The 56,284-nt window shown below is 59.9% G+C and carries 52 protein-coding genes and 3 tRNA genes (2 of these 55 only partly in view); 18 read left to right on the top strand and 37 right to left on the bottom strand.

Annotated elements, in window-relative coordinates; all coding sequences use genetic code 11:
- Positions 1-321 carry the 3' end of a HupE/UreJ family protein gene (locus ACR0CU_RS06380; RefSeq protein ID WP_170446285.1) on the top strand. It extends 732 nt beyond the left edge of the window, so 321 of the gene's 1,053 nt are visible here — the last part of the coding sequence; the start codon falls outside the window, past its left edge; its stop codon occupies positions 319-321.
- Here the strand turns inward: ACR0CU_RS06380 and ACR0CU_RS06375 are convergent.
- Positions 318-947 carry a thiamine phosphate synthase gene (locus ACR0CU_RS06375; protein ID WP_170402802.1) on the bottom strand — a complete coding sequence of 210 codons (630 nt, stop codon included), beginning with the start codon at positions 945-947 and terminating at the stop codon, positions 318-320. The two genes, ACR0CU_RS06380 and ACR0CU_RS06375, sit on opposite strands and share 4 nt — an antisense overlap.
- Positions 948-1,109: 162 nt before the next feature.
- Here ACR0CU_RS06375 and ACR0CU_RS06370 point away from each other — a divergent pair, with 162 nt between their 5' ends.
- From ACR0CU_RS06370 to ACR0CU_RS06360, 3 genes are read left to right on the top strand one after another with little or no spacing between them, the layout of a single operon-like run.
- Entirely contained in the window at positions 1,110-1,853 is a 744-nt protein-coding gene (locus tag ACR0CU_RS06370; RefSeq protein WP_170446283.1) for an RNA methyltransferase, read from the top strand.
- 60 nt (positions 1,854-1,913) lie between these two features.
- Positions 1,914-3,059 (top strand): heme A synthase, encoded by a 1,146-nt coding sequence (gene ctaA / locus ACR0CU_RS06365; RefSeq protein ID WP_170446281.1) that lies wholly within the window; start codon positions 1,914-1,916, stop codon positions 3,057-3,059.
- Between the two features lie 4 nt (positions 3,060-3,063).
- Positions 3,064-4,533, top strand: a complete 1,470-nt coding sequence (locus ACR0CU_RS06360) for a carboxypeptidase M32 (RefSeq protein ID WP_170446279.1) — start codon at positions 3,064-3,066, stop codon at positions 4,531-4,533.
- Positions 4,534-4,571: 38 nt separating this feature from the next.
- Here ACR0CU_RS06360 and ACR0CU_RS06355 read toward each other — a convergent pair whose 3' ends face one another.
- The 3 genes from ACR0CU_RS06355 to gyrA all read right to left on the bottom strand — a co-directional run bounded on the left by ACR0CU_RS06355 (position 4,572) and on the right by gyrA (position 8,641).
- Positions 4,572-5,018 (bottom strand): YqfO family protein, encoded by a 447-nt coding sequence (locus ACR0CU_RS06355; protein WP_170446278.1) that lies wholly within the window; start codon positions 5,016-5,018, stop codon positions 4,572-4,574.
- Positions 5,019-5,074: 56 nt separating this feature from the next.
- Positions 5,075-5,800, bottom strand: a complete 726-nt coding sequence (locus ACR0CU_RS06350) for an ArsR/SmtB family transcription factor (RefSeq protein ID WP_170437670.1) — start codon at positions 5,798-5,800, stop codon at positions 5,075-5,077.
- Between the two features lie 138 nt (positions 5,801-5,938).
- Positions 5,939-8,641 carry a DNA gyrase subunit A gene (gene gyrA, locus ACR0CU_RS06345; protein ID WP_170370970.1) on the bottom strand — a complete coding sequence of 901 codons (2,703 nt, stop codon included), beginning with the start codon at positions 8,639-8,641 and terminating at the stop codon, positions 5,939-5,941.
- Positions 8,642-8,865: 224 nt separating this feature from the next.
- Between gyrA and ACR0CU_RS06340 the strand changes: the two genes are divergently transcribed.
- From ACR0CU_RS06340 to ACR0CU_RS06320, 5 genes are all read left to right on the top strand, one after another.
- Positions 8,866-9,135, top strand: coding sequence for an usg protein (locus tag ACR0CU_RS06340; protein ID WP_093962206.1), 270 nt, complete (start codon positions 8,866-8,868; stop codon positions 9,133-9,135).
- A gap of 293 nt (positions 9,136-9,428) precedes the next feature.
- A complete protein-coding gene (gene zwf / locus ACR0CU_RS06335; RefSeq protein ID WP_170359052.1) occupies positions 9,429-10,883 on the top strand; it encodes a glucose-6-phosphate dehydrogenase in 1,455 nt (484 codons plus the stop codon).
- Positions 10,880-11,551: a 6-phosphogluconolactonase gene (pgl, locus tag ACR0CU_RS06330; protein WP_170446276.1), complete on the top strand. Its 672-nt coding sequence runs from the start codon at positions 10,880-10,882 to the stop codon at positions 11,549-11,551. Before zwf ends, pgl begins: the two co-directional genes overlap by 4 nt.
- A gap of 4 nt (positions 11,552-11,555) precedes the next feature.
- Positions 11,556-13,166 (top strand): glucose-6-phosphate isomerase, encoded by a 1,611-nt coding sequence (gene pgi, locus ACR0CU_RS06325; RefSeq protein WP_170446274.1) that lies wholly within the window; start codon positions 11,556-11,558, stop codon positions 13,164-13,166.
- 175 nt (positions 13,167-13,341) lie between these two features.
- Positions 13,342-14,961, top strand: coding sequence for a long-chain-fatty-acid--CoA ligase (locus ACR0CU_RS06320; RefSeq protein WP_170446272.1), 1,620 nt, complete (start codon positions 13,342-13,344; stop codon positions 14,959-14,961).
- 21 nt (positions 14,962-14,982) lie between these two features.
- Here ACR0CU_RS06320 and ACR0CU_RS06315 read toward each other — a convergent pair.
- A tRNA-Asn gene (locus ACR0CU_RS06315) sits at positions 14,983-15,057 on the bottom strand.
- 255 nt (positions 15,058-15,312) lie between these two features.
- Here ACR0CU_RS06315 and ACR0CU_RS06310 point away from each other — a divergent pair.
- Positions 15,313-16,635, top strand: a complete 1,323-nt coding sequence (locus tag ACR0CU_RS06310) for a metal-dependent hydrolase family protein (RefSeq protein ID WP_217356785.1) — start codon at positions 15,313-15,315, stop codon at positions 16,633-16,635.
- Positions 16,636-17,104: 469 nt separating this feature from the next.
- Here ACR0CU_RS06310 and ACR0CU_RS06305 read toward each other — a convergent pair whose 3' ends face one another.
- The 15 genes from ACR0CU_RS06305 to ACR0CU_RS06235 all read right to left on the bottom strand — a co-directional run bounded on the left by ACR0CU_RS06305 (position 17,105) and on the right by ACR0CU_RS06235 (position 30,960).
- On the bottom strand, positions 17,105-17,377 hold the full coding sequence (locus ACR0CU_RS06305; RefSeq protein WP_170446270.1) for a hypothetical protein: 273 nt from the start codon (positions 17,375-17,377) through the stop codon (positions 17,105-17,107).
- Positions 17,378-17,449: 72 nt separating this feature from the next.
- Complete coding sequence (locus ACR0CU_RS06300) at positions 17,450-18,439, bottom strand: hypothetical protein (RefSeq protein WP_170446268.1); 990 nt, start codon at positions 18,437-18,439, stop codon at positions 17,450-17,452.
- A 46-nt stretch (positions 18,440-18,485) separates the two neighbouring features.
- Positions 18,486-18,839, bottom strand: coding sequence for a hypothetical protein (locus ACR0CU_RS06295; protein ID WP_170446266.1), 354 nt, complete (start codon positions 18,837-18,839; stop codon positions 18,486-18,488).
- Positions 18,836-19,117: a hypothetical protein gene (locus ACR0CU_RS06290; RefSeq protein WP_170446264.1), complete on the bottom strand. Its 282-nt coding sequence runs from the start codon at positions 19,115-19,117 to the stop codon at positions 18,836-18,838. The genes ACR0CU_RS06295 and ACR0CU_RS06290 overlap by 4 nt, the downstream gene beginning before the upstream one ends.
- 413 nt (positions 19,118-19,530) lie before the next feature.
- The gene (locus tag ACR0CU_RS06285; protein WP_170446262.1) at positions 19,531-20,088 is read right to left on the bottom strand and encodes a hypothetical protein; all 558 of its coding nucleotides are present in this window, start codon (positions 20,086-20,088) and stop codon (positions 19,531-19,533) included.
- A 916-nt stretch (positions 20,089-21,004) separates the two neighbouring features.
- A complete protein-coding gene (locus ACR0CU_RS06280) occupies positions 21,005-21,565 on the bottom strand; it encodes a recombinase family protein (protein ID WP_170446260.1) in 561 nt (186 codons plus the stop codon).
- Between the two features lie 134 nt (positions 21,566-21,699).
- A complete protein-coding gene (locus ACR0CU_RS06275; RefSeq protein ID WP_170446258.1) occupies positions 21,700-21,870 on the bottom strand; it encodes a hypothetical protein in 171 nt (56 codons plus the stop codon).
- 273 nt (positions 21,871-22,143) lie between these two features.
- Positions 22,144-23,151 (bottom strand): restriction endonuclease, encoded by a 1,008-nt coding sequence (locus ACR0CU_RS06270; RefSeq protein ID WP_217356784.1) that lies wholly within the window; start codon positions 23,149-23,151, stop codon positions 22,144-22,146.
- A 22-nt stretch (positions 23,152-23,173) separates the two neighbouring features.
- Complete coding sequence (locus ACR0CU_RS06265) at positions 23,174-25,828, bottom strand: class I SAM-dependent DNA methyltransferase (protein ID WP_254437551.1); 2,655 nt, start codon at positions 25,826-25,828, stop codon at positions 23,174-23,176.
- A gap of 377 nt (positions 25,829-26,205) precedes the next feature.
- Positions 26,206-26,838 carry an HNH endonuclease gene (locus ACR0CU_RS06260; protein WP_170446252.1) on the bottom strand — a complete coding sequence of 211 codons (633 nt, stop codon included), beginning with the start codon at positions 26,836-26,838 and terminating at the stop codon, positions 26,206-26,208.
- Entirely contained in the window at positions 26,835-28,145 is a 1,311-nt protein-coding gene (locus tag ACR0CU_RS06255; protein WP_170446250.1) for an AAA family ATPase, read from the bottom strand. Before ACR0CU_RS06255 ends, ACR0CU_RS06260 begins: the two co-directional genes overlap by 4 nt.
- A 317-nt stretch (positions 28,146-28,462) precedes the next feature.
- On the bottom strand, positions 28,463-29,539 hold the full coding sequence (locus ACR0CU_RS06250; RefSeq protein ID WP_170446247.1) for a site-specific integrase: 1,077 nt from the start codon (positions 29,537-29,539) through the stop codon (positions 28,463-28,465).
- 18 nt (positions 29,540-29,557) lie between these two features.
- A complete protein-coding gene (locus ACR0CU_RS06245) occupies positions 29,558-29,806 on the bottom strand; it encodes a hypothetical protein (protein ID WP_170446244.1) in 249 nt (82 codons plus the stop codon).
- Positions 29,807-29,896: 90 nt separating this feature from the next.
- Positions 29,897-29,971, bottom strand: a tRNA-Asn gene (locus tag ACR0CU_RS06240).
- Positions 29,972-30,045: 74 nt separating this feature from the next.
- A complete protein-coding gene (locus ACR0CU_RS06235; RefSeq protein WP_170446241.1) occupies positions 30,046-30,960 on the bottom strand; it encodes an MBL fold metallo-hydrolase in 915 nt (304 codons plus the stop codon).
- Between the two features lie 44 nt (positions 30,961-31,004).
- Here ACR0CU_RS06235 and ACR0CU_RS06230 point away from each other — a divergent pair, with 44 nt between their 5' ends.
- Positions 31,005-32,324 (top strand): ATP-binding protein, encoded by a 1,320-nt coding sequence (locus ACR0CU_RS06230; RefSeq protein ID WP_170446237.1) that lies wholly within the window; start codon positions 31,005-31,007, stop codon positions 32,322-32,324.
- A 13-nt stretch (positions 32,325-32,337) separates the two neighbouring features.
- Here the strand turns inward: ACR0CU_RS06230 and ACR0CU_RS06225 are convergent.
- Positions 32,338-32,414 (bottom strand) — tRNA-Ile (locus tag ACR0CU_RS06225).
- Between the two features lie 106 nt (positions 32,415-32,520).
- Between ACR0CU_RS06225 and purM the strand changes: the two genes are divergently transcribed.
- The 3 genes from purM (at position 32,521) to rnd (ending at position 35,431) form a co-directional block, all read left to right on the top strand.
- Entirely contained in the window at positions 32,521-33,567 is a 1,047-nt protein-coding gene (purM, locus tag ACR0CU_RS06220) for a phosphoribosylformylglycinamidine cyclo-ligase (RefSeq protein WP_170446234.1), read from the top strand.
- On the top strand, positions 33,564-34,160 hold the full coding sequence (purN, locus tag ACR0CU_RS06215; RefSeq protein WP_093962193.1) for a phosphoribosylglycinamide formyltransferase: 597 nt from the start codon (positions 33,564-33,566) through the stop codon (positions 34,158-34,160). The genes purM and purN overlap by 4 nt, the downstream gene beginning before the upstream one ends.
- A gap of 113 nt (positions 34,161-34,273) precedes the next feature.
- Positions 34,274-35,431, top strand: coding sequence for a ribonuclease D (gene rnd / locus ACR0CU_RS06210; RefSeq protein ID WP_170367186.1), 1,158 nt, complete (start codon positions 34,274-34,276; stop codon positions 35,429-35,431).
- An 8-nt stretch (positions 35,432-35,439) separates the two neighbouring features.
- On the opposite strand, the gene ACR0CU_RS06205 is transcribed toward rnd, so the two are convergent.
- Positions 35,440-35,964 carry a hypothetical protein gene (locus ACR0CU_RS06205; RefSeq protein WP_170446232.1) on the bottom strand — a complete coding sequence of 175 codons (525 nt, stop codon included), beginning with the start codon at positions 35,962-35,964 and terminating at the stop codon, positions 35,440-35,442.
- Between the two features lie 138 nt (positions 35,965-36,102).
- On the opposite strand from ACR0CU_RS06205, the gene ACR0CU_RS06200 reads away from it, so the two are divergent.
- On the top strand, positions 36,103-36,513 hold the full coding sequence (locus ACR0CU_RS06200; protein ID WP_170373320.1) for a SufE family protein: 411 nt from the start codon (positions 36,103-36,105) through the stop codon (positions 36,511-36,513).
- A 25-nt stretch (positions 36,514-36,538) separates the two neighbouring features.
- On the opposite strand, the gene ACR0CU_RS06195 is transcribed toward ACR0CU_RS06200, so the two are convergent.
- Both ACR0CU_RS06195 and ACR0CU_RS06190 read right to left on the bottom strand, forming a co-directional pair.
- Positions 36,539-37,210, bottom strand: coding sequence for a DUF1638 domain-containing protein (locus tag ACR0CU_RS06195; protein WP_170446229.1), 672 nt, complete (start codon positions 37,208-37,210; stop codon positions 36,539-36,541).
- 175 nt (positions 37,211-37,385) lie between these two features.
- Positions 37,386-38,084, bottom strand: coding sequence for a corrinoid protein (locus ACR0CU_RS06190; protein ID WP_093962188.1), 699 nt, complete (start codon positions 38,082-38,084; stop codon positions 37,386-37,388).
- A gap of 277 nt (positions 38,085-38,361) precedes the next feature.
- On the opposite strand from ACR0CU_RS06190, the gene ACR0CU_RS06185 reads away from it, so the two are divergent.
- Entirely contained in the window at positions 38,362-39,432 is a 1,071-nt protein-coding gene (locus ACR0CU_RS06185; RefSeq protein WP_170446226.1) for a PA0069 family radical SAM protein, read from the top strand.
- Between the two features lie 38 nt (positions 39,433-39,470).
- On the opposite strand, the gene gltA is transcribed toward ACR0CU_RS06185, so the two are convergent.
- Together gltA and gltX are read right to left on the bottom strand one after the other, a co-directional pair.
- Positions 39,471-40,766: a citrate synthase gene (gene gltA, locus ACR0CU_RS06180; protein WP_170338439.1), complete on the bottom strand. Its 1,296-nt coding sequence runs from the start codon at positions 40,764-40,766 to the stop codon at positions 39,471-39,473.
- 114 nt (positions 40,767-40,880) lie between these two features.
- Positions 40,881-42,287 carry a glutamate--tRNA ligase gene (gene gltX / locus ACR0CU_RS06175; protein ID WP_170446224.1) on the bottom strand — a complete coding sequence of 469 codons (1,407 nt, stop codon included), beginning with the start codon at positions 42,285-42,287 and terminating at the stop codon, positions 40,881-40,883.
- 78 nt (positions 42,288-42,365) lie between these two features.
- Between gltX and ACR0CU_RS06170 the strand changes: the two genes are divergently transcribed.
- Positions 42,366-44,408, top strand: coding sequence for a ComEC/Rec2 family competence protein (locus ACR0CU_RS06170; RefSeq protein WP_480642650.1), 2,043 nt, complete (start codon positions 42,366-42,368; stop codon positions 44,406-44,408).
- Here ACR0CU_RS06170 and lexA read toward each other — a convergent pair.
- From lexA to ACR0CU_RS06140, 6 genes are all read right to left on the bottom strand, one after another.
- Complete coding sequence (lexA, locus tag ACR0CU_RS06165) at positions 44,392-45,090, bottom strand: transcriptional repressor LexA (protein WP_170446171.1); 699 nt, start codon at positions 45,088-45,090, stop codon at positions 44,392-44,394. The genes ACR0CU_RS06170 and lexA overlap by 17 nt on opposite strands.
- 80 nt (positions 45,091-45,170) lie before the next feature.
- The gene (locus ACR0CU_RS06160; RefSeq protein ID WP_170446168.1) at positions 45,171-46,343 is read right to left on the bottom strand and encodes a molybdopterin molybdotransferase MoeA; all 1,173 of its coding nucleotides are present in this window, start codon (positions 46,341-46,343) and stop codon (positions 45,171-45,173) included.
- Entirely contained in the window at positions 46,340-46,813 is a 474-nt protein-coding gene (gene moaC / locus ACR0CU_RS06155) for a cyclic pyranopterin monophosphate synthase MoaC (RefSeq protein ID WP_170338969.1), read from the bottom strand. Before moaC ends, ACR0CU_RS06160 begins: the two co-directional genes overlap by 4 nt.
- Complete coding sequence (gene trpC / locus ACR0CU_RS06150; protein WP_170338971.1) at positions 46,813-47,625, bottom strand: indole-3-glycerol phosphate synthase TrpC; 813 nt, start codon at positions 47,623-47,625, stop codon at positions 46,813-46,815. The genes moaC and trpC overlap by 1 nt, the downstream gene beginning before the upstream one ends.
- Positions 47,622-48,641, bottom strand: coding sequence for an anthranilate phosphoribosyltransferase (trpD, locus tag ACR0CU_RS06145; protein ID WP_170359083.1), 1,020 nt, complete (start codon positions 48,639-48,641; stop codon positions 47,622-47,624). The genes trpC and trpD overlap by 4 nt, the downstream gene beginning before the upstream one ends.
- The gene (locus tag ACR0CU_RS06140; protein ID WP_480642647.1) at positions 48,638-49,219 is read right to left on the bottom strand and encodes an anthranilate synthase component II; all 582 of its coding nucleotides are present in this window, start codon (positions 49,217-49,219) and stop codon (positions 48,638-48,640) included. Before ACR0CU_RS06140 ends, trpD begins: the two co-directional genes overlap by 4 nt.
- Before the next feature lie 196 nt (positions 49,220-49,415).
- Here ACR0CU_RS06140 and ACR0CU_RS06135 point away from each other — a divergent pair, with 196 nt between their 5' ends.
- Positions 49,416-50,879, top strand: coding sequence for a divergent polysaccharide deacetylase family protein (locus tag ACR0CU_RS06135; RefSeq protein WP_170359087.1), 1,464 nt, complete (start codon positions 49,416-49,418; stop codon positions 50,877-50,879).
- A gap of 46 nt (positions 50,880-50,925) precedes the next feature.
- On the opposite strand, the gene trpE is transcribed toward ACR0CU_RS06135, so the two are convergent.
- The 5 genes from trpE to fabI all read right to left on the bottom strand — a co-directional run.
- Positions 50,926-52,437, bottom strand: a complete 1,512-nt coding sequence (gene trpE / locus ACR0CU_RS06130) for an anthranilate synthase component I (RefSeq protein ID WP_170338978.1) — start codon at positions 52,435-52,437, stop codon at positions 50,926-50,928.
- Positions 52,438-52,448: 11 nt separating this feature from the next.
- On the bottom strand, positions 52,449-54,290 hold the full coding sequence (locus ACR0CU_RS06125; protein ID WP_170446162.1) for a peptidyl-prolyl cis-trans isomerase: 1,842 nt from the start codon (positions 54,288-54,290) through the stop codon (positions 52,449-52,451).
- An 81-nt stretch (positions 54,291-54,371) separates the two neighbouring features.
- A complete protein-coding gene (locus ACR0CU_RS06120) occupies positions 54,372-55,547 on the bottom strand; it encodes an aminotransferase (RefSeq protein ID WP_170446159.1) in 1,176 nt (391 codons plus the stop codon).
- A gap of 40 nt (positions 55,548-55,587) precedes the next feature.
- Positions 55,588-56,097, bottom strand: coding sequence for a xanthine phosphoribosyltransferase (gene gpt, locus ACR0CU_RS06115; RefSeq protein ID WP_149774418.1), 510 nt, complete (start codon positions 56,095-56,097; stop codon positions 55,588-55,590).
- A gap of 4 nt (positions 56,098-56,101) precedes the next feature.
- Positions 56,102-56,284, bottom strand: partial view of an enoyl-ACP reductase FabI gene (gene fabI, locus ACR0CU_RS06110; RefSeq protein WP_170338454.1) — the end only. It continues 624 nt past the right edge of the window; the window shows 183 of its 807 coding nt (coding positions 625-807); its start codon lies off the right edge, out of view; its stop codon occupies positions 56,102-56,104.

Genomic DNA, 56,284 nt, shown 5'->3' with positions numbered 1-56,284 from the left:
ATCGCCTTGTTGGCGCTTTGGAACCTCGTCACCGACCGGTTGGGGGTCTGGCGCGTGCTGTTCCTTTTGGCGGCCGGTGCAGTCCTTGGCCTGACACTGTCAGCAGCATCGTCGCGCCTTGGTGTGCCGCCGCACCATGTCGCGCCGGCGGTGCTGGGTTTTGCCGCTGGCATCCTGTTGGCGCTGAGCGGAGTCGCGATCCTGATCCTCGCCACCCTGACCGTGCTCTTGCCGGATTCGCCCAGGCTGCGCGGCCGAATTTCCACAGTCGCCTCGCTGTTGTTGGCGGCCTTGGGGCTGTACTGGGCGGTTATGTCCTAACCGCCGGTTTTCATTGGCGCGATCAGCGTGTTCAGCGCGCTGAGCGGGTCCTCTGCGGTCCAGATCTCGTCTCCGATACCGAAGAAGTCGGTACATTCAGCCAGTTCGGCAACCAGTTCGGGTGTCAGGCCGCCTTCGGCGACAACCGGAACCTCGATCATTTCGGACCACCATTGGAACAGATCACGCTCGGCACGGGTCCCTTTGCCCAACGACACGTCCCCCACGGGCCCAAAGGCCACATAGTCAGCCCCGGCTTCGCCCGCGGTCATCCCGTCATGGCGCGAGGTTCCGCAGAAACTGCCCACGATGGCATCCGCCCCCAGCTCCTTGCGCGCGGCTCGGACCGAGCGGGCAGCATCGTCCAGATGCACCCCGTCCAGCCCCAGCCGTTGCGCCAGCAGGACATGGTTCGAGATCACCAGCGCCACGTCGCGCGCATGGGCCACCTCGCGGCAGGCGTCGGCCGCGCGGGCGATGGCGTCCTCGTCGCTGCCGGCCAGCGCCAGCCGGATGCAGGCGATCTCGGTCCCGTCCAGAACGCGGGCCAGCCGGTCGGGAAAGGTGGCCGGGTCGATGGTCGGCGGGGTGATCAGATAGATCTGAGGCTGCTCGGGGGTGTCCATTGGCGGATCCTTCGCGGTTGGTCTTTGGCGCGGTTTAGCCGATTGCGGCGGCGAAGCAAACTTTATTGCCCGCAGACCGGGCGATTTGCAATCGGGCAGGGCGGCCGGGCTTGCCCTGTGCCAGCGGCGGCAGTATGGCAGGCGCAACTTTCGGAGATCAAAATGCCCAGCGACAGACCCCAGCCCTCATTCGTTCTCGTCCGCCCGCAGATGGGCGAAAACATCGGCGCCGCGGCCCGGGCGATGTGGAATTTCGGCCTGGACCGGATGCGCATCGTCGCCCCGCGCGACGGCTGGCCCAACCCCAAGGCCGTGGCCATGTCGAGCGGTGCCGGGCGGCTGCTGGACGAGGCGCAGCTGTTCGACGATCTGGCCGGTGCGTTGGGCGACCGCACATACGTTTTCGCCACCACTGCCCGTCAGCGTGGCCTGACCAAACCCGTCTACAGCCCCGAACGGGCCATGCAGATCGCGGCCCAGAAGGTGGCGGCGGGCGAAAAGGTGGCCGTGCTGTTCGGGCCCGAGCGGGCCGGGTTGGAGAATGAAGACATCGCCAAGGCCAATGCGATCATCTCGGTGCCTGTGAACCCCGAATACGCCTCGCTGAACCTAGGGCAGTGCGTGTTGCTGACCGCCTATGAGTGGATGCGCCAGACCGGCGACGTGGTGCACGAGGCCACCGATCTGGGCAAAGGCGACTGGGCCACCGGCATCGAGGTCGAGAAACTGGTCGAGCATTATGAGCAGCGGCTGGACGAGGCCGGGTTCTTCTACCCGCCGGAAAAGGCCGAAGGGATGAAGTTAAACCTGCGCAACCTGTGGTCGCGCATGCAGATGACGCGGGCCGATGTGCAGATGCTGCACGGGATCATGCGTCAGATGGTCCGCTGGAAGGACAAGGGCTGAGGCTGGACCTTCGCGGGCACTGGCCCTAGCTTGCGGGAAAATCAAGGACATGAGGACGGCATGAGCGGCAAGCGCAGCATCTTCGAAGAAGTCTCGGGTGAACAAAAGCAGGAAACGGTCCAGCCCGGCATGATCGACCGCGGCCGGGGTGGTGCACGCAAGGCCATCCGTATCTGGCTGATGATCTTGTTCGCGCTTGTCGTCGTGATGATCGCGGTGGGTGGGCTGACCCGCCTGACCGACAGCGGCCTGTCGATCACCGAATGGCGACCGGTCACCGGAGCGATCCCGCCGATGTCCGAGGCCGACTGGCAGGCCGAGTTCGACAAGTACAAACAGATCGACCAGTGGCGCATCATGAACCAGTGGATGGAGCTGGATGACTTCAAGACCATCTACTGGTGGGAATGGGGTCATCGGCAACTGGGCCGTGTGATTGGCCTGGTCTGGGCGCTTGGGTTCTTTGGCTTTCTGGTGCTGCGCAAGATCCCCGCAGGCTGGACCGGGCGCCTTGCGATCCCCGGACTGCTGGGCGGCGTGCAGGGCGCCGTCGGTTGGTGGATGGTGGCCTCGGGGGTGACGCAGGGCGAAGGGATGACCGCGGTCGCCAGTTATCGCCTGGCCACCCATCTTGGCCTCGCGTTCGTGATCCTGGGCTTTCTGGCCTGGTACATCTTCATGCTGGGGCGCGAGGAACGCGACCTGATGCAGGCCCGTCGCGCGAAAGAGGCGCGGCTGTTCTCGCTGTCGACCGGGCTGCTGCACTTTGCCTTTCTGCAGATTCTGATCGGCGCATTGGTGGCGGGCATCGACGCCGGTCGGTCCTATACCGACTGGCCGCTGATCGGCGGGCAACTGCTGCCGCCGGACGCCACCGCGCTTGAACCGATGTGGCGCAACTTTTTCGAAAGTCCGGGGCTGGTGCAGTTCATCCACCGCTGCGTGGGCTATGTGCTGTTCGCCTTCGGCATCTTCGTCTGGCGACGCGGCAGCAGCAGCGCCCACCCGCAGACCCGGTTCGCCTTCAACGCCATGTTCGCGGCGCTTTCGCTGCAGGTGGTCGTAGGCATCCTCACCGTGGTCTATGGCGCGCCCTGGAAGATCGCCATCTTTCACCAGTTTATGGCCGTGGTCGTCTGGACCCTGATCCTGCGCGCCCGGTTCCTGACCGCTTATCCCATCGCAACCTCGCTGCGCGGAGCTTGACCCAATGACTGCATTCAATGACCTGATGGCCTTTCAGCGCGACACCGAGGCGCTGGCGCAGATCTCCGGCCGCCTGGGCTGGGACCAGGAGACCGTCATGCCGCGCGGGGCCGCCAACCAGCGCGCCGAGGAGATGGCCGCAATCGAAGCCGTGTTGCATGCGCGCCGTTCGGATCCGCGCGTGGCCGAGTGGCTGGAAAACGCCCATGCCGACACCGAGGTCGGTCAGGCGCAACTGCGCGAAATCCGCCGCACATACGAGCGCACGGTCAAGGTGCCCGCTGATCTGGCCACGGCCATCGCCCGCGTGACATCGGCCGCGCAGGGCAAGTGGGCACAGGCCCGCGCCGACGAGGATGTTGCCGCGTTTCTTCCGGTTCTGGAGGAAGTCGTGGCGCTGCGGCGCGAGGAAGGGGCGGCTCTGGCGCAGGGCGGCGATGTCTATGACGCGCTGGTCGAGGATTACGAGCCCTACACGACCGCTGCCCAGATCGCCGACATCTTCGACGCCCTGCGTCCGCGTCTGGTTGCGCTACGCTCCGCGGTTCTTGACCGGCCGTCCCCCGCGGGAGTGACCGGAACGTTTGACGAAACTGCCCAGATGAAGCTGACGCAAAAGCTGGCGGAGACTTTCGGGTACGACTTGAACCGGGGGCGGGTGGACAAGGCCGTACACCCGTTCTGTTCGGGCAGCGGCGACGACGTGCGCGTCACCACCCGGACCAGCGAAACCGACCCGTTCAACTGTTTCTATTCGACCATCCATGAGGTCGGGCACGCCTGCTATGAGCAGGGCATCGATCCGGCTTACGCTTTGACTCCGCTGGGTGAGGGCGTTTCGATGGGCGTCCATGAAAGTCAGAGCCGCATCTACGAAAATCAGCTGGGCCGCTCGCGGGCCTTCACGGGCTGGCTGTTCCGGCGGATGACGGACGCCTTCGGAGATTTTGGCATCGCGGATGAAGATACCTTCTATGCCGCCGTCAACCGGGTGCACAACGGATACATCCGCACCGAGGCGGACGAGGTTCAGTACAATCTGCACGTCATGCTGCGGTTCGATCTGGAACGCGCCTTGATGTCGGGCGATCTGCAGGTGCAGGACCTCGAGGCCGCGTGGAACGACCGTTTCCATGCCGATTTCGGCTATGCGGTCGACAAGCCTTCGAACGGGTGTCTGCAGGACGTGCATTGGTCGGTAGGCCTGTTTGGCTACTTCCCGACCTATTCGCTGGGCAATGTCTACGCGGGCTGTCTGTATCAGGCGCTGCGGGCGGCAATTCCAAGTCTGGATGATCAATTGGCGCAGGGCGATACCTCCGCGGCAACCGGATGGCTGCGCGAGCATGTTCAGCAGCATGGCGGTCTGTATGCCCCACGCGATGTCATCCGCCGCGCCAGCGGCATGGAGCCCGGACCCGAGCCGTTGTTGGCTTATCTCGAAGACAAATTCGGCACGCTCTACGGTCTATGACCTGGAAAGATGACCGCTATGGGTATGATAGGGGTCATCTAGCCGCGGTGTGCATCAGGCACCCAGTCTTCCGGAGGCCGGTTCCAGAACCGGTTCGGGTTGTCTTCGTCCTGCCCGCGGATGTGCAGCGTTCGAAAACACGGGTGCAGAAAGATCACCGGTTCTTCATAGGGATGGGCCGCATAGATTGCACGCAGCACGGTCGAACACACGCCGTCCGACCTATCCAGAAAGAACGAGACTTCGACGCAGGGAACATCGACCGTGTCGCAGGTGACGGCATTGCGTCCGGTCCCGAGTGACCGAAAGCTCTGCGTTCCGGGCGTCGACCGGAAGGTGACGTGATCATAATCGCCGTAAACCAGGTTGGCTTCGGCCAGAACAGCATCAATCACCGCCTGCGCGCGGTCCTCGGGAACCTGGACGATCACGCGCCAACCTTCGTCTGTCAGATATCGTTCGGTGTCCTGTGGTTTTTGGGTCATTCCAGTCTCCTGAACAAGCAACGTCAGAATGACCGGGTTTGCACCTCAAGTGTGACTTATCGCTTCGCCATCGACCGAACTGACGGCCCGAGGCAATCAAACGCGGAGTCCGACAGGCCGAAATGGCGAGCCAGAGCGATCTTGCCTTCAGGTGTTACGGTCAGGGCGCGGCTGGACCTCTGGCGCGCCAACCATTTGTCTTTCAGAGCTTTTTCCAGAATCGCGATTCCCAAGGGACCTGAGATGTGATTTCGGCGCTCCGTCCAATCCAGACAGAATTTGGCGACCGGTCGGTGGGCGCTGATCCGCGGTGGGTCCAGGTCGAGATCGGTCAGAAACGCGTAATATCGCGGACCCGGCGCCAGAGCCCCATGTGCCAGTTGCAGAACGCCCGTATCCAGCAGGTTGTCCGTGATCCACACACCGAGACGCCCGGCAAGATGGTTATAGCAGCAACGGGCCAACAGAACGCCCGAGTCTGGTTTCGCGGCTCGCCGGACATGATCGCTGGGGGTTAGCGTGGACAGCGTTTCCAAAACCGATGCGACCTGTGCGTTTGCGATCCGGTGATAGACATGCCTGCCGCTGCGTATCGATGTGGTCAGGCCGGCCCGCTCCAACTGCTTGAGATGGGAGGTCGCAGTTGGCGGCGTTATGTTGGCAGCGCAGGACAACTCTTTGTTGGTGAACGCCCGCCCGTCCATCAGTTCGCACAGGATGCGCGCGCGGGTTGGGTCGGCGAGAGCGGCGCCGATGATGTCCAGTCTGGGTTCGGGTCTCATTGGATGAGCCTACCGCAAAACCCGGCTTGCCCCCAGAAAGAACGCTTCGACATCCGCCGAAACGAAAAGGAGCGGCTGCTGTTGCAGAGCCGCTCCGTCGTCGTTGAAATGAGGGCCGCCGATCAGAGGCGGCCATCCTTACGTTTCGCTATCGTCTTCCTCGTCACCCTGGTCTGCGATCCAAGCGACGCTGACGACTTCCTCGCCTTTGCCGGTGTTGAACACCTTGACCCCGCCCGCACTGCGGGACCGGAACGATATACCGTCGACCGGAACCCGGATCGACTGCCCCTTGGACGTGGCCAGCATGATCTGGTCGTCGATTTCGACGGGGAACGAGGCCACCAGCGGGCCGCCCCGCATCGCCTTGTCCATCGCCATCACGCCCATTCCACCGCGGCCGCGCACCGGGTAGTCATGCGACGAGCTGAGCTTGCCCGACCCACCGGCCGTGATAGTCAGGATAAGGTTTTCCGCCGCAGACATCTCGGCATAGCGCTCCTGAGGCAGGATGCTGTCTGCGTTGCCTTCGTCTTCGTCGGTTTCGGTCTCTTCGGTGACGCCTGCCATCAGGCGGCGCATCTTGAGGTAGGCGGCGCGCTCGTCTGCCGTGGCCTCGAAGTGGCGAATGACGGACATCGAGACGACTCGATCGCCATTCGTCAGTTTGATGCCGCGCACACCGGTCGATTTGCGGCCCTTGAACACGCGCACGGCAGTGGTCGGGAAGCGGATTGCCCGGCCGGAGTTGGTGACCAGCATCACGTCGTCATCCTCGGAACAGATGCGCGCGTTGACCAGTTCCACACCCTCGGGCAGATCCATCGCGATCTTGCCGTTGCGCTTGACGTTGGTGAAATCGCTCAGCGCGTTTCGGCGCACATCGCCGGCACTGGTGGCGAAGACGATCTGCAGGTTTTCCCATTCTTCATCCGGCACATCGACCGGCATGATCGCCGCAATCGAAACACCCGTGGGAATCGGCAGGATGTTGACGATGGCCTTGCCCTTGCCGGTGCGCCCAGATTGAGGCAAGCGCCATGTCTTGAGCTTGTAGACCATCCCATCGGTGGTGAAGAACAGCAGTTGCGTATGCGTGTTCGCCACGAACAGATTGGTTACGACGTCCTCTTCCTTGGTCTGCATCCCCGACAGACCCTTGCCGCCGCGCTTCTGCGCGCGGAAGTCGGCCAGCGGCGTACGCTTGATGTAGCCGCCCGAGGTCACGGTGACGACCATGTCCTCGCGTTCGATCAGGTCCTCGTCTTCCATATCGCCGGACCAGTCGACGATTTCAGTGCGGCGCGGCACTGCGAACTGCTCTCGAACCTCGCGCAGCTCGTCGGCGATGATGCTCATGATGCGCTCGCGCGAGGACAGAATGTCCAGGTATTCCTTGATCTTGGCGGCCAGGTCTTCCAGCTCGTCCGTGACCTCTTTGACACCAATCTGGGTCAGGCGTTGCAGGCGCAGATCAAGGATCGCGCGGGCCTGAACCTCGGTTAGGTTGTAGGTGCCGTCGTCGTTCATCTTTGACAGCGGATCGTCGATCAGCCGCAGATAGCTCTCGATCTCGGCTGCGGGCCAGCGGCGGGTCATCAGCTTTTCGCGCGCCTCTGCCGCGTCGGCCGAGGACCGGATCGTGGCAACGACCTCGTCCACGTTCGAGACCGCTACGGCCAGACCGCACAGGATATGGCTGCGTTCCCGTGCCTTGCGCAGGTCGTATGCAGTGCGGCGGGCAACGACATCTTCGCGGAAGTCGATGAAGCTGGTCAGGAACCGGCGCAGGGTCAGCTGCTCGGGGCGACCGCCATTCAGCGCCAGCATGTTGCAGCCGAATGAGGTCTGCATCGGCGTGAACCGGTAAAGTTGGTTCAGCACCACCTCGGGCGTTGCGTCGCGCTTCAGCTCGACCACCACCCGCACGCCGTTGCGGTCAGATTCGTCCTGAACGTGGCTGACGCCTTCGATGCGCTTTTCACGCACGGCTTCGGCGATCTTCTCGATCATCGAGGCCTTGTTCACCTGATAGGGGATCTCGTCCACGATGATGGCATAGCGGTCCTTGCGCAACTCCTCGACGCGGGTTTTGGCGCGGATGATGACGCTGCCACGGCCCTCCAGATAGGCCTTGCGCGCACCGGACCGGCCCAGCATCACGCCGCCGGTGGGGAAATCGGGGCCGGGGATGTATTCGATCAGCTGTTCGCTGGTCAGGTCCGGGTCTTCGATCAGTGCCAGCGTCGCGTCGACCACTTCGCCTAGGTTGTGCGGTGGGATGTTGGTGGCCATACCCACCGCGATACCGCCGGCACCGTTTACCAGCATGTTGGGGAACCGCGCGGGCAGGACGGTGGGTTCCTTGTCCTTGCCGTCGTAATTGTCCTGGAAATCTACCGTCTCTTTCTCAATATCCGCCAGCAGCGCGGCGGCGGGCTTGTCCATGCGGACCTCGGTGTAGCGCATGGCCGCCGGGTTGTCGCCGTCCATCGAGCCGAAGTTGCCCTGACCGTCCAGCAGCGGCAGCGACATCGAGAAATCCTGCGCCATCCGCACCAGCGCGTCATAGATCGCGCTGTCCCCGTGCGGGTGGTATTTACCCATGACGTCGCCCACCGGACGGGCCGATTTGCGGTAAGCTTTGTCGTGGGTGTTCCCGGTCTCGTGCATCGCGTAGAGGATGCGCCGATGCACCGGTTTCAAGCCGTCGCGCAGATCGGGAATCGCACGGGACACGATGACCGACATCGCATAGTCCAGATAGGACGTCCGCATCTCGGATTCGATGGATACCGTCGGGCCGTCATAAACCGGGCGCTCGGGCGGGGTTTCATCCATGTTTTCGGGGATTTCTGGCGTATCGCTCACGTAAACTGCCCGTTTATTGTGCTGGGTCTATATCTTGTGGATGCATCTTATCAGACCCGGCACATAGGGTGCAAGCAAGCAACCCGGAAGTGGCCTGAAACCGCGGTGTTTTTCGGGTAACACATTGTTTTAATACGGATTGAAAAGGAATCATGTTACCCTGAAGGGACCTTTGAGGAAATCTGGAGGTCTGAATGGAGAAAAACGAAACCGAACTGATGCTGAAGGGGTATGGCCTGACAACGGCTGAAATCTTCTATCGCATGCCGGATTACATCCATGTTCTGAACACGTTCATCTGGCAAGATTACGACTTGGCGCCGGATCATCCCAAGCTGTTCAATTTCATCGAGTTCTGGCAGCGTGAAATCGAGGGTCCGCTGCATTCGGTGCGCTTTACCCACCGCAAGATGATCGCGCCGGGAGAATGGCGAAATGTCGTCGGAGAATACCGGCTGAACTAGCGTTTCGGCTAGGTTACGCTCAAGGCCAATGCGCCTTGATCCGGCCGATGGATCATCGAATGAATGCCGACCTGCGTTTCGGCGCAGGTTACTCACTCTCATAATTTCAAAACACAACCAGATCTTGGCAATCCGTTGACGGTGGACGCGCTGAGCGGTTGAATATTCTTATGCGTTTCGGTGGCGGTCCGGTGCGGCGCACACGATTGGTACAGATTGGAAAACCAGAGAAAGCCCACGATATGATTGCGCTAACATTGGACATGCCGGCGATGGCGCGTTAAGGACGGCTCATGGTTTCTCGCGTTATACCCGTCGACCCATTTGATCTGGTCATTTTTGGTGGCACCGGGGATCTGGCGCAGCGCAAGATTTTGCCTGCCTTGTTTCGCCGTTATTGCGCGGGACAGTGGAATGACGATGTTCGGATAATCGCCGCAGCAAGGTCCGCACATGATCAGGCGGGCTATCGTGCGATCGTCGCCGAGTCGCTGGCCCAGCACGCACCTCGTCAAGCGGCAGATCCCGGCAACCTTGATGGGTTCCTGAACCGGCTGCAGTATCTGCGGTTGGATGCCAGCTCTGATGATGGGTGGGAAAACCTTTCAGGTCTGTTGACAGATTCGCGGATCCGCGCCTTCTATTTCTCGGTCGGACCCGGATTGTTCGCCCCGTTGGCGGAAAAAATCCGCCAGCACGGTCTGGCTAACGAGCAGACGAGGATCGTCGTCGAAAAGCCGTTCGGTCACGACCTGGACAGTGCGCGGGCGTTGAATGCCACGCTGGCCTCGTATTTCAGCGAAAACCAAATCTACCGGATCGATCATTATCTGGGCAAGGAAACCGTCCAGAACCTGATGGCAGTCCGGTTCGGCAACATGCTGTTCGAGCCGCTGTGGAACAGTCAGTATGTCGACCATATCCAGATCACCGTCGCCGAGACCGTCGGCGTGGATGGTCGCGAAGAGTATTACGAGCGCGCTGGGGCAATGCGCGACATGGTGCAAAACCACCTGATGCAGCTTCTGTGCCTGATCGCGATGGAGCCGCCTGCCAAGTTCGATTCGGACGCCGTGCGCGATGAAAAGCTCAAGGTAATCCGCGCGCTGGACCCGGTGCAGCCGCACCACATCGTGCGTGGGCAGTATTCGGGTGGTCCCGACGGGCCGGGCTACCGCGAAGCGGTGGGCAATCCGCGCTCGACCACCGAAAGCTATGTTGCGCTGCGGGCGCATGTCAGCAATTGGCGGTGGGCGGGCACACCGTTTTACCTGCGCACCGGCAAGCGGCTGGTGGCAAGGTCCTCGGTGATCAACGTCATCTTCAAGGATGCGCCGCATTCGATCTTCGGGGCCGAGGCCGGGCGGCATGCCAACACGCTGTCGATCCGGCTGCAGCCGAACGAAGGCATCACGCTGAAAGTCACGATCAAAGAGCCGGGGCAGGGTGGAATGCGTTTGATCGACGTCCCGTTGGACATGAGCTTTGCCGAAGCGCTCGGGCCCGAAAACCAGGAAGCGCCGGACGCATATGAGCGTTTGGTGATGGACGTGATCCGGGGCAATCAAACCCTGTTCATGCGCGGAGACGAGGTCGAGGCCGCTTGGGCCTGGACCGACCCGATCATTGCGGGGTGGCAGGCGCGCGGCGACGTGCCAAAACCCTATGACAGCGGCAGTACCGGTCCCGGCGACGCCGAACTGCTGATGAAACGCGACGGTCGCCATTGGCAAGGGATCAAGCCATGAAGATTCAGGAATACGCTGACAGGGACATGCTGGCCATTGATGTTGCCAACGTTCTGGCCGGAGAGTTGGAGGCTGCGCTGCTGCACAACGATGTCGTGGCTTTTGCGGTTCCCGGCGGCACCACGCCCGGACCGATCTTCGACAGCCTGTGCGCCGCGGATCTTGAGTGGGAGCGTGTCCGTGTTCTGCCCACCGACGAACGCTGCGTCCCGGCAGACAGTGACCGGTCGAACGAACGCTTGATCCGCGACCGTCTTCTGACCAACCGGGCGGCGGCGGCGGACTATGTCCCGCTCTATATTCCCGGCAAGGCGCCCGAAGAGGTTCTGCCCCAAATCGAAGCTCTGATCGAGCCGCTGCGCCCGTTGGCGGTGCTGGTTCTTGGAATGGGCGACGACATGCATACGGCCTCGTTGTTTCCGGGGATGGAGGGGCTGGCGCAGGCATTGGCCAGCAACGCACCGGCATTGGCCGTTGCTCGCCCGCAGACGCAGCCCGAGACGCGGATCACCCTGACGGGTCCGGTTCTGGATGGTGCCCTGTCCAAACACCTGGTCATCTATGGGGAACAAAAGCGCGCAGCGCTTGAGCGTGCCATGAGCCTGCCGCCCGAGGAGGCGCCAATTGCGGCAGTCTTGGATGGAATGACGGTACACTGGGCGGATTGATCTCATGCAACTGGACACTCTCAGAACCCTTGCCGCGCAGGCGGCGGATACCCGCATCCTCGACCTGTTTGCGCAGGATCCCGACCGGGCGCAGAGCTTCTCGGCCTCGACCGGCGATTTGCTGTTCGACTATTCGAAGACCCTGATCGACGCGGACATCCGCGCGGCGCTGATCGACCTGTGCGATCAAGCCGGTCTGGCCGAGCGGCGCGACGCGATGTTCCGCGGTGACAAGATCAACGAGACCGAGGGCCGCGCGGTGCTGCATACGGCGCTGCGCAATCTGGACGGCGGCCCGGTCGAGGTTGATGGCCAGGACGTGAGGCCCGACGTTCTGGACACCCTGCAGCGCATGCGCGTGTTCGCCGAAGAGGTCCGGGGCGGAACGGCCCAGGGGGCAGGGGGCAGCTTTACCGACGTGGTGAATATCGGCATCGGCGGTTCGGACCTTGGGCCGGTGATGGCGACGCTGGCGCTGGCGCCCTATCACGACGGGCCGCGCCTGCACTATGTCTCGAACGTGGATGGCGCGCACATCGCCGACACGCTGCGCGAACTGGACCCGACGCGGACGCTGGTGATCGTGGCGTCCAAGACATTTACCACCATCGAAACCATGACCAACGCGCGGACGGCGCGGGCCTGGATGCTGGACGGCGGCGGCGACCCGGGGCGGCAGTTCGCGGCCGTGTCCAGCGCCGTGGACAAGACGGCGGACTTCGGCATCCCGTCTGACTGCGTGTTCGGCTTCGCCGATTGGGTCGGCGGGCGCTATTCGGTCTGGGGTCCGGTTGGACTGCCGGTGATGATTGCGGTGGGCTCGAACGCCTTCGACGCGTTCCTGCGCGGCGGGCAGGCGATGGACGTGCATTTCCGCGCCGCGGGCTGGGCCGAGAACATGCCGGTGATGCTGGCGCTGGTGGGCTTCTGGCACCGTCAGGTGCTGGGTCATGCCAGCCGCGCGGTTCTGCCCTATGACCAACGGCTGCTGCGGCTGCCGGCCTATTTCCAACAGCTCGAGATGGAATCGAACGGCAAATCGGTGGCCATGGACGGCTCGGCGCTGAGCGTGCCTTCGGGGCCGGTGGTCTGGGGTGAGCCCGGCACCAACGGGCAGCACGCGTTTTACCAACTGATCCATCAGGGCACCGACGTGATCCCCTGCGAATTCATGGTGGCCGCCGAAGGCCACGAGCCCGAACTGGCCCATCATCACCGTCTGCTGCTGGCCAACTGCCTGGCTCAGTCCGAGGCGTTGATGCGTGGCCGGTCGCTTGAGGAAGCGCGAGCGCGCATGGCCGAGATGGGCCTGCATGGCGACGAGTTGGAGCGTCAGGCCCGGCATCGCGTGTTCCCGGGCAACCGGCCCTCGACCACGCTGATCTATCCGCAGCTGACGCCCTTCGTTCTGGGCCAGATCATTGCGCTGTATGAACACCGGGTGTTCGTCGAAGGCGTGCTGTTGGGCATCAACTCGTTCGACCAGTGGGGGGTGGAGCTGGGCAAGGAGTTGGCCACCTCGCTGGGGCCAATCGTCGATGGCGATGCGGGCACCGAGGGCAAGGACGGCTCGACCGCCGCACTTGTGGCCTATGCGCTGCGGCGCCGGGGCTGAAGCCCTGCAAATCTGACGGCCTGCCGCCACGGCAGGCCGCATTCTTTTATTGTCAGACAATTAAATGATTGGCAGGATCGGCCCCGAGGAGAAGCCCCGGGGCCGGCCACGCCGCCGCGCCGCCTGGCCGCAACAGACGCCGCATCAGGCCGGCGCGATGAATGGGAGGATGTCCATGCTGGGACAGATGATGACGCAGCCGCTGTTGATTTCGTCACTGATCGATCATGCTGCGCGCTATCATGGTCAGACCGAGATCGTTTCGGTCGAAACCGACGGAACCGCCACACAGACGACCTGGGGCGAGATCGCTGCCAATGCCCGGCGCATGGGGTCGGCGCTGACCAAGCTTGGCTTGCAGCTACAGGATCGGATCGGCACGCTGGCCTGGAACAACCGCCGTCATCTGGAAATCTACTATGCGGCCTCGGGTGCCGGGTTTGTCTGCCACACGATCAACCCGCGCCTGTTCCCCGAACAGCTGGTTTACATCATCAACCATGCGCAGGACCGGGTGCTGTTCTTCGACGCCACCTTCATCCCGCTGGTTGCTGCGATCCGCGATCAACTGACCGAGGTGAAGCATTTCGTCCTGATGGGACCGCGCAACGAGGACGCACTGCAGCAGATCCCGGGCCTGGAATTCTATGACGAGTTGATCGAGACCGGCGACGCCGATTTCGAATGGCCCGTCTTCGATGAAAACACCGCCTCGAGCCTGTGCTACACCTCGGGCACGACCGGCCACCCCAAGGGCGTGCTGTATTCGCACCGTTCGACCGTTCTGCACAGCTTTGCCTCGAACACCCGCGACGTGATCGGATACTCGGCGATGGATGTGGTGATGCCGGTCGTGCCCATGTTCCACGTCAACGCCTGGGGGTCGCCCTATGGCTGCGCCATGTCCGGTTCGCAGATGGTGCTGCCCGGGCCGGACCTGCATGGCGAGGCGCTGGTGAACCTGATCGACACCTATGGCGTGACGCTGGCGATGGGGGTTCCCACGATCTGGCAGGGCTTGCTGGCCCATGCCGCCAAATGCGGCACCAAGCTGGAAAGCCTCGAACGTACGGTGATCGGTGGCGCGGCGTGCCCGCCCTCGATGATCGAGACCTTCCGGGAAAAATACGGCGTCGACACCGTGCACGCTTGGGGGATGAGCGAGATGAGCCCGCTGGGCACCGCCAACATCCCGCTGGCCAAACATCGCAAGCTGCCGATCGAGGAGCAGCACAAACTGCGCGAGAATCAGGGCCGTCCGCCCTTTGGGGTCGAACTGAAGATCGTCGATGACGACGGCAACGACCTGCCGCATGACGGGGTCACGCAGGGCGACCTGATGGTACGCGGACACTGGGTGCTGGACAGCTATTTCCAGCTGCAGGATCAAGAGCTTCTGCAGGATGGCTGGTTCGCCACCGGCGACGTGGCCACGCTGGACCCCGATGGCTACATGACCATCCGCGACCGTTCCAAGGACATCATCAAGTCGGGCGGTGAATGGATCAGCTCGGTCGAGCTGGAAAACATCGCCGTAGCGCACCCGAGATTGGCCACCGCGGCCGTGATCGGCGTGCCGCATCCCAAATGGGACGAACGCCCGCTGCTGGTGGCCGTCAAGGCCGAGGGCGAGGATCCGTCCGAGGCTGAGCTGCTGGGGTTTTTCGACGGCAAGATCGCCAAGTGGCAGGTGCCGGACAAAGTGGTCTTCGTCGACGCGCTGCCACTGAATGCAACGGGCAAGGTTTTGAAACGCAAACTGCGGGATGAATTCAAGGGCGCCTTGGCAGGTTAACGCTTGATTTCTAAGGATTTTTGGCTCCGGCGGTAGGGATCGAACCTACGACCAATTGATTAACAGTCAACTGCTCTACCGCTGAGCTACGCCGGAACTGAGGGGCGTGTACCAATCTGCAAAGACGAGGTCCAGACGAAAATTGCTTTCTTTGGACGAATTACGCGCCCCAGGTTTCCGTTTCGGATTTCAATCTGGCTGAACAGCTTTTTTTTGCGTGCGGCAGTGAATCGTTACGTTGATCTACGCTCTGGCCGCAACGTGATCGTTTCATGCGGATCAGAAAGAGATTAGCCTCTCGATAATGCACCATACTTCGGTGAACCTGTTGAAACCGGAAAGGAACCCAAGATGCGGACAGCTTGCAGGATTGTAGCGAAGCTTTTCTTCTTTGTTCTTGCCGCGCCGGGGATCGCCCAAGAGGCCGGAACCCTGATCACCGGCGCTCGGATTTTCGACGGGGTCAGTTCCGACCTGATCGAGGGTCAGGACGTTTTGATCCAAGACGGCATGATCACCGCCCTTGGTCCTGATCTGGATGCGCCGGAGGGGGCGACGGTGATCGATGCACAGGGTCGGTTCCTGATGCCCGGATTTGCCGACATGCATGCGCATCTGATGTTTCAGATGCCGTTTGGAATCGCATTCAATGCCGATCGCGAATACTGGGCCTATGTTGCCGCAACCGTCGCCGAACAATACCTGATGCAGGGGTTCACGACGGTCCGCGATGTCGGCGGGAACTCGTTTTCACTGAAACGCGCCATAGACGAGGGCATCCTGACGGGGCCTCGGGTCTATCCTTCGGGTCCCATGATCTCGCAGAGCTCGGGCCACTCGGATCATCGGACGGACGCAAACGAGCCCGGTTCATTGGTGTTCGAGCCCAGCATTCCGATGAAATACTTCCATGTCGCAGTTGCCGATGGGCGTGACGAGGTTCTGAAGACCGTACGCGAGGTGTTGCGCCGCAGGGCCTCGCAGATCAAGATTTCGGTCGGTGGCGGTACCGGGTCATTTGCTGATCCACTGGACACCACGCAGTACACGGCAGACGAAATCCGTGCAGCCGTCGAAGCGGCAGAAGACTGGAACACCTACGTAACCGCCCATGTCTACAACTCGGATGGCATCATCCGCGCCGTCGAGAATGGGGTGAAGTCCATCGAGCATGGCAATCTGATGAGCGAAGAGGCCATGCGCATGATGATGGAGCATGATGCCTGGCTGTCGCCGCAGGTCATCGTCTACACATTCCATCCGGCAGGCTACAACGACGAACAAAAAGCCAAGCATGACGAAGCCTATGACGGCATCAACCAGATGTTCACCATGGCCAAGGAGCTTGGATTCGAGAATATCGTCTTCGGCACGGACGTGATCACTTCTCCTGAGATGATCAAGCGCGCAAACGAGGAGTTCGTTCTGAGAACGGAATGGTTCGACAATGCCGAAATACTCCGTCAGGCAACCTCGAAATCAGCCGAGTTGCTTGCCTTGTCGGGGCCGCGCAATCCTTATCCCGGGGCGCTGGGTGTCATTGCGGAAGGTGCTCATGCGGATATCCTTTTGATCGACGGCAACCCCCTTGAGGACATGTCTGTCATGACCGAATACGAAGAGCGCTTCGATCTGATCATGAAGGGCGGGGTGATCTACAAAAACGAACTGTAGCGGACGATCTGCTGTGCAAATGCATGGCGGACCAAACTTGCGTCACAGGCGCTGAAAAATTCTCTGATGTTTCGCGGGTGTGATTGACAGGATTGGACTGATCGAAAGACCAACTCCAAACTAACGGCGCAGGTCCTTGGGGGCAGGCTGATTGTATGCCTGGAACCAGCTGAAAACCCGGCCTGTCGGATCGGCAACCGACCATACACGGGACGCGAGCGGTTGGGTGCGCCACAAACTTCTGAAATCAGAGGATTTTGGCTCCGGCGGTAGGCGCTAGGGACCAAACTGAGACTTTTTAAAATGCTTTAAAAACAGTTATTTAATAGATTTCATGGTGACTTGTGATGATGAAAAGTGTGTCGTGATAGCCACTCTGTGTGTGTCGTGAGATTTTCAGATTGACCACGGTTTTCAAAAAATACCCCCGCCAAGCCTAAGCTCAGTGGGGGCGGTGCTGGTTGTGGTCTCAGCCGTAGATGTCCTTGTGGGACAGGTTGCGACGACGAAGCTCACGCTGCAGTCGCTCCTCCTCATGGCGAAGAACCGCTCGCTCCTGCAGGTGCTTCAACGTGGTCGCGTTCTGTGTCTGATAATCGGCATACTTCCGTTGCTGCTGGGCGGCCACATCGGCTGCGTCTGGGATGTTCGAGATGGTGTTCTGTGCGGGCTGCTTGACGTTCACCTTGGAGGTGTCGGTGTTCGGGTCACCGTCTGCGATGTTGAACTTGTAGATAGTCATGTTGTGGACCTTGGGTTGCTGGTGGAGGTGCCCCCTCCCATTGCTACGGGAAGGGGTCGTGTCGGCGCAGGTTTAGCCTTGAGAGAAGTTGATGATCTTCTGCTTCACGGCCACGTCCCAAGCGACAGATGCGCCGTTGATGTTTACACGGATGCGTCCGTTGCTATCGGTCTCATGACCATATCCCGCATTGTCGAGCATGCTGCGGACACGGTCGCCCTCGTAGCGGTCCATCTGTGGAAGGTAGGCCTCTGCCATGGTCTGCAGACCCTCGGTCTTATGGTGGACGAAGAAGTTCCGAGCGGCCTCCATCATGTTTGCCTGCAACTTCGGATTGTCGCCGATGAAGGCCGTGAATGCCTGTTCATCTTCGATACCGGCGTCAGCCATGTAGTTGGAGGCGGCGTCATAGGCTCCCTGCCAAACCGAGGCTACCTGAGCAGTCATCTCCTCTGGCTCGACACGGGCCATGGACGCCATTCGCTCGATGGTGCCCTTGTCCAAGTCGCCATGGTGCAGGACGCTGTCCACAGTCTTGAACAGGTCACCGGGGTTCTGGGTGGACATCAGTTCCTTCATAGTCGCATCACCAGCTTCCCCGAATGTCACCCCTGTGGTCTCATCCTCAGTCTTCTCTTGGGTCTCCCCGATCTTGGTCTGTGCCTGTGCCTTGGCTGCAGCCGCCGGGTCTTTCAGTGTCGCTTTGGCTTGCACGTCCGAAAAGGTGCCATCGGCGTTGCGTTTCACGAGGCCCATATTGGCGGCCACGTTGAGGGAGAACTCAATGCTCCCGAACTTGACTAAGTCATTTCCGTTTGGGGTGCGGTTCATGATCGGGCCACCCGAGGTTGTCCGAGCGGTCGCCATCAGTCCGCCGTTTGCGTCATCATTGGCGGTCATCTGGACTTCGGTCGAGCGATTAGCCTCAACAGGGCCACTACCGGTGACCTCCATGTTGTTCGTGTGGCCGACGGTCGTGGAGATACCCTTGGCCAAGTGGTTGTCGATTGTGTTGCTTGTCGATTTGGCTTCGGTGCCTGCGGCTGCAATCCATGCAGTCATTCTTCAGTTTCCTTTGGTTTGAGAGTTGGTGGTGACGGCGGTGTTTTCAGTGACCGCCAAAGTCTGGATGGTTGAGGGTGCATTCGAGGCCTTCGGCCATGAGGGCGGCCAAAACTTCCGACCGGGATATTTCCTTGCCGGTGGCTATGAGGTGGCGCGTTTGCAGCAACTCAATAATGGCAAGCTGTTCGATACGGAGGCGGGTCGTTGCCCACCGTGGTCGATCATCCCATGGGGTCTTGCGGGCGGCGTTTGTCGCGCCTTCCTCGGCTGTCATGAACTCCATGGGCTTGACCAGCGTGAACAGCTTTTTTCGAAGATGCCGGGTCCATCGGGTGCGGTTGCGCTCACCTACTGCGGCAGCTTTTGTCTTCGCGGGCCGGATATATGCGGTGTTCATGCTGCAGTTCTCCGAAGGTGCTGCGGTTGAGGCCCTTTGAGAAAGGCTCGTTTTAGGAGCACTGGAATGAAACAGAGGGTGTCCCCCCGGTAGACTTCGAGAAGGCCCTCAAAACCGGGATTTTCGTCACGGAGAATGGCAGCCATGCGGGCGACCAATGGGCCGTCACCGACAAGCTCATGACCCTGCGATGATCGCGCCCGAGGGATGTTGCGGTATTCAGATTTGTTGCGGTGGACCCGGACAGAGTCGAGGGTGATGCGGATGGCTTCCGTCATGATGTTTTCCTTCTGTGGAAATAGAAAAGCCCCCGCCGGTGGTCCGACAGGGGCGCGATTGGTTGCGATTTGTTGCCGCGAATAATGGCGGGTCGAAGATCATGAGCGACATGATCATTTCTGCTGATTGGGGTTGCACCTTGAAGGGATACTGATGGTTGCCTGAGACAATCAGGTTTAAGATCAGGTCACCCTTTCAGGACCGGGCTGCGCCCTTGAAGACCCATAGCGGCTATTGCCGCGATCAAGATGGACTTGAGGTGATGATGTGACCGTGGCGAAGCCATCGGCAAAGGGTCTTGCGGCGATAGCCGACTTGTAGATTTCCGATTGGGTTCCGTTTCAGGGTTGCCCAGAGTATCTGGGTGACCCAATCCAATCGTCTTCAGGTGCCACCGTTAGTTCCTGACGGCTTATGCCGCCATGACGATATTTTCACCCTGAAGATGATCTTTAAGTTTCCCCTTTATAGTGGTGGAGGGACGATTAGCCGTCGCCTTTCGGTTCGACCAAGGACAAGGCCGCCCCTTCAAACTGCCATCTTCATAAAGCGGAGGAGCATCAGGGCCATAATATTCCGCCGGGAAGGCCAACATGCTGGCGCAGGCTAGAACAGTCTTCGGGTTCAAGACTTCGAATGACCTTTGCCCGTAGACCTCTTGGCAGTAGTGGTCGAGGACGTGAGCAATGTGGAGGCGTCCAGTTCCATCATCGCGGGTCCAGCATTTCAAAAGCTGCCTTGTTGAGACCAGACGACGAAGTTCTGCCACCCGACGAGCCTCCGTGATCAGACGCTCAAGGAACTCTGAGCGATAAGCCGGGGCGGTTTCATAGAAGGCGTGAGAGAGACTCTTGCAGCGGCCTTGACGGGCTTCCTGAATACGCTTGGCGTCCGGGCTTTCTGCGGTCGTTCTGGGGCCACGGTTGCTGTTGCGGGTCGCGGCCTTGGCGCATGCCTTCTGGCAATACATCTGATTCTTCCTTCTGGGGTGAAATTCTGCGGCGCATTGAGGGCATAGCAACGGGACCGCGCTGGCTGGGCCAGACGGGTGGATTAGGGATGTCATTTCAGGGGTTCCTTAGTGTTGAGCGGGGCAGTCAGTTGGTCTGTGACAAATTGGGAAAAGCATTGTTCGCACCCCTCTGAGGACGTGTGTCCGCAAGAAAATGACCCCGCCTCCGCATAGAGATACAACGGAAGCAGGGCCGATCAGCGCACCACCAAGTGCAACCGAAGTGAACACGTTACGTTATGGCGAAAAGGGGAAGGCTGTCGCTATGCCAGTTCGGCAGTCGCCAGACGATGGCTTCCTATGTGCTATGCGTCGGGCTATTCAAAATTGCCATAAAATTAAGGGCATGAGGCACCGGCTCAGGCCACCATCAAGGCGTTCCTCAGGCTCACTCTGCAGCAGCTTCCTTATCTCTATGCTGTGGGCTTCTTAGATCGCCATAAAAATAGGGGGTATCAGGGCCACCGTCATGCTCACCCTACAGCGGCTTCCTATTTATCTCAGGTGTGTGTTTTTGATTTCTAAAATTAAGTCAATTGTTTGCGGGGCGTTCTTGAGGTCACCAGCAGGCTCACCCAGAGGCACCCTGAGGCGTCGGCTTCTTAGGGCGAGTATGTGGTCTGGGCTTTCGAGGCAGCCCCATGGTCCCCGTGGCGGGCACCGAGAGGGCACCTGCAGGGTCAACTGAACAAGTGCTTTGAGGTGGTCTCAGGTCTCCGTGGTCGTGGCGATGACACACAGAGGACACACACGGCCAGAGCCGGGACGGTTTCTTATCTCTTGTTTGAGGGTTATTGACCCAAGGTGCTCGCGAAGGTGTCTTATCTCTCAGTTGCAGGCTAATCGCGAGACTGTGGAAGCGATGGACCGTCGTTCACGACCCGGCCTCCTCAAGAATGCGGTAGACACTGGAGCGGCCAATGCCGACCTCACGAGCAATTGCTGTTCCCCCGAGTCCCTCCCGGTGCAACCTCAAGACCTCATCGGCCTTGGCCTTTGCCGTTGGCTTTCTGCCGGTATACTTCCCCGCTGCCTTGGCCTTGGCGATACCCTCCCGCTGGCGTTCCAGCATGATGGACCGCTCGAACTCTGCCACGCTGCCCATGATGGACAGCATCAGTTTGCCCGTCGCGGTCCCCGTGTCGATGTTCATGGAGAGAATGCGAAGGTTGGCCCCCTTGGCCTCTATGGTCCCCAAGACCTCCATCAGGTGCGCCACGGAGCGGGCCAGACGGTCCAACTTGGTGACCACCAGCGTGTCACCCTCACGGAGGAACTCAAGGGCCTCTGAGAGCTTCTCACGGTTGGTCATATCCACTGATGACACTTGTTCCTGAAAGACCTTCTCGACGCCTTCCTTGGCGAGATCACGAAGCTGGGCTTCAAGGCCTGCCTTTTGGTCAACTGTGGAGGTGCGGGCGTATCCAATCAACATGGCCTGATGTCCTTCTGTGCCAATAGGGTCTAAGACCTTTTGGGCTTGCTGTCCCAAAGCTGCAAGGCAATTCTTTTGGGACACTCAACTGTCTCACTCTCATGGTGTCCCAAAAGGCTTGGTCAGTGGGACAGTCAGGACAGGCCATGCTTTCTGGCAATGCGATGATTGGTGCATGTGATCGAAGACCAAGGCAGGTGAAGCGTGAACTCCCCCGGTCCCTCACGGTTTAGCCCAAAGCGCACGTCTGGTTCGCGCTGGGCGAGGACGGAAAGGGCACGGTAGGAGAAGTCGAAGATGATCATGGCGGGGTCCTCGTGATTGCGTATTTAGCTTGATGCGGAACTCATCAAAGCCTCCGGCCACTCTAGTTAGTTGCGCCGAGACAGAGCTTCAAGCTTTTGTTTTTTATGCATTTATGGAGCATTCCCGTTTGTGGAGCTAATTCCGAGGCCACCCCCCACCTCAAGGGGGGAAACGCGCACAGCCTCTTTATATCTTGGGGTGTCAGATTTTTGCGGTCAAAAAATTTCGAATTTCGATCTTCGATGCGAATTTGCTGGTTGCCTGCTATTCGTTCATTCCTGCTGCAGGTCGGGGACGAAAATCTGCTTCAACGGTATCAGAGCGCGATAGCGGGGCGATAACTTCGCGTAGTGTTCGAAGATCAAGTCCACAAATTGTTCGCCATTGATCAGACGCAGCTTGGCGCGGTTGCGTTCCAATTCTACGGCACCTCTGGCAAATGAGCCAAGGTTGATGAACAGACCATATTCACCGTCACCTAGAGTTCCCAAAAGCTGGTCCACATCGGGGCGGGGCGTCTGGCCTGTTGTCCGCTTGCATTGCACCTTCACGATGGGTGGTTGGAAGCCCAGCGGGTCCATATGGGCGATGACATCCACGCCACCGTCGCCTGACTTCGGTGTGACGCGGGCGGTGTAGCCCATGCACTCCAGAAGGTGCGCGATGAATTCTTCGAACTGATGTCCCGAGAGTTCGGTCATCAGGCGTTTGATGATGAAATCGCTGGTGCTGGCCTCAGCTTGTATGGCGGCTGAGACCGTTGCGGTGTCGTCATCGGCAATTTCGTCTTGCTGGTCTGCAAGGGCCTCTGCAGGTGTCGTGATGCGGACCGGGGCTGCGAGATTAATCTTCGCCAAAAACTCGTTCGCATAGCGACGGACGCGAAACATGGTCAGGAAAGAGCCGATTTCGTGCAGCGCGGCTTGGCTGAATTCGTCGCGTGGAACGTGCTTGAGCCATTCGACCTTTTGCCGTGTCGGGTATTCGTCAGGGTCGCCTTCGACGTAAACGGCTTCGCCCGTGAACCGCCCGATATTCACCATGCGGTCCGCTTTCGACGGATACACAACAATGTCTCCCGCTTGGATTTCATGAAGGAACTTGAACATGGACCCAGCATCAACCGGCACAGCACCCGCCTTCTTGTCGGGGTAGGCCGCAATCAATGCCGCTTTGAATGCTTCGCGGTCGGGGGCAATTTTGGTCAGGTCGCCAATAGCGGGCCAACCGATAGCGACATAGCCGCCTTCGATGGGGCGGTCTCCGACATGTGCGCCCATGTGGACACCCCAAACAGTCAGATCAGACATTGGCTTTGCCTTTCGCTTTGGGCTTGGACGCCTTTTTGGTCTCGGACTTCGCCCGCTCTTGGTTCAGCTTGAACAGGCGGGCCAGGATTTCGTCTTCGGTCAGCACACCCGTGCGCCAGTCGTCGCCCCAGCCGTAGGCTTCTGCCACCGCTTCGTCCAACGCCTTGTGGGCGTGGTCAAGCCATGCGGGGCGGGCGTTGTAGAGGTTCGTCAGGGTGCGTTTTTTGAGTTCCTTGGCGGCGGCGTCGTTCTTGGGAAGGATGCGCTCAGGGTAGCCGGGAACCACCTCTGGCACGCGGTCCACCAGATCGGTGGGGTTGAGCCAGTTTTCCCGCAACTCGTTCAGGCGCTGGGCGGCGGCGGCGATTTTGATGGCGCGGGGGTCATCGGCATACTCGTCGGCGGGGATGTTGGGGGTGAGACCTTCAGGGAAGGGGAAGGTTTCGAATGTGGTGGACGGTGTGTAGCGGGGGCGGTCCTCAAGTGAGGTGCCCATGCGCAGCGCCCAAAGTTCATGGAATTTGGAGTGCAGGATGCCAAATGTCGTGTCGTCTTCGCGGGCAAACGTGTCCAGCAGGTTTGAGCAAAACGTGCAGCTATCAACCCATGTGAAGACGCGATACTTTGATGTAACTGGAGTTACGATATAGCGCTTCAGCGCCGCCCGTTTTTCGTCGAAAGCAATTCTCACCCAGCCGTGCCGCCACCAATATCTGCGATGTATTTCGCGCTTCATTGTTTCGCGCCCGGGTTTGACGAGCGTCACAACATGCTGGAAAGGGGCTTCAAAGAGGGCGGCTTCCTGTTCGTCCATCTTGGACCCAAAGTCGATGATCCAATTATCTGCTGGCCTCCTTACAACATCCATAGCATTCCGATACGGACGCAAAACCTCTGCGTTCGATTGTCCGTTAGGGTTCATTGGGGCAAGTAGTAGCTCGCGTGCATCTTGTCCTGAAAGGTCAAAGTCCCCGTATTTTTGACCACCTTCGAAGCAAACACTCCTGTTCTCAGTCAGCCGCAGGCTTTGGGTTAGATCGTATTCGGAGAACGTGAGGTCAGAATTGATCTGAAGTCTAATTTCTCCATCAAGTTTTTTTTGTTCCGCCACTTTGGCGAAGCATATCAGCGAAACTCTGACGGCTGCACCATCTACTGTCCAAGGTTCGTCAGACCAAGCCTCGAAAATTGTTCCGGTCTCAAGGATTCTCTTGAGGGTAGAGCGACTAGCGCCGCCACGAATAGAGTTGGTGGCAACCAATCCAGCTTTATTGATTGCACCCGAGTTGATTTTGTCAGTTGCTTTGGCGAACCAATAGCAAACTAAGTCAGCAAACGGTTCTACACTATCGCTGTATGCAGTTCTCAAGTTTTCGGTATATTCTTCACCGAGCTTTGAAATTAGTCTCTTGCCGCCCAAAAAAGGCGGGTTCCCTACAACCACATCCGCGTTCGGCCAATCCGCCTGCGTCCCGTCCGGATTCAGCACCGCGTCTCTGTTCTCAATCGTCTTGAGGGACCGTAAGATCGGGTTCTTCGCCGCCTCGAACCCGTTGCGGCGCATCCATTGGATTTCCCCAATCCAGACCGACACGCGGGCCAGTTCCGCTGCATAGGCGCTGAGTTCGATGCCCAGCACCACCTCGGGGCCAATTTGCGGAAACCCTCGGGGAAGGCCTAGCGCCTCGGCCTCAAGGTTCACCCGGTGTTCGATGTTCTTGAGTTCCAGAAGCGCGATGTAGAGGAAGTTGCCAGAGCCACAGGCCGGGTCCAGCACACGGAACGCCTTAAGCCGGTCCAGAAACGCTTGGTGCAGCGCCTCGGCCTTGTCCAGTGCGCGGGTCACGGCGGCTTTCTGGGACGTGCTGAGAAGTTTGTCCTTGGTCGCCTTGGGGGTTTTGTCGATCAGGTTTTCGATCTGGGATTTGACCTCGGCCCATTCGGCCAGAAGCGGTTCCACAATCACCGGGTTCACGATCTGCATAATCTTGTCGCGGTCGGTGTAATGCGCCCCCAACTGGCTGCGCTTGGCAGGGTCCAGCCCGCGTTCGAACAGGGTGCCAAGGATGGAGGGGTCAATGTCGGACCAGTCCAGATGCGCGGCGCGAATGAGGTCGTCGAGGTCTTCCCATTCAAGCGGCAACACGTCGTCATTGTCGAACAGGCCACCATTGAACCAATCGACCTGTTCAAAGCCTACCATGCCGCCATCCTTCATCGCACCGAACAGCGCCTTGGCGTGGATGGCAAAGGTTTCGGGTTTGGGTCGTGCCGCCTTGATCATACGTTCGAACATCTTGTTCGGCAGAAGCTCCACATCCTCGGCAAACATGCAGAACACCAGACGGTTAACGAAATGCGCCACCTCTTGCGGGTCGTGACCGCGTTCCCGCAGACGCTGGGCGAGGTTGGCAAAGTTCTGCGCCGCCTGTTCCGTGACCAGTTGGCGGGTCTTGGTGGGTTTGAAGACCTCGGGATTGAGGAAGGCGTTGCGCAGCTTGTCGCGGTTGGCGGCGTCCTTGAGGTCGTCCAGTGTCAGGGTGTGCACCTGCTGCACCGTGTTGGTCCAGTTGGTGTGGATGCGTATCACATCCATGTCCGACACGATCAGAAGCGGCGGGTTTTCCAGCGCGATGGCGTATTGCAAGAGTTGGTCAAACGCCTTGTCCAGATTGGCGCGCTTGCCTTTGTATTCCCACGCAAAGCAGTCCTTGCGCCAGACATCCGCCCAGCCTTCGCCGCCACTGGTCTTGGACGCGCCTTTCTCGAAGGTGAACCATTCGCCCTTTTGGTCTGCGGTTGTCGGGTCTTCGATGTCCAGAAGGCGGCACAGGTCAATGAAATGCGATTGGGATGCTGACCGTTCCTTGAGTTCGGTGTTGCGCCATTTCGTGATGAAGTCTTGGGGCGTCATGGAAGGTCCGGGAGAATGAATGAAATTCGGAGTATCAGCGTTGGTTTGGCAGGCCGATACGATTTGTTTACCAAAAGGCGCTTGAGGGAGAACAACATGGTGCCAGAATCTTAGTCAAAAGCAAACCCAGCTAATATCCCTCGTTTCATTTTAATATATTCTGGTTTCCCGCTGTTTAGATCCGATATTAGAGCATCACGAGTCAACGTTCTTATTCGTTCGTTTGGCTCATTTGCAATTGTCTCTAGTGTATCTGCCAGAACCTTCAAGTGATCACATCGATCCTCAATTAACTCAACTCGATTAAGTTCAAGTTCTCGCTCGGTGAGTCTGCCTATTGGAGTGCGTCCTCTTATAAACTCAGCAACGAAAAAAAAGTGATCATCAACATCGTCGGAGTAGGGGTCAACCACATCTTCCAAGGTGGATTTCTTTCCATTGCATTTTTGACAAGCAAAGGTCAGATTTTCCCATTCGAAGGTTAGCTCAGGTTTGATTGACTTTGGTGTGATATGTTCAATATCTCCGTAAGCAACAACTGTAACCTTCGACTCACAGTAAGCACACTTGCCCTTCGTTTCTGATTTTAACTGTTCCTTAATATCAGCATGATTATATTTGCTCTTTCGACGTTTTATCTCATCAGCATTACCTGAGGCGATTGCAGCGAGTAGCTCAGTTGTCCATCTTTCTTTATGTCTGGCAAGTGGTGCCGGTTCAGGTAGCTTTTCTAGCTTGATCACTTCAGTAACCTATTGATCGCCTGAGGAAAAAAATCTGACAGACCTGCCTCGGCAAGATCAAAACGAAGCTTGCGCATCGCGACTTCATCTATTTCTTCTTTCTGAAAACTATCAACGATAGCAGCTAGCTCATCTTCGGCCCAAATGGGCATTGTTACTGAGACACCCAGAATTTCATTTAGAACGCTGCTTGCCGTTCCTACGCTTTTCTCAAAGCCAACAGGCCTAGACTTAACGGCTGCTTTCTTGCTGACGTCGCCATCTTCGTTTGCTATGGTTTCATGCCAAAGAGCATAGATTGAGGAGTCCTTTACAGAACCAATTATGAAAGGAGAATGGGTAGCAACTACGTATTGCACGTCGGGGAATGCCTCAACCAAGCGAGCCAAGAATTCTCGTTGGAGCGAGGGGTGAAGATGATTTTCTGGCTCATCAATTAAAACTACACTCCGACCACTCACGCTCTTTGAATAAAGAAAAATTTGCCAGGAAGTCTGAATAAGAGACATCAATCCGCCTGAGGCACCGTCGATGGGAAAATCTCCAGTATCCGTTTCTACGATAACCTCTGCTGATCGAACATTGAGTTTTTTGAATTTGATTTCCTTTGGGAGAACTCGACGCAGCGTATTTTGAAAGTCTCTGAATAGCCCCTGAAGCTCAGGGACTGCAGTGACGTCTTCGTTTGAACTTCCATGGAGCGCAAATGAAATCAAAGTTTGCTTCAGTGGTGAAAGTGGATTTGTTATTTGATTTGCTCCACGGCGTATCATGTTGCCGGCTTCATAGCTTGTCGCGCTTTGACGATAAAACTCGAAGGCATCTTTTGGAGATATGCCGCCTACTGGGATGTCACTTACTCGTTGATATTTTGGAATCGGTCTATGTGAGCTTATCTTGAACCCATCAACTTGTTTGTGGTCCGAGAACTGAAGTTGATATTGTATTTGATTTGGGGGTGGGTAGGAGATAGTTACTGCCTCACTACCATCTTCAAATTTGATTTTTCCAATTGGAGGTTGGTTTCCTTCGGCTTCCCCTTTGATAGCTTTACGTAGGCTTGAAAAGAGGCTGCTTATTGAGAAGACAGTTCTTTTTGTTTGTTTATCTTCTTCCGGTGTTGCGAGATATTGATCTGGCTGCCCGCCAACCAGTTTTGCCTCCAGTATTGATAAGATAGTGCTTTTTCCCGAGCCATTCGCGCCAGTAAGAATAGTTAGCCTTGGATGGAAGTTGATATAAATGGAATTGAATTGCCTCCATTTGTTTAGCTCAATGTGAGAAATAACTGCTTTCGTATTATCCATCTTTGAGAATAGCTCGTGGCTCAGTTGGTGTCTATTGGTTGCCTGATTGAGTGGCGTGAGGCTTCAGAGAGACAGTGGACGCACGACCTATGCGTGTCAACGCTCAGTGTGGCTCTCTGAGGTAAAGGGGGCGTCAAACAACGAGAGACCTACCCAGTAAGCGAAACATCACTTGTTTGGCGCGTCCTTATCATTTGCCAAGCGTGCTTAGAAGTGAGACCCATTCTGCACACATCTTGGGACATAGAGGACTTAGCGCCTCTTAAAAACCTCTGAGAAACAGGACGTTGGTCGGTTGGGTGAAAGGTAAGTTAGCCTCAGAGACCGGCCCTTTCCGCCCACTTGTGGAACTCTCTTAGCCTCGCCGCGCGACCCCCGTAAGTATTTTCTGAGATGTCCTGATTGGCATGCCCGAGGAAACCTTTACGAACCTCGACCGGCGCACCTGCTTCACGCAGCATATCGCTTACTCTGTGTCTCAACCCGTGTGTGGCGAAACGATTGCTGTCTGGGAGGTCTTTGGTCTCTGCCTTGATGGCATCTATGAGCATCACAGAGGCTGCGTCATTGCCGCGAGGACGGCCATAACGAGGGAAGATAGGTCCGCCTGCCGGGGCAGCCTCAAGGGCTTCCTGAGCGGCTCTCAGCGCGTCTCCTACGAGCGGCACAGTGCGGACGCTCGACGCGGTCTTAATGCGTCTGATCGAATTTGGTCGAACATGCAGATAGGGGGTTTCTCCCTCGTTCACGATGTCTTCTTTGGTCAGTCCCACGGCCTCGTTGAGGCGCAACCCGGTGCCCTTGAGCAACTGCCAGATCAACACAAGCTCACGGATGTTGCCGCGCTTGAGCCGGTCTTCAACGCGCAACACGAGGTCATCGGGCAGGGGCAGCCGACGTTCCACCGCTTGGGTGTCTTCCTCGGGCCACGGCAGGGCTGCGAACTGGTTCTTGGCGAGAATGTCCATTTCCTTGATGGCATGGTTGATCACCGCCACCAAGATGTTGGTCTCCTTCTTGGCTGACCCGAGTGAGAGTGGGGAGCCGTCGGCCTTCTTCGCTTTGATGATGTAGTTGAAGTAGCGCCGCCTGTGTTCCACCGTCATGTCTTCAAGGGGAAGATTATCGGGTTCGCCGATAGATGACTTGAGGCGACCCTCAATTCGCTTGAGGTCATTGTCCTTCTTGCTGCTTTCCTCGACCTGCTTGTCCTGACGGTAGAGCTTGAAGGCATCCCCGAGGGTGGGCCTTGGGGCGGGTGCTGAGGGGTTGAGGAGAGCCTTGGTGACCAGAGGGTCAGGCTTGGTCTTCATCGTCTCGAAGATCAACCGACCAGTCTCTGGGTCTGCCGGGTCGAGGCCGGTTACCCCTTCACGCAAGCCTGTCGCGGTCATTAGGGCGTCGTGCCACTTTTATTGTGTGGTTCGGCTGTCGCGGCCTTCATCCTCCAAACGCACGCGAGTTTCTCTCACGATGCGTTCAAACTCGTTCATGATGGCATGGTATTCTCTATGGAAGGCAAGCCCCTCCGTGTTGCGAACATGCACCTGAAGGAAATTCTCACCCAGAGCTTCAGCCACATCTTTAGGGAAGCGGCGGCGAAAACGAAGCACCCCGTTCGGACGCTTGTCGATGTGCTTGATCTTCGTTTGCAGGGCCATCTGTGTGTCCTCTTGTGTGTTCTCATGTGTGTCGTGGAGAACAGCAAACCCCCCAAAATACAAGGAAATAAGGGGTTTAAGAGGAAGAATTGGCTCCGGCGGTAGGGATCGAACCTACGACCAATTGATTAACAGTCAACTGCTCTACCGCTGAGCTACGCCGGAACTGAGGCGCATATAGCAATCCGGTTTTTCGGCGTCCAGAGGGGAAAAGCACCGAGGGCGAATTTTTTGTGCGTTCAGGAAATGCGATGAAAACTGGTCTGCACCGATAGGGCGCCTTGGGGGGCGACGCGGTCTTTTCCGGTCAGGTCCACCAGATGGGCAAACACGTTGCGCTCGGCCGCTGGAAGCAGGGCAGGCGGGGTTTCGACATAGATCCGCCGGGCCAGATCCCGGGCTGTGCCCGGGCGCTCGGCCAGCGCGTCGAGGATTTGTGCCTCACGTTCCAGCCGGTGGCGGATCAACCAGTCAAGCCGACCCGAGGGGTCTGTGATCGGCGCGCCGTGCCCAGCATGGAAGACGGACCAGTCGCGGGCGCGTAGCCGGTGGCAGGCTTTCATGAAGTCTGTCAGATCGCCATCCGGAGGCGAAACCAGCGAACTGGCCCAGCCCATCACGTGATCTGCGGTGAAACACACGTCTCCCCAGGCCAGCGCGATGTGATTGCCCAGATGACCCGGCGTGTGAATGACCTCAAGGCTCCATCCGTCCCCCTCGATCCTGTCGCCGCCCGCCAACTCGACGTCCGGGCGGAATTCCCTGTCGATTCCCTCGCCGCCGCCGGCGAGGCCTTGCTCGGCCAGTTGAGACATGATTGCGCTGCGCCCTGCCTGTGGCCCGCCAAAGGCGTAGATCGGAGCACCTGTCCGCTCTGACAGCGGGGCAGCCAGCGGCGAATGGTCTAGATGGCTGTGGGTGACCACGATATGGCTGATCTTTTGCCCGGGCTGCAGCGCATCCAGAATGGCTTGCATGTGACTGTCGCTCAACGGTCCGGGGTCGATTACGGCAAGGTCGCTGGTGCCCAGGAGGTATGTATTTGTCCCCAGATAGGTCATCGGCGACGGGTTCGGGGCCAGCAAGAGCCTGAGGCCCGGCTGCAGGGCGACAGGGATCCCCGGTTTCGGGTTGAAATCGTCTGCTGGCAGCATCTTGGCCTCTTTCTCTTGGCGGAGCAGCCCGCTAGGTTTAGCGCATGTCCTCGCGCTGGCTCAAATCCTATTTGCCCCGCAGCTTGTATGCCCGGGCGGCCCTGATTCTGGTGCTGCCGGTGATCGTGGTTCTGTTGGTGGTGTCGGTGGCATTCGTGCGTGAACACCTCGAGGATGTGACCGGTCAGATGACCCGCGCGGCGTCGCGCGAAGTGCGGCTGGTTCTGGAAGATATTCAGGGTGCCGAAACCCAACAGCAGGCGCTGGCCGCGGTGCGCCCGGATCTAAGGGTGCTGGACATGCAGGCCCGCTTTCTGGGGATCAACGAAACGCCGACGATTGAACCGCGACGCTGGTATGATTTCATCGCGCCGCAGATCGACGCTGATCTTCGAGAGCTGCTGCCGAACCTCGTAGCGGTATCGTTGCCGGACAGTCAGGTCGCGACTTTGTTCTTGAACACCCATCTGGGTGTTTTGGAGCTTGGCTTTGATCGCCGGCGTCTGTCGACGGTCGCTCCGCACCAGTTGATCGTCACGATGCTGTTCTTTGCGGTGATCATGACCTCGATTTCGTTCTTGTACATGCGCAATCAGTTGCGGCCGATCACTCGGCTGGCCGACGCGGCGCAGGCTTTTGGTCGCGGTCGGGTCGTGCCGTTCACCCCCGGAGGGGCCGTCGAGGTGCGGGCCGCTGGCAGCGCGTTTCTTGACATGCGTGCCCGGATCGAGCGGCAGATCGAGCAGCGGACATTGATGCTGTCGGGTGTCAGCCATGACCTGCGAACGCCTCTGACCCGGCTCAAGCTTGGCCTGTCGATGTTGCCCGAGGAAGATGCCAAGCCGCTGCTTCAGGACGTGAACGAAATGCAGTCACTCCTGGATGCCTTCCTTGATTTCTCGCGTGGCGCGTCCGAGGGCGAGCAGGTCGAGGTGCGTCCGGATGAGCTTTTGCGCTTGATCGTGGATGATGCGCAACGGGCCGGACAAAGCGTCGAGTTGCTGCCGCCCGAAGGGCAGGGCGCAGTGATGCTGCGTCCGACTGCGATCCGCCGCGCCGTGGAAAACCTGATCGGCAACGCGGTGCGCTACGGGTCGCACGCGATGGTCAGCATGACCCTGACTGACAAATCGCTGCGCATTCGGGTTGAGGATGATGGCCCCGGCATCCCGCCCGAGCAGCGGACCGAGGCGGTGAAGCCGTTCAGCCGGTTGGACCCGTCGCGGAACCAGAATCAGGGCAGCGGGGTTGGCCTCGGGCTGGCGATCGTTGCAGATATCGCTCGTGTCCACGGCGGTGTTATGCGCCTGGGACAAAGCGAACGCTTGGGCGGTTTGTGCGCAGACATCATCATCGGGCGGTAATTTCGGCCGTATATGGTAGGCCCGGAGGGACTCGAACCCCCAACCAAAGCGTTATGAGCGCTCTGCTCTAACCAATTGAGCTACAGGCCCGCCCGACCGCTTGCGTACCACGCAGAACAGCCGCGTCAAGCCTGACCGTTGCAACGCGGCGCACAATCGACTAACCCGCGCTGAAAGCATTCATGAGGGAACGGCCATGACAGCGGGCAAGAACGGCATCACCTATGCAGATGCGGGTGTGGACATCGATGCGGGCAATGCCCTGGTTGACCGGATCAAGCCCGCCGCCAAGCGTACGAACCGCCCCGGCGTCATGAGCGGCCTTGGCGGGTTCGGCGCGCTGTTCGACCTGAAAGGGGCAGGGTATTCCGACCCGATCCTGGTGGGCGCAACCGATGGCGTGGGCACCAAACTGCGGATCGCTATCGACACCGGCGTGGTCGATGGCGTGGGCATCGACCTGGTGGCCATGTGCGTGAACGACCTGATCTGCCAGGGGGCCGAGCCGCTGTTCTTCCTGGACTATTTCGCAACTGGCAAGCTGGACACCGACACCGCAGCGCGGATCATCGAGGGCATCGCCGAGGGCTGTGTCCGCTCGGGATGTGCCTTGATCGGGGGTGAGACCGCCGAAATGCCGGGGATGTACCCCGATGGCGATTTCGACCTGGCCGGGTTTGCCGTCGGCGCGATGGAGCGCGGCAGCGATCTGCCCGCCGGTGTGCAGGCCGGGAATGTTCTGCTGGGGCTGGCCTCGGACGGGGTGCATTCCAATGGCTACTCACTGGTGCGCAAGCTGGTCGAGATCTCGGGACTGGGATGGGATGCGGATTCACCGTTCTGTGACGGGCCTTTGGGAGAGGCGCTCCTGACGCCCACGCGGCTCTACGTCAAACCCGCCCTGGCCGCGATCCGGGCCGGTGGCGTCAATGCGCTGGCGCATATCACCGGCGGCGGGCTGACCGAGAACCTGCCCCGCGTGCTGCCCGATGATCTGGGGGCTCAGATCGACCTGACCGCCTGGGATCTGCCGCCGGTGTTCCGCTGGATGGCGGAAACCGGGGGCATCGCCGAGTCGGAAATGCTCAAGACTTTCAACTGCGGGATCGGCATGATCGTCGTCTGCGCCGCCGACCGCGCCGATGATCTGACCGCTGCACTTTCTGATGCCGGTGAGACCGTCGCTCGCATTGGGACAGTTACCGAAGAGGCGGGCGTCAGCTACGCAGGCAAGCTGCTGTGAGCCACAAGCGCGTCGCCATCCTGATTTCCGGGGGCGGGTCGAACATGGTGTCGCTGGTCGACAGCATGACCGGCGACCACCCGGCGCGCCCCTGTCTGGTTTTGTCGAACAATGCTGATGCGGGCGGCTTGGCCAAGGCGGCGGATCGCGGGATTGCCACAGCCGTGGTCGATCACCGACCGTTCGGCGGTGACCGCGCCGCATTTGAGGCCGAGCTGTGCAAGCCGCTGCTCGAGGCGCAGCCAGACATCGTCTGCCTGGCGGGGTTCATGCGCGTGCTGACTGGCGATTTCGTGTCCCGCTTTCAGGGGCGGATGCTGAATATCCACCCCTCGCTGCTGCCCAAATACAAAGGGTTGAACACCCACGCCCGCGCCATAGCCGCCGGAGATGCAGAACATGGCTGCACCGTCCACGAGGTCACCGCGGCGTTGGATGATGGCCCGATCCTGGGTCAGGCCCGAGTTCCGGTCGAACCCGGCGACACCCCGGATTCGCTTGCTCGGAAGGTGCTGGCCTGGGAACACAAGCTGTATCCGGCGGTTCTGGAGCGCTTTGCCCGTGGCGATCGCGCACCGGTGTTACTCCCCTGATCTTGCGCCAGAGATTTACATGAGCGGCCAATTCGGCCTATTGTCTGGCCAAGCGCTCGGGGCAGAAGAAACCAACGGGCAATGACCAGAGCAAGAGCAAGATTAGCAAGCGCATGAAGACCCTCAAAACCACGCGAGAGTTGGCTGACTTCTGCAAGGCTGCCGCCCAACACCCCTATGTGACCGTCGATACCGAATTCCTGCGCGAGCGGACCTACTACTCCAAGTTATGTCTGGTCCAGTTGGCCGTGCCCTCTGAAGACGAGGACAGCGCGGTATTGGTCGATCCGCTGGCAGAAGGACTGTCGCTTGAGCCGCTTTACGAATTGTTCCAGAACGAAAACGTCGTCAAAGTTTTCCATGCCGCCCGCCAGGACCTTGAGATTTTCTGGGTGGAAGCCGGTATTTTCCCCAAGCCGCTATTCGACACGCAGGTCGCTGCAATGGTTTGTGGTTTCGGGGAACAGGTTGGCTATGAAACGCTGGTTCGCAAAATCTGCAAACAGGGTCTGGACAAGACCTCGCGGTTTACTGATTGGTCGCGGCGCCCGCTGAGCGAGGCCCAGCAGACCTATGCGCTGGCGGACGTGACGCATCTGCGCAAAATCTATGAACATCTGGCCGCCGAGCTGGAGAAGTCCAAGCGCAGCCATTGGGTAGCGGAGGAGTTGCGCGTTCTGACCGATCCGGCAACCTATGACATCCGCCCCGAAGAGGCATGGCGGCGGGTCAAGACCCGAACCAACTCGGCCAAGTTCCTTGCGGTGGTGCGGGAGCTTGCCCGGTTCCGTGAGGAATATGCCCAGCAGAACAACGTGCCACGCAGCCGTGTATTCAAGGATGATGCGCTGGTCGAACTGGCGTCGACCAAACCACGCACGCATGCTGATCTGGGCAGCTCGCGTTTGCTGCTGCGCGAAGCGCGCAAAGGTGCCATCGCCGACGGTATTCTGGCCGCCGTTCAGGCCGGTGTGAATTGCCCGCCTGAGGATCTTCCGCGGGTGGACAACAGCCGGGACAAGATCAAGGTGAACCCCGCGCTGGCTGACCTGCTGCGGGTATTGCTGAAGTCAAAGACGGAAACCGCAGGGGTCGCGGCCAAGCTCATCGCGACCAGCTCGGAGCTGGATCAGATCGCGGCTGGGGACCGTGACGTTGCTGCGATGTCCGGCTGGCGGTTCGAGGTTTTTGGCGAGGACGCGCTCAAACTCTGCAGAGGCGAGATTGCCTTGGCAGCGAAGGGACAAACTGTTCAGGTCGTCCCCCTGTAAGATCGATTTCAGCGCCGACGCGATTCCAGGGCGTTCTGCTGACCAACCACGCGGATCAGACGAATGCCTTCAAGGTCCTGACGGCTGACATTGACCGCATCGGTCACTTCACGCGTACGTTCGGGCCCCTGCGCAGTAGCATAGGTCGGGTAGTTCACGCGGAAAACGAACTCCATAACGCCGTTCTTCCGGTTTTCCTCGGATTCGACGAAGGTGAGCTTTGCGTCATAGGCGCCCTGGCGGAAGGCGGTGCCTTGCGCGACAACGATTGCCCCCGAGGCGTTCGGTTCGATCCGCAGCTCGGTGATGGTGGTGATCGGTACGCTGGTATCTTCGGGTTCAGGGCGCGCGAACAGTCCCCGGCCCGAGCTTTGCTTCGGCACCAGCGCATCTGCGTCGCTGGCCGATGTCTCAACCGGGGCAGGGGTGCTGTTCCCGAACCAGTTCGACGGGTTTGCCCGGGAATCGCGCCAGCGGCTGCAGGCGGACAGGGTCAACAGGACGACAAGAAGGACGGAAACAGTTTTTTGCATGGACCCAAAGCTTTGCAAGGTATTACCCGCACTGGGTTAGCCTACTTTCGGTCGTTTGAAAAGCCGCCCATGGGGGTGGACACCGGACATCGAGCGACTTAGGTCAGAACCAGAACCGCAACCAGAGGACCCACGTTCATGGCCACGCCTGCCTTTGAGGAGATTGTCGAGGATTTCGAGTTCCTTGAGGACTGGGAAGACCGGTACCGCCACGTGATCGAGCAGGGCAAGGCGATGGAGCCGCTGGATGACGCCTTGAAGGTGCCGGCAACCAAAGTCCATGGCTGCGCCAGTCAGGTCTGGCTTCATCCGGTGATCGAAGATGGTGTTTTTCGGTTTGACGGCGACAGCGACGCGCTGATCGTGCGCGGTCTGATCGCTGTATTGCGTTCGCTTTACAACGGTTTGCCCGTTGCCGAAGTGGAGAAGGTCGACGCCGCGGCCGAGCTTGCCCGATTGGGGTTGAATGAACATCTGTCGGCCCAGCGGTCGAACGGTGTGCGTGCGATGATCGACCGAATCCGAGACGTAGCGCGCGAAAACGCCTGAGCCGGTTTCGCCATTCGGGGGCCAATCAGGAAGAATTGGGGCGTGCGTCGGCCCAGTCTTTCAGCGTGGTCTCGAGATCGCCATATCCGGTAAAACGGCGTTCGAACTCCAGCCCCATCCGATCGGCGCATTCCTGTGCCCGACGGGTCAGTTCGGGGTCATCTGTCTGCGCTTGGTAGATCAGCTTGGTGTAATTTCCGAAATACATGTCGCGCAGTTCCGGGTGCCGATCCAGCCCCAGCGGTTTCCAGACGAACGCATCAAATTGTCTGGCCAGAAAGTCGGTCAGGTAAAAGGCCGTAGTCTCATCGTCGCCGCGTTCGGCGAATTTGTCGTTACCTTCGAAGAAGGAATAACAGTGCGGTCCCCGCACCATTTCGACACCCAGTCGTTTACAGGCCTGCTCCAACAGTCCGCCGGTCCCGCAATCGGCATAGACGACAAAAATCCGGTCATACTGGTCGTGATGCTTGGCGACGGCATCCTCGACGGCCTGAGTGATCCGTTCGGGATAGACATGCAGGATGGCAGGCAAGCACGTCAGAGCAAGGTGGTCCCAGCCGTTGCGTGTTTTCAGGTCCAGAATCTCGCGCGCCAACGCGCCGCAGGCGATCAACAGGATGCTTTGCTGTGCATCCATCTCGTCAAAGCCCTTTTCCGTCAGGCGTTTGTCGTCAGGCATGTCGTGCTGCGGCATGTTTCGCCTCCGCAAGGTTCCAATGTCAAATGACTGCGAAAAAGCCCCGGATGCAAGTTCGCGGCCTTTGGATTCACACGCTCGGCTCCTGAGTTTCGAGCTCGTTGTGATGCCACGGCCCGGAAATGAAAAAGCCGCCCGGACAGGCGGCTTTGACAAAACAAGGCGTGCAGGATCAACCCGCCAGTTGGTTGTGCTTGCGCGAGACGAACTCCTTGGCGGTTTCGACCGCAACCGCCGCGTCCCGGCAATAGGCGTCAGCGCCGATCGCCTTGCCGAACTCTTCGTTCAGCGGGGCGCCGCCGACCAGCACGATGTAATCGTCACGCTTGCCCTGTTCGACCAACGTGTCGATGACCACTTTCATGTACGGCATGGTCGTCGTCAGCAGGGCCGACATGCCAAGAATATCAGGCTGCTCGGTTTCAAGCGCTTCCAGGTAGTTTTCGACCGGATTGTTGATGCCGATATCGACAACCTCGAAACCGGCGCCTTCCATCATCATCGAGACGAGGTTCTTGCCGATGTCGTGGATGTCGCCCTTGACGGTGCCGATCACCATCTTGCCAACGCGCGGAGCGCCGGTTTCCGCCAGCAGAGGCTTGAGGATGGCCATGCCGCCCTTCATCGCGTTGGCGGCCAGCAGAACTTCGGGCACGAACAGGATGCCGTCGCGGAAATCCTGGCCGACGATAGTCATGCCGCCGACAAGCGCCTTGGTCAGAATGTCATAAGGTGCCCATCCACGTTCCAGCAGGATGTTCACGCCTTCTTCGATCTCTTCCTTCAGACCATCGTAGAGGTCATCAAACATCTGTTCGACGAGTTCGTCGTCGTTGAGTTCCGACAGGACGATGTCTTCTTCATCGGACATGGGTCATTTCCCTGAGCTGGCGGGCCTTGCGCCCTTGGTGGCTGTTTTTCCCGTTTTGGCCATTTCGCCGCAGTTAGACTGTGACGATTGCGACCTCGGCGGTTCCGAGACCGACCTATAGGTGAAAATCTTGCCGCGCTCGACGCCAAATTTCACATGATCTTTCTGAGCGGTATTCATGGGTTCTGTGCTTGAGACAAGGCCGGCAACTGTGATGGCAGACTTGCCGCGGAAACCCGCAGATGCTAGGAATTACAGGAACAAAGAGGGAACACGTATGCCATTGCGTCACACTATTTCCGGGCGAGGTGCCGTATCGAACGACGCTGGTCGGTACGAGGCGTATGCGCACGAAGCGGTCGATGACGGCTGGGAGGATCCCGAGCCTCTGCCTCCCTTGCGAACCTCGGTTCGGGACGAGGTCGCGAAGTCTCTGATCACCTACAACAAGTCACCGGATCTGCCATTTGACCGGTCGATCAACCCGTATCGCGGGTGCGAACACGGTTGCGTCTACTGCTTTGCCCGACCCACCCATGCATATCTCGGTCTATCTGCCGGGTTGGATTTCGAGACGCGTCTGATCGCACGTCCGAACGCGCCGGATGTGCTTGCGCGCGAGCTTTCGTCCGCGCGGTACAAGGTGGCGCCGATTGCGCTGGGTACAAATACGGACCCGTATCAGCCGATCGAAAAAACACGTTCGATCACAAGGGCTTGCCTGGAGGTTCTGAGAGATTTCAACCACCCGGTTGCGATCGTGACCAAGGGCGCTTTGATCGAACGGGATATCGACATTCTCGCGCCCATGGCCGCCCTCGGGCTGGTCCGCGTCGGCATCTCGCTGACCACGTTGGATTCTGGCCTGTCGCGGCGGATGGAACCGCGTGCCCCTGCGCTAAAACGTCGGCTGCGCACGATCCGAAAGTTGACCGAGGCCGGGATTCCCGTGCGCGTCATGACGTCCCCGATCATTCCAGGACTGACCGATCACGAGCTTGAAGCGCTGTTGGAGGCGGGCCGCGACGCCGGCGCGGATGCGGCCAGTTGGATCATGCTACGGTTGCCCCGCGAAGTCTCGCAACTGTGGCAGGAGTGGTTGTCCGAACACGAGCCTGGTCGCGCCGAAAAGGTCATGGCGCGGTTGCGCGAAATGCACGGGGGCAGGGACTACGACCCGCGGTGGGGGCATCGGATGCGCGGCGAGGGAGTCTACGCCGAAATGGTCGCCAAGCGGTTCAAGTCTGCGATTGCGCGACTTGGCTTGGCGACCACAACTCCCAAACTGCGTTGCGACCTCTTTGCACGGCCTGCGCGGGCCGGGGATCAATTGTCACTGTTCCAATAAGAAAAGACCCCGCTCGATGGCGGGGCCTTTTGTCTGTCTCAGCGGTTTTCGATGTCGACGTAGTCGCGCAGAGTTTCGCCCAGGTACAGCTGGCGCGGGCGGCCAATCTTGTTCTGAGGATCGGCGATCATTTCTTTCCACTGGCTGACCCAGCCAACGGTGCGCGACAGCGCGAAGATCGGGGTGAACATCGAGGTCGGGAAACCCATCGCCTCGAGAATGATGCCCGAGTAGAAATCGACGTTCGGGAACAGCTTCTTGTCGACGAAATACGGATCTTCCAGTGCTTGTTTCTCAAGCGCCTTGGCGACCTGCAGTTTCGGGTTGTTCTCGATGCCCAGCAAGTCCAGAACCTCATCGGCCGACTGCTTCATCACTTTGGCGCGCGGGTCAAAGTTCTTGTACACGCGGTGACCAAAGCCCATCAGGCGGAACGGATCGTTCTTGTCCTTGGCGCGTTCGATGAACTCGGGGATGCGGTCGACGCTGCCGATCTCTTCCAGCATCTCGAGGCAGGCCTGGTTGGCGCCGCCGTGCGCCGGGCCCCAGAGGCAGGCGATACCGGCCGCGATGCAGGCGAACGGGTTCGCGCCCGACGACGAAGCCAGACGCACGGTCGAGGTCGAGGCGTTCTGCTCGTGATCGGCGTGCAGGGTGAAAATCCGGTCCATGGCGCGGCTGAGGATCGGGTTGACGACGTAGTCCTCGGCCGGAACGGCGAAGCACATGTACAGGAAGTTCGACGCGTAGTCCAAGTCATTGCGCGGGTAGATGAACGGCTGACCGATCGAGTATTTGTATGCCATCGCCGCAATTGTCGGCATTTTGGCGATCAGGCGGTGCGTCGCGATTTCGCGCTGGCGCTCGTCGCCCACGTCAGTCGAGTCGTGATAGAAAGCCGACATGGCTCCGACCACGCCCACCATCGTAGCCATCGGATGCGCGTCGCGGCGGAAGCCACGGAAGAAATAGTGCATCTGCTCGTGGATCATGGTGTGGCGGGTGATGGTCGTTTCGAACTCTTCCAGTTCGTCGGCCTTGGGCAGGTATCCGTACAGCAGCAGGAAGCACACTTCGAGGAAGTGCGATTTCTCGGCCAGTTGGTCGATCGGATAGCCACGGTGCAGCAATTCGCCCTTTTCACCGTCGATATAGGTGATGGTGCTGTCGCAGCTTGCGGTCGAAGTGAAGCCCGGGTCGTAGGTGAACACGCCGGCCTGACCGTAGAGCTTGCGGATGTCGACTACGTCGGGTCCGGCCGTTGGCGAATGAACCGGCAACTCATAGGTTTTTCCGTGGACGGTCAGAGTCGCTGTCTTGTTGCTCTCGGTCATGTTTTCCCTTCCTCAATCATACGAATGCCGGCTCGCTGACCGACAAAACGGGCGGTGATCGCGCAAGTCTGCGCGAGTCAGGTCGTAGCGGAGCAGCGTTACCCGAATGTGAAGTCAGGACTGTGCCGCTGCATCAGAAATCCGTGCAATGGTCTCATCCCGACCCAGCACGAGCATCATGTCAAAAACCGAAGGTGTGACGGCCCGACCCGCCAACGCAGCCCTGAGGGGGCCAGCCAGCTTGCCGAACTTCAACCCGTTTGCCTCGGCAAACGAATTGAGGGTCTCCTCCAGTTCGTTCCGGGTCCAGCTAGCATTTTGCAGCTGCGGCGTCAATTGATCCAGTATACCGTCGGATACAGAACTCAGCGCCTTTTCTGCCTTCTCATCGCGCTCGATCGGTCGCGAAGTCAGTGCAAAATGCGCCTTTTCAAGGAGTTCCGGAAATGTACGCGCCCGATCCTTGAGGCAATACATCGCACGTTCCAAATCACCCGATTGTGTTTCTGTCAGCGCAGGCAGGCCAGCGGCGTCCAGATATTCTTCGATTTCTTGCCGCAATGCAGCATCATCGGATATGGCGATGTGCTGTCCGCACAAGTTCTCGAGCTTTTTCAGATCGAACCGCGCCGGGCTTTTCCCGATTCCGTTCAGGTCGAACCATTCCTTGGCCTGTTCATCGGTAAAGAACTCGTCGTCCCCGTGGCTCCAGCCCAGGCGCGCCAGATAGTTTCGCATACCGGCGGCAGGATAGCCCATGGCCTGATACTCCTGCGCGCCCAATGCGCCGTGCCGCTTGCTGAGTTTCTTTCCGTCAGGGCCGTGGATCAGCGGGATGTGCGCCCAGACCGGAACTTTCCAGCCCATGGCTTCATAGATCATCATCTGCCGCGCCGCGTTGTTCAGGTGGTCGTCGCCACGAATGACATGCGTCACACCCATGTCGTGGTCATCAACGACCACCGCCAGCATATAGACCGGTGTGCCGTCCGAACGCAGGAGGACCATGTCGTCCAGCTGATCGTTTCGGATGGTTACGTCACCTTGGACCTTGTCGCGGATGACGGTTGTGCCATCCTGCGGAGCCTTGATCCGCACAACGAAGGGGCGGTCGGGGTGTGTGCTGGGGTCGGCGTCGCGCCACGGGCTGCGGAACAGGGTCGACTTGCCCTCGGCCCGGGCCTGTTCACGAAAGGCCGCGATTTCTTCCTGGGTCGCAAAGCACTTGTATGCTTTGCCTTCTGCCAGCAGCTGATGCGCGACTTCGGCGTGACGAGCTGCGCCCTCGAACTGGCTGATGACATCTCCGTCGTGGTCGAGCCCGAGCCAGCTCATGCCCTTGAGGATAGCCTCGGTCGCTTCGGGCGTTGACCGTTCGCGGTCCGTGTCTTCGATCCGCAGCAGGAACTTTCCGCCTCGACCACGGGCGTAAAGCCAATTGAACAGCGCAGTACGGGCTCCGCCAATGTGCAGATAGCCGGTGGGCGAGGGTGCAAATCGGGTGACGACCTGATCGGACATTATAGTGATTAACCTTTTGGTAACCGCGTTGAGCGTAGAGTCGAGCCTGTCTAACGAGCCTCAAGGACGGGGGCAACCATGCGTGTTGTGGCGTGGGTCGAAGGTGCGTTGCTAAACCAGCGAGGGCACCTTTTGCCTTGGTCTCCGGTTTGTCTGGCCATCGGCATAGGCCTGTATTTCGCAATCCGGTTCGAGCCGGATGCGCGGATTTATTCGGGCCTGTCCGGGTTGGCCCTGCTTGCCATTTGGGCCAGCCGCCGGATGTCGTCTGCCTGGGCTCCGTTGGCAATAGGGGGGGCGCTGGTCGCCGTCGGGTTCATCTTGGCGGGTGCTCGCGCTCACATGGTTGCAGAGCCGGTTTTGAAATGGCGCTATTACGGCCCGGTTGAGGGGAGGGTCGTGGCGTTGGATCGCTCTGCTTCGGATGCGCTGCGGGTTACGCTGGACCAGGTACGGATCGGGGACGTGCCACCGGACCAAGCCCCGCGGCGCATCCGACTTTCGTTGCACGGCGACCATGTACCGATTGTGCCAGGGCAACGCGTTATGACGACGGCCCATCTGTCACCGCCGCAAGGCCCCGTCGAGCCTGGCGGCTTTGATTTTCGCAGACACGCCTGGTTTCAGCGCTTGGGCGCAGTCGGATACGCGCGCACGCCGGTGGTCACCGCTGCTCCGGCCCGCTTTGAGGCCGGGGTGCGTGTCGCTGCCGTGCGCATGGCCATTTCCGACAGAGTGAGAGAATTGCTGCCAGGTGATGTCGGCGGCTTTGCCGCGGCTGTTTCGACCGGGGATCGCAGCGGCATCAGCGCCGCCGCTTTGGACAATTTGCGTGCGTCGAACCTTGCCCATCTGCTTGCAATCTCAGGCCTGCATATGGGGTTGTTGACGGGGTTCGTTTTTGTGACTTGCCGGGTACTGCTTGCGGGCTTGCCCGCGCTGGCGTTGCGGTGGCCGGTTCGCAAGATTGCCGCGGTCTGCGCGCTGATCGCTGCAACGCTCTATCTGTTGCTTTCTGGGGGCAATGTCGCGACCGAGCGCGCCTTTGTGATGGTATCGGTTCTGTTTGGGGCGGTTTTGATCGATCGGCGTGCCATATCGTTGCGGGCCGTCGCGGTTGCCGCGCTGTTGGTGCTGTTTCTTCGCCCTGAATCATTGCTCAGCCCCGGTTTTCAGATGTCCTTTGCCGCCACGACAGCACTGGTCGCGGTTTTCGGTGCCCTTCGCGACGTCGAGGTTCCAAGAGTGCCCAAATGGTTGCGCCCGGTGGGTGGGCTTCTGTGCTCCTCGGCGGTCGCTGGTTTGGCGACGGCCCCAATTGGTGCGGCACATTTCAACATGGTGTCGCACTACGGCTTGCTGGCCAACACCCTGTCCGTGCCGGTTATGGGATCCGTCGTGGTTCCCTCGGCAGTTCTGGCAGCGATCCTCGCGCCTTTCGGGCTCGAGGCCGTGGCGATCCATGTGATGGGTATCGGGCTGGCGTGGATCCTGGCCGTCTCGGACTGGGTGTCCGGCCTGGATGGTGCGCGCGGCTTCGTTACCAGCTCGCCCGGTTTTGTCCTGCCGCTGTTTTCCTTGGGTGCGCTGTGGGTCATTTTGTGGCAGGGACGCAGCCGCTGGGTCGGAGTTTTTCCGATGGCGTTCGCCGCAGTATTCTGGGGACAAGGCCAGCGTCCCGAGGTGTTGATCGCCGATTCAGGTGGTTTGGTTGGGGTGATGACCGAGAAGGGCCGCGCGTTGAGCAAGGAAAAAGGCGCTGGGTTCGTCGCTTCGGTCTGGCTTGAAAACGATGGAGACGGAGCAACCCAGCCGGAGGCTGCAGGCCGGTGGCCATCGACCCCAGATCTAGTTCAGCGATATCCTTTAGAGGATTTCCAGCTGATCCACATCACGGGCAAGCGCGCGGCGCAGCAGGTCACCGTTTGCCGACGGGGCGAACTCGTGGTCTCTGCCGTGCCGATCAAACTGACTGGTGACTGCGCCGTTTTTGATCCTGACCGACTGCGAAAGACCGGGAGCCTTGCGATCCGCCAAGGAAAGCTGTTCAGCAGCGCTGATGCGACGGGGCCGCGCCTTTGGTCACAAGCTCGGCCCGACGGCTTCAGTAAGTCCGAATAAGTCCGACCAGACGCCCTTGAACCTTAACCTTGTCCTCGGGCAATACCCGCGTTTCGTAAGCGGGGTTGGCGGCCTCGAGCGCGATCGCTTGGCCGCGCCGGAAGAACCTTTTGAGGGTTGCTTCCTGGTCTTCGACCAAGGCCACAACAATGTCGCCATTGTCTGCCGACGATGTTTCGCGGATCACGACCACGTCCCCGTCATTGATACCGGCGTCGATCATGGAGTCTCCGCGCACCTCAAGGGCATAGTGTTCGCCGCGGCCCGATACCATCGTGCCCGGTATTGCAACATGATGGGAAATGTGGCTGATCGCCTCGATCGGAACACCGGCGGCAATTCTGCCCATCACCGGAAGTTCGAGAGCGTCCACCGAGACAGGCTCGACATTGGCGGGGCGGGGCACGCTGGGCTTGTCACCTTCGATCACGCGGGGCGTGAAGCCGGCGGTCGGCTCGCCTCCAAGACTTTCGGGCAGTTTCACGATCTCGATCGCGCGCGCCCTGTGGGCGAGACGCCGGATGAACCCACGCTCCTCCAGTGCGGTAATCAACCGATGGATGCCGGATTTGGATCTCAGGTCCAACGCCGTTTTCATTTCGTCAAAGCTTGGTGGAACACCGTCCGCCTGAACGCGTTTGTGGATGAATTCCAGCAAATCCAATTGCTTCTTGGTCAGCATCGCTCACACCTCGTTGCCCATGCGTTTTCTTTTGTTCTACGCATGTTCACGTTTTGTGTCAATGGATTTGCCGGCTGAACCTAAATCGGCAGGTAGGACACCGTTTCCCCCGCAGCCCGCGCAGGATCGTTTGGAGGGCGCATCAGCAAGGCGTTCGACCGCGCCAGAACGCTGAGCAGCGAACTGTCCTGATCCTCGAATGCGCGTATCCCATTGCTCTCCAATCGAGCGCGCATGTAATGCTCGCGCGGGCCGTTCGGTGGCAGGGCCTCCGACAGGATGGCCTGATGGAGAATCGGATCAACAGTCTGGATGCCCAGCATCTTTTTGACCAAGGGGACCAGGAAGAGATATCCGCAAACCATCGCGCTGACTGGGTTGCCGGGCAACCCGATCATCGCCGCATCACCCAGCCGCCCCGCCATCAGTGGTTTGCCGGGGCGCATCAGGACCTTGTAGAAGGATTGTTCGAGCCCCAGCCGTTGCGATGCTTCGGCCACAAGGTCGTAGTCGCCCACCGACGCTCCGCCAATTGTCACGACCAGATCGGAGCCTTCGGCCAAGCCAAACGCGGTTTCCAGCGATGACAGGGTGTCCTGTGCCACTGGCAACATGCGAACATGTGCGCCAGCTTTCTCGAGCAACGCTTTGATGCCAAACGAGTTCGAGGCAATGACCTGGTCAGGTCCCGGAGTTTCGCCCGGCATGACCAGCTCGTTTCCCGTGGCGATCAGCGCGATCTGAGGTTTGGTGGCCACGGAGACGGTTGGAACATTCATCGCCGCCAGCAACGCAAGATCTTCGGGCGAGAGAACTCGCGGCGCACTAACTACATCGCCGATGGTAAAGTCCACGCCTGCCGGTCGGATGTTGGTTTTTTGGCCGGGTTCTTCCGTGATCGTCAACAGATCGCCGCGCAGGTCGGTGTTTTCCTGGATGACGACGAAATCTGCCCCCTCGGGGACCGGAGCCCCGGTGAAGATCCGAACCGCCTGGCCCGGGCCAACTGTACCGGTGAAACGCTGGCCAGCGGCCGCCTCACCGATGACCTTGAACATTGCGTGACGTTCAACCTCGGCCGATTTCAGCGCATATCCATCCATTGAGGAAGCGGCAAACGGGGGTTGGTCCCGCTCGGCTTTGACATCCCGTATCAGCACTCGACCGGCCGCGTCAGCAAGCGCAATCTGCTCTTCAGGCATGGGGGCTACCAAGCCGAACAGCAACTGTCGGGCTTCTTCAACCGTTATCATTTCGCCTCGTAACGACCTGATTTACCGCCATCTTTCAGCAGAACGCGGATGCCGCCGATTTCCATTGCCTTGTCAACGGCTTTGGCCATGTCATAGACGGTCAGTGCTGCGGTAGACACGGCTGTCAGGGCCTCCATCTCGACGCCAGTCTGTCCAGTGGTCTTGACCGTCGCTTCGATCTGCACGCCAGGCAGGTCCGGGTCCAATGTCAGGTCAACCGACACCTTGGTGACAGGCAAGGGATGGCACAGCGGAATCAGGTCCGGTGTCTTCTTTGCCCCCATGATCCCGGCCAACCGGGCAACCCCCAGAACATCGCCCTTCTTCGCGCGGCCTTCGGAAATAATTTCAAAGGTTTGTTGCGCCATTTTCACGTAACCCGCGGCAACGGCGACGCGGTTTGTCGTGTCCTTGTCCGATACATCGACCATATGGGCCTGGCCGTCGCTGTCAAAATGCGTCAAGGGCATCACATGACCCCCGGCACCAGCGGGTTCGACAGGATGTGACGGGTCGCGGCGGCGACGTCCTGCTGCCGCATGAGGCTTTCTCCGATCAGGAAACACCGGGCACCATAGCGGGCGATATCCGCAAGGTCTTCCGGGGTATTCAGCCCGCTTTCGCACACGATCATGCGGTCAGCGGGAACCAGCTTGGACAAGCGGCGAGTGGTATCAAGCGAGGTCTCGAACGTCTTGAGATTGCGGTTGTTTATTCCAATGAGAGGGCTTTTGAGATCGGCCGCGCGCTCAAGCTCGGCCTCGTCATGTACCTCGATCAGGACATCCATGTCCCAGTCAAACGCGGTCTGTTCCAGTTCGGCGGCTTGCTGATCGTCGACTGATGCCATGATGATCAGGATACAGTCGGCACCCAGTGCCCGCGCTTCGACCACTTGATAGGGATCATACATGAAGTCCTTGCGCAGTGCCGGCAGCGAGCATGCAGCCCGGGCGGCGGTCAGGAACTCCTTGGCACCCTGAAAGCTGGGTGTGTCGGTCAAAACCGAGAGGCAGGCGGCGCCACCTTCTTCATAGGCTTTTGCCAGTGCGGGCGGATCGAAATCCTCACGGATCAACCCCTTGGACGGGCTTGCTTTCTTGATTTCGGCGATCAGGCCATAACCGCGGCGACTTGCCGTGCGCAGAGCATCCACAAAGCCGCGCGTTTCAGACGCTTCGCGGGCTTGTTGCTCGACCTCGTCCAGGGGAACTTGGGCTTTGTCGGCGGCGACTTCTTCCAGCTTGTAGGCCTTGATCTTGTCCAGAACGGTTTCGGTCATGCGGCTTCCTGTGTGAGTTGTGCCAGAGCAGCAATCTTGTCTTTCGCCTTGCCGCTGTCGATGCTTTCGGCGGCCATTTCGACGCCTTGCTTCAGGTCCGGTGCAGCTTCGGCGACCACAAGGGCCGCAGCCGCGTTCAGCAGGACCGCATCCCGATAGGCCGACGGCGCGCCATCCAGCAATGCGCGGAACGCGACGGCGTTTTCCTCGGGTGTCCCGCCCAGAATATCTTCAAACGGATGAACCGGCAGGCCCGCATCTTCGGGATGCAGTTCGACCTCTTTCACGCGCCCGTCCTCAAGCGACGCGACCCAACTGATGCCAGTAATCGTCAACTCGTCGGTCCCGTCCGAGCCATGTACCAGCCAGGCGTGCTCGGCCCCAAGCAAGCCAAGAGTCTCGGCCATCGGTCGGATCAGGTCACGGCTGAAGGCTCCGGTCAGCTGCCGCTTGACACCGGCGGGGTTGGTCAGGGGGCCAAGGATGTTGAAGATGGTTCGGGTACCAAGCTCTTGCCGGGTGGGCATGACATGGGCGATGGCCGGGTGATGCATGGGCGCCATCATGAACCCGATGCCGACGGTCTGCAAAGCCTTTTCAACGACTTGCGGCCCGACCATCACGTTTATTCCCATCTGTCCCAATGCGTCGGCGGCCCCGGATTTCGAGCTGAGGTTCCGGTTGCCGTGCTTGGCCACGGTCACGCCCGCGCCAGCCACGACAAAAGCCGTTGCGGTCGAGATATTGAGCGTGCCTTTCCCGTCACCGCCGGTTCCAACGATGTCGATCGCGCCAGATGGCGCTTTGACCGCGTTGCATTTCGCGCGCATCACGGCGGCAGCGGCGGCATATTCCTCTACCGTTTCGCCGCGCGTCCGCATGGCCATCAACAGACCGCCGATCTGGCTGGGCGTGGCGCGGCCCTCAAACAGGATCTCAAAGGCCTGTTCGGCTTCGGCACGGGTCAGGGCGCGATCGGCCGCAGCTCCGATCAGCGGTTTCAGCGCGTCACTCATGCGGGGACTTTCATTTCGTTCAGGAAATTCTTCAGCAGAGCGTGGCCGTGTTCCGAGGCGATCGACTCCGGGTGGAATTGAACACCGTGGATCGGCAGCTCTTTGTGTTGCAGGCCCATGATGGTGCCGTCTTCCAACTCTGCCGTGATTTCGAGGCAATCGGGCAGGGAATCCCGATCGACGACCAGTGAGTGGTAGCGGGTCGCCTCAAACGGTGACGGCAGGCCGGCGAACAGGCCCTTGCCAGTGTGATGCATGGTTCCCATTTTGCCGTGCACGATTTCGTGGCACCGCACGACCTTGCCGCCAAAGGCCTGACCAATGGTCTGGTGACCCAGACAAACACCCATCAAAGGCGTGCGCGTTTCCGCAGCTGCCTCGGTCAGGGCGAGGCAGATCCCGGCCTGGTCCGGATCACAAGGGCCGGGACTCAGCAAGATGCCGGCAGGGTTCATGGCCATCGCTTCCTGCACTTCCAGCGCATCATTGCGGCGCACGACCATTTCCGCGCCCAATTCGCCCAAATAGTGGACAAGGTTGTAGGTAAACGAGTCGTAGTTGTCGATCAGCAGCAGCATTTGGCACTTGTCTTGTGTTTGGGCAATTCGGACTGGCGATACAGCCCCGCGCCACGGTATAGTGTCGGGACATACATGCTCAGGCTTGTGCGGCAGCGTCAAGGGGACAACCCCAACAAGGCGACCGGACGGGTGAGTGCCGCAGAGACGGTGCACGGGCTGCCGAGGCAGGATGAAAGACGAGAGGCAAGAACAGATGGGCGGATTTATCGGTGGAATGATCGCCGGCGCGGTCGTTGTGTTGGTTCTGGGCGCAGTGCTTTCCCTGAACACGCCACTTGGCAGCAAACCGGATATTCAGACAGCGGCGCCAGCCGCGGTGGAAGCCGATCTGCCCAAGGCGGATACGGAAGTGCAGGGCGCTGGTCCGGATTCCGATCTTGTCGAAATCGCACCACGAGCGTTGGAGGCGCTGGACGATACGGCGGATGGGGCCACTGGACTGGATGGCATTCAGGCCGAGCCGGATGATCGTCCGCAGGTCGGTGACACCGTGGCAGGCCTGAACGACCCGGGTGCGGGAGACGCCGCGTCGGTCGATGTGACGACCGACGCGCCAGCCGCGCCCCCGGCGCCCGGACCGGTTCCCTCCAGTCCGGACGAGGAGGTCCAGCCCGTTACCGTGGACGCGACACCGCCGGCCGCACCACAGCCCCCGGCGCAAGAGGTCACGACCGTCGAGCCAGAGACCGCCGAACCAGAGACTGCGGCAAATGCGGAACCCGAGGCGACCCCGGCGCCGGAAACAGCCGCGCTGCCGTCGACACCTGAGCCGGATCAACCGACCGGAACCGGCGACAGCCCGATCGCGGTCGAGGGGGACGAAGACACGCAGCCCCGCAAACGGGCCCGGATCGCGGCCTTGCCCCAGATCGGCGGCGAACAGGCAACGGCCTCATCTTCGATTGCCGGCAAACGCGTGATCCCGCTGACCGAACGCGATGATGCCCCGGCCGATCAGCCGGCAGAGGGTGAGGGCATGCCCGGTAAGCCGATCGATGCTTATGCCGCCGCCTTTGACAACCCGGATGCCAAACCGCTGATGTCGATCATCCTGATCGATGACGAAGGTGCGTTCGGGGCTGAGGCGCTGAAGGATTTTCCGTATCCGCTGAGCTTTGCGGTCAGCCCTTCGGATCCGCAAGCGGCGGAGAAGATGAAGCGCTATCGCGAGGCTGGGTTCGAAGTTCTTGCCTTGACCGACCTGCCAAAGGCGGCCAGCGCGCAGGATGCCGAAGTTTCGCTGGCGGTCTGGCTTGAAACCTTGCCTGAAACCGTTGGCCTGCTCGAGGGCGTGAACACCGGGATACAGGGCAACCGCAAGTTGGCCGATCAGGTGGCTGCCATCGCGGCAGGAACGGGCCGTGGGCTGGTCGTGCAGGACAACGGGTTGAACACCGTCCAAAAGCTGGCCGCGCGGAATGGCATTCCATCCAGTGTGGTGTTCCGCGACATCGACGGTGCGCGTCAGGATCCAACGGTCATGCGCCGGTTCCTGGACCAGGCCGCTTTTCGTGCCGGGCAGGAAGGCGCAGTTGTGATGCTGGGCCGATTGCGGCCCGAGACAATTTCGGCGTTGTTGCTCTGGGGGCTTGAGGATCGCGGCAACCGAGTTGCCCTGGCCCCGATCTCGGCGGTGATGAAAAGCCAGATCCAGTAATCAATGCAGAAAAAGAAGAAAAGGCGGCCAGATTGGCCGCCTTTTTTTATGAATTCCCGGATCCGGTGAACCGCGCCGCATCCGCCGCGGCTCGCCTGATGGCATTCGATTTGTGCACGGTTTCCATGTATTCGGCCTCGGGGTCGCTGTCATAGACGACACCACCACCGGCCTGGATATACAGTTTCTGGTCCTTCACGATGGCCGTACGCAGCGCAATGCACATGTCCATGTCGCCACCGGCGCTGAAATAGCCGACACCGCCGCCGTAGACACCGCGCTTTTCGGGTTCCAACTCGTCGATGATCTGCATCGCCCGGACCTTCGGTGCGCCTGACACCGTGCCCGCCGGCATCCCGGCAAAGAAGGCGTCCAGGGCATCCTTGTCGTCGGCCAACTCGCCCACAACGTTCGACACGATATGCATCACGTGGCTATAGCGCTCGATGATGAATTCCTCGGTCGGGCGGACGGTGCCGATTTTGGACACGCGTCCTGTGTCGTTGCGGCCCAGGTCCAGCAGCATGAGGTGCTCGGCCAGTTCCTTTTTGTCGGCCAGCAAATCCAGCTCGTTGGCCTTGTCCTCTTCGGGCGTGGCACCACGGGGACGTGTTCCGGCGATCGGCCGGATGGTCACTTCGTTGCCGAACACGCGCACAAGTATCTCGGGGCTGGCGCCGATCACCTGGAAGCCACCGAAGTTGAAATAGAACATGAACGGCGACGGATTTGTGCGGCGCAAGGAACGATACAGTGCAAAGGGCGGCAGCGGGAAATCCTGCGTCCAGCGTTGTGCCGGAACCACCTGGAATATGTCACCAGCCCGGATGTACTCCTTGGCCTTTTCCACGGCTTCCATGTAGCCCGACTTGGTGAAGTTGGATACCGGCGGCGCGATCTCGTGTGCTTCGCCCAGATCTCGAGACTCCGAGGGCATTGCGCGTTCCAGGTCGCGCACCGCGTCCATCACACGCTCGGCCGCCTGTGCGTAGGCGGCCTTGGCTGACTGCCCGTCGCTGGCCCAGGCCGGAGACACAATGGTGACTTCGCCTTTCACGCCGTCCAGGACCGCAACCACCGACGGACGCAGCAGTATCGCATCCGGCAGCCCCAAAGGATCGGGGTTCACATCCGGCAGGTGTTCGACAAGGCGCACCATGTCGTATCCCAGATAACCGAACAGGCCGGCGGCTGCCTGGGGCAGGTCATCGGGCAAGTCGATGCGGCTTTCGGCGAGCAGCGCACGCAGGTTGTCCATCGGGTTGCCATCTTGCGCGTCGAACGCATCCGCATCAAACCGCGCCGAACGGTTCAATTCCGAAGTTTCGCCCCGACAGCGCCAGATCAGATCCGGCTTCATCCCGATGATCGAATACCGCCCGCGAACTTCGCCTCCGGTCACCGATTCAAGGACGAAGGCGTCCTTCTGAGCGCCCGTCAGCTTGAGCATCAGCGAAACCGGCGTGTCCAGATCCGCGGCCAGACGGGTATAAACGACTTGGTTCTGTCCGGCCTCATAGGCGCGGGCAAAGCTGTCGAAATCGGGTGTCAGAGCCATTTTCGTTCCGGTCAGAAGTTGGCCTGAACCGCGTTCAGCGCGCGTTGGTCCAGGGTCGGCCGCGCGCGTGTCTGAGCGTCGCGCACATAGATGTCGAAGATGTTTTGGGCCAGTGCCTGGTTCAGCTGAGCGGCAGCGGCCTCTTGCATCAGGCGCTGTTCGTCGGATTCCGCAGGCGGAAGAACCTCGTCCAGCCGCACGATGAATGCCGCATCCGGTCCGGCGATCACGCGCAGTTCATTGGGCTCCATCTCAAAGATCTGGGTCATGAAATCGGCCGGAACGTTATCCAGAAACGCGGTGCGGGTCAGCGCGTTTTCGACACGGAATGGCAGCCCGGTCGCCGTGAAATCACCGTCGACGGCCAATTGAGTCACGATGCCGTTGGCCTGTTCCTCAAGCGCCTTGGCTGTCTGTTCCTGTACCCATGCGGCGGCGACGCGGTCGCGTGCGGACTCCAGCGGCTCGGGGCGCGGCGGCAGAACCTCATCCAGTCGCAGGGCAAAGATCGAACCATCCTCGAGGAATCCGATTTCAGGGAAGTCATCTTCGCGGACGGCCTGTGCAGCCTGGCGGAAGCCGTCATACGCGGCGATGCCGTCGTCGCTTTGACGGGTCCAGTCAATCTTGCCAAGCTCCATTTCGGTTTCGTTGGCCAACTCTTCCAGCGTGGCGCCGCCGGCCAGCATGTCGTTGATGTCTTCGGCCTGGCTCTCGATGAGGCGCCGGGCGCGTTCGCCGGCCAGCTCTGCACGCAGTTCCGGTTCGGCGTCCTCAAAGCTCACGTTCTGTTCGGCCAGCGATCCGTTGACCCGGAACAGGGCCGGACCAAAGACCGAGGGCAGGGGACCCACGACCTGATCAATCTCTGCGGTAAAAACGGCATCCGCGGCCTCGCCCAGATCTTCGCGGGTCACATCACCCAGATCGACACTGCTCAGTTCAAGTTCGCGTTCGCGTACCAGCTGCTCAAAATCCGCCCCGCCGACTTCCAGCTGCGCCATCGCCGCGGTCGCCTCTTCTTCCGAGGGGTAGACCAGCCGCTCAACCAGACGACGTTCGGGTTGCTGATACTGGTCCTTGCGTTGTTCATACAGACGCTTGAGCGCGTCTTCGTCGATTTCGACCGTATCCTGCAGCATCTCCGGCGACAGAACGGCGTAGGTGATCTTTTTGGTGCGCGGCAGGGTGAACCGATCGGTATTCGCGTCGTAATACGCTTGGATCTCGGCGTCCGTCGGCTCGGGGATCGGGGTCGTCAGAGCGTCCGGCGACAGAGTCGCTACGGTAAAGCTACGGCGAGCCAGAACATAGTCGGCGAGGGCTTTGGTCATGATCGCGGGCATTTCAACACCGTCCATCATCGCGCCTTGGACGATTGTCCGCGCTGTTTCCTTTCGCAGGTCTTCCTCGAACTCGGTTTCGGTCATGCCGATCTGTTCCAGCTGGAAGCGGTAGGCTTCGCGGTCAAAAGATCCGTCAGGGCCCTGAAAGGCCTGAATGCCGACGATTTCCTTCTGCAGGTTGGCATCACCGATCGAAACACCCAGCTGTGCGACCTCATTGTTCAGGGCTGCCAGCGAAACCAGACGCCCCAAGGCCCGCTGATCCAACCCCAGTTCCCGGGCCTGTGACATCTGCATCGGTTGACCGGTCTGCGCCTCGACCGCGCGGATTTCGCGCTGCAGCTCGCGGACATAGGCATCGACCGAAACGTCCTCATCCCCGACCTGGGCGACTGTGCGAACCGTTCCGCTGAGGTTGACGGCGCCAAAACCGGCAAGACCCAGCATCAGCATGCCCATTAGAATCCAGACGAAGGTTTTGGAGAGTTTGTTAATGCCTGCGGCCATAGTGCCCTCTTGGATCTTGCGGCAGGGTTCTGCCGTGACTGTTGCGGCCCTGAATACGACGCGGGATGCCGGGGGGCAAGCTCAGAAGGACAGGGCCTTCAAGCGGTCGAACAATAACCCGATTCCAGCACGGTCCAGATTGGCGAAAGCAATGCGCACCTGGCGTTTCCCGGCGGGGTCGTGGTCGGGCATGAACATGGTGCCCGGCAACAGCAGAATACCGGCCTCGGCGACCAATCTGCGCGCCAGTTCGTCCGACGGCATGTCGAACGGATGTTCGAGATAGGCGAAATAAGCCCCCAGACCCAGCAGCCGCCAACCCTTGTCGGTCAGGCGGGGCATGTTCTCGGTGATTGCGGCGCGGCGATCCAGAATCTCGGCGCGTTCCCCGGTCAGCCATTGAGACAGGTTTTGCATCCCCCACAGCGCCGCGAACTGGCCCATCTGGGCTGGGCAGATGGCGACGGTGTCGAGGAATTTCTCGACCTCGGACAGCAGCGGCGCACCTGTGGCGATCGCGCCCACGCGGTGGCCGGTCAGGCGGTAGGCCTTCGAGAAGGAATAGAGATGCACCAGCGTCCGGTCCCAGTCGGGCTGCTGGAACAGCGCGTGTGGCGGGCCGCTGCGGCTGTCGAAGTCACGATAGGTTTCATCGACCAGAAGGCGCAGGCCATGCTGTTGCGCCAGGTCATAGAAGGCACGGACCAGATCCGCCGGGTATTCAACCCCACCCGGATTGTTGGGTGTGACCAACGCGATCGCGCGCGTGCGCTCGGTGATCAGCGCGCGCGCCTGTTCCGGATCGGGCAGGAGGTCCGACTCGGTCGGCAGATCAACCGCCCGCACACCGGCCATGTCCAACCACATTTTATGGTTGAAATACCAGGGCGTTGGCAGGATGACCTCATCCCCTTGATCCGTGATCGCCGAGATGACCGAGGCAAAGGCCTGATTGCAGCCCGAGGTAATGGCTGTCTGCTCCGGCCGAACCTCGGCAGCGTAGTGATCGCCGATCTCACGCGCGAGCTCCGCGCGCAGATCGGGGTTGCCCAGTACCGGGCCGTAGAGATGTGCGGCGTCCTGATTGATCGCGAAATCGGCCATCGCCTGCCGCAGCGCCAAAGGCGGCGGATCGACCGGCGCCGCCTGGCTGACATTGATCAGCGGGCGGTCATCCGAGAACGTGACCCCTTCGAGCCAACGCCGCGCCTCCATCACCGGAGGGGCGAAGGTGGCGGCGGTGCGGGTCAATGTCATCGGGTGTCCGGTCTTGCTGATTTGTGGTGGATAAGTGGGATCAGTCGGTGCCGCGATAGGGCTCGACATATTGCAGGGCCATATCCCAAGGGAAGAAGATCCAGGTGTCTTGGCTGACCTCGGTGATGAAGGTATCGACCATCGGGCGGCCCTTGGGCTTGGCATAGACCGTGGCGAAATGGGCCTTGGGGTACATCTTGCGCACCAGTTCCAGCGTCTTGCCGCTGTCGACCAGATCATCGATGATCAGCACGCCCTCACCATCCCCCATCAGATCGGCATCGGGGGCCTTGAGCACCTCTGCCTCGCCACGTTCCTGATGGTGATAGGATTTGACGCTGATCGTATCTACGGTGCGGATGTCCAGCTCTCGGCTGACGATCATCGCAGGTGCCATGCCGCCACGCGTGATCGCGACGACGGCGCGCCATGCGCCCTCATCCGGTCCCTGACCGTCCAGCCGCCAGGCCAGCGCGCGCGAGTCGCGGTGAATCTGGTCCCAGCTGATATGAAAGCCTTTTTCGTGTGGCAGGCGGTCCTTTGCGCTCATGGTCTTATCCCTTTTCCACATCCGGCGCGTCGACGGCTTTCATGCCGACGATGTGATAACCCGAGTCAACGTGCAGGTTTTCACCGGTCACGCCGCTGCTGAGGTCGGACAGAAGATAAAGGGCCGATTTGCCCACGTCATCGATGGTCACGTTGCGGCGCAAGGGAGAGTTGTACTCGTTCCACTT

This window comes from Ruegeria sp. BC2, assembly GCF_056539245.1.
The sequence above is the reverse complement of the archived record's forward strand: the minus strand, read 5'-3'. Positions and strand labels throughout refer to the sequence as shown.

Excerpts from the sequence above, each read along its gene's own strand:
- ACR0CU_RS06375 (WP_170402802.1), bottom strand. The coding sequence starts at position 947 with ATGGACACCCCCGAGCAGCCTCAGATCTATCTGATCACCCCGCCGACC.
- ACR0CU_RS06370 (WP_170446283.1), top strand. The coding sequence starts at position 1,110 with ATGCCCAGCGACAGACCCCAGCCCTCATTCGTTCTCGTCCGCCCGCAG.
- ctaA (WP_170446281.1), top strand. The coding sequence starts at position 1,914 with ATGAGCGGCAAGCGCAGCATCTTCGAAGAAGTCTCGGGTGAACAAAAG.
- ACR0CU_RS06360 (WP_170446279.1), top strand. The coding sequence starts at position 3,064 with ATGACTGCATTCAATGACCTGATGGCCTTTCAGCGCGACACCGAGGCG.
- ACR0CU_RS06355 (WP_170446278.1), bottom strand. The coding sequence starts at position 5,018 with ATGACCCAAAAACCACAGGACACCGAACGATATCTGACAGACGAAGGT.
- ACR0CU_RS06350 (WP_170437670.1), bottom strand. The coding sequence starts at position 5,800 with ATGAGACCCGAACCCAGACTGGACATCATCGGCGCCGCTCTCGCCGAC.
- gyrA (WP_170370970.1), bottom strand. The coding sequence starts at position 8,641 with ATGGATGAAACCCCGCCCGAGCGCCCGGTTTATGACGGCCCGACGGTA.
- ACR0CU_RS06340 (WP_093962206.1), top strand. The coding sequence starts at position 8,866 with ATGGAGAAAAACGAAACCGAACTGATGCTGAAGGGGTATGGCCTGACA.
- zwf (WP_170359052.1), top strand. The coding sequence starts at position 9,429 with ATGGTTTCTCGCGTTATACCCGTCGACCCATTTGATCTGGTCATTTTT.
- pgl (WP_170446276.1), top strand. The coding sequence starts at position 10,880 with ATGAAGATTCAGGAATACGCTGACAGGGACATGCTGGCCATTGATGTT.
- pgi (WP_170446274.1), top strand. The coding sequence starts at position 11,556 with ATGCAACTGGACACTCTCAGAACCCTTGCCGCGCAGGCGGCGGATACC.
- ACR0CU_RS06320 (WP_170446272.1), top strand. The coding sequence starts at position 13,342 with ATGCTGGGACAGATGATGACGCAGCCGCTGTTGATTTCGTCACTGATC.
- ACR0CU_RS06310 (WP_217356785.1), top strand. The coding sequence starts at position 15,313 with ATGCGGACAGCTTGCAGGATTGTAGCGAAGCTTTTCTTCTTTGTTCTT.
- ACR0CU_RS06305 (WP_170446270.1), bottom strand. The coding sequence starts at position 17,377 with ATGACTATCTACAAGTTCAACATCGCAGACGGTGACCCGAACACCGAC.
- ACR0CU_RS06300 (WP_170446268.1), bottom strand. The coding sequence starts at position 18,439 with ATGACTGCATGGATTGCAGCCGCAGGCACCGAAGCCAAATCGACAAGC.
- ACR0CU_RS06295 (WP_170446266.1), bottom strand. The coding sequence starts at position 18,839 with ATGAACACCGCATATATCCGGCCCGCGAAGACAAAAGCTGCCGCAGTA.
- ACR0CU_RS06290 (WP_170446264.1), bottom strand. The coding sequence starts at position 19,117 with ATGACGGAAGCCATCCGCATCACCCTCGACTCTGTCCGGGTCCACCGC.
- ACR0CU_RS06285 (WP_170446262.1), bottom strand. The coding sequence starts at position 20,088 with ATGTATTGCCAGAAGGCATGCGCCAAGGCCGCGACCCGCAACAGCAAC.
- ACR0CU_RS06280 (WP_170446260.1), bottom strand. The coding sequence starts at position 21,565 with ATGTTGATTGGATACGCCCGCACCTCCACAGTTGACCAAAAGGCAGGC.
- ACR0CU_RS06275 (WP_170446258.1), bottom strand. The coding sequence starts at position 21,870 with ATGATCATCTTCGACTTCTCCTACCGTGCCCTTTCCGTCCTCGCCCAG.
- ACR0CU_RS06270 (WP_217356784.1), bottom strand. The coding sequence starts at position 23,151 with ATGGGCGCACATGTCGGAGACCGCCCCATCGAAGGCGGCTATGTCGCT.
- ACR0CU_RS06255 (WP_170446250.1), bottom strand. The coding sequence starts at position 28,145 with ATGGATAATACGAAAGCAGTTATTTCTCACATTGAGCTAAACAAATGG.
- ACR0CU_RS06250 (WP_170446247.1), bottom strand. The coding sequence starts at position 29,539 with ATGACCGCGACAGGCTTGCGTGAAGGGGTAACCGGCCTCGACCCGGCA.
- ACR0CU_RS06245 (WP_170446244.1), bottom strand. The coding sequence starts at position 29,806 with ATGGCCCTGCAAACGAAGATCAAGCACATCGACAAGCGTCCGAACGGG.
- ACR0CU_RS06235 (WP_170446241.1), bottom strand. The coding sequence starts at position 30,960 with ATGCTGCCAGCAGACGATTTCAACCCGAAACCGGGGATCCCTGTCGCC.
- ACR0CU_RS06230 (WP_170446237.1), top strand. The coding sequence starts at position 31,005 with ATGTCCTCGCGCTGGCTCAAATCCTATTTGCCCCGCAGCTTGTATGCC.
- purM (WP_170446234.1), top strand. The coding sequence starts at position 32,521 with ATGACAGCGGGCAAGAACGGCATCACCTATGCAGATGCGGGTGTGGAC.
- rnd (WP_170367186.1), top strand. The coding sequence starts at position 34,274 with ATGAAGACCCTCAAAACCACGCGAGAGTTGGCTGACTTCTGCAAGGCT.
- ACR0CU_RS06205 (WP_170446232.1), bottom strand. The coding sequence starts at position 35,964 with ATGCAAAAAACTGTTTCCGTCCTTCTTGTCGTCCTGTTGACCCTGTCC.
- ACR0CU_RS06200 (WP_170373320.1), top strand. The coding sequence starts at position 36,103 with ATGGCCACGCCTGCCTTTGAGGAGATTGTCGAGGATTTCGAGTTCCTT.
- ACR0CU_RS06195 (WP_170446229.1), bottom strand. The coding sequence starts at position 37,210 with ATGCCGCAGCACGACATGCCTGACGACAAACGCCTGACGGAAAAGGGC.
- ACR0CU_RS06190 (WP_093962188.1), bottom strand. The coding sequence starts at position 38,084 with ATGTCCGATGAAGAAGACATCGTCCTGTCGGAACTCAACGACGACGAA.
- ACR0CU_RS06185 (WP_170446226.1), top strand. The coding sequence starts at position 38,362 with ATGCCATTGCGTCACACTATTTCCGGGCGAGGTGCCGTATCGAACGAC.
- gltA (WP_170338439.1), bottom strand. The coding sequence starts at position 40,766 with ATGACCGAGAGCAACAAGACAGCGACTCTGACCGTCCACGGAAAAACC.
- gltX (WP_170446224.1), bottom strand. The coding sequence starts at position 42,287 with ATGTCCGATCAGGTCGTCACCCGATTTGCACCCTCGCCCACCGGCTAT.
- ACR0CU_RS06170 (WP_480642650.1), top strand. The coding sequence starts at position 42,366 with ATGCGTGTTGTGGCGTGGGTCGAAGGTGCGTTGCTAAACCAGCGAGGG.
- lexA (WP_170446171.1), bottom strand. The coding sequence starts at position 45,090 with ATGCTGACCAAGAAGCAATTGGATTTGCTGGAATTCATCCACAAACGC.
- ACR0CU_RS06160 (WP_170446168.1), bottom strand. The coding sequence starts at position 46,343 with ATGATAACGGTTGAAGAAGCCCGACAGTTGCTGTTCGGCTTGGTAGCC.
- moaC (WP_170338969.1), bottom strand. The coding sequence starts at position 46,813 with ATGCCCTTGACGCATTTTGACAGCGACGGCCAGGCCCATATGGTCGAT.
- trpC (WP_170338971.1), bottom strand. The coding sequence starts at position 47,625 with ATGACCGAAACCGTTCTGGACAAGATCAAGGCCTACAAGCTGGAAGAA.
- trpD (WP_170359083.1), bottom strand. The coding sequence starts at position 48,641 with ATGAGTGACGCGCTGAAACCGCTGATCGGAGCTGCGGCCGATCGCGCC.
- ACR0CU_RS06140 (WP_480642647.1), bottom strand. The coding sequence starts at position 49,219 with ATGCTGCTGCTGATCGACAACTACGACTCGTTTACCTACAACCTTGTC.
- ACR0CU_RS06135 (WP_170359087.1), top strand. The coding sequence starts at position 49,416 with ATGGGCGGATTTATCGGTGGAATGATCGCCGGCGCGGTCGTTGTGTTG.
- trpE (WP_170338978.1), bottom strand. The coding sequence starts at position 52,437 with ATGGCTCTGACACCCGATTTCGACAGCTTTGCCCGCGCCTATGAGGCC.
- ACR0CU_RS06125 (WP_170446162.1), bottom strand. The coding sequence starts at position 54,290 with ATGGCCGCAGGCATTAACAAACTCTCCAAAACCTTCGTCTGGATTCTA.
- ACR0CU_RS06120 (WP_170446159.1), bottom strand. The coding sequence starts at position 55,547 with ATGACATTGACCCGCACCGCCGCCACCTTCGCCCCTCCGGTGATGGAG.
- gpt (WP_149774418.1), bottom strand. The coding sequence starts at position 56,097 with ATGAGCGCAAAGGACCGCCTGCCACACGAAAAAGGCTTTCATATCAGC.